Origin of the sequence: Corynebacterium sp., assembly GCF_052107835.1 — a bacterium.
Classification (GTDB): Bacteria; Actinomycetota; Actinomycetes; order Mycobacteriales; family Mycobacteriaceae; genus Corynebacterium.
Map to the genome: position 1 here is coordinate 1 of NZ_JBQEDF010000012.1, position 55,842 is coordinate 55,842.

Annotated in this window: 54 protein-coding genes (1 of these 54 only partly in view); 30 read left to right on the top strand and 24 right to left on the bottom strand. The window is 68.2% G+C overall.

Features of this window, described 5'->3' with window-relative positions; translation table 11 throughout:
• From rplC to rpsQ, 10 genes are all read left to right on the top strand, one after another.
• Positions 1 to 515: 50S ribosomal protein L3 (gene rplC, locus ACTIL2_RS04740; RefSeq protein WP_442336310.1), on the top strand; the 515-nt coding region annotated here is incomplete at its 5' end.
• Entirely contained in the window at positions 512 to 1,180 is a 669-nt protein-coding gene (gene rplD / locus ACTIL2_RS04745) for a 50S ribosomal protein L4 (protein WP_442336311.1), read from the top strand. The genes rplC and rplD, both read left to right, overlap by 4 nt.
• Entirely contained in the window at positions 1,177 to 1,482 is a 306-nt protein-coding gene (gene rplW, locus ACTIL2_RS04750; protein ID WP_442336312.1) for a 50S ribosomal protein L23, read from the top strand. The genes rplD and rplW overlap by 4 nt, the downstream gene beginning before the upstream one ends.
• A gap of 38 nt (positions 1,483 to 1,520) precedes the next feature.
• Positions 1,521 to 2,363, top strand: coding sequence for a 50S ribosomal protein L2 (gene rplB, locus ACTIL2_RS04755; protein WP_442336313.1), 843 nt, complete (start codon positions 1,521 to 1,523; stop codon positions 2,361 to 2,363).
• 15 nt (positions 2,364 to 2,378) lie between these two features.
• Positions 2,379 to 2,657, top strand: a complete 279-nt coding sequence (gene rpsS, locus ACTIL2_RS04760) for a 30S ribosomal protein S19 (protein WP_442336314.1) — start codon at positions 2,379 to 2,381, stop codon at positions 2,655 to 2,657.
• Positions 2,658 to 2,659: 2 nt separating this feature from the next.
• The gene (rplV, locus tag ACTIL2_RS04765) at positions 2,660 to 3,025 is read left to right on the top strand and encodes a 50S ribosomal protein L22 (protein WP_442336315.1); all 366 of its coding nucleotides are present in this window, start codon (positions 2,660 to 2,662) and stop codon (positions 3,023 to 3,025) included.
• The gene (gene rpsC / locus ACTIL2_RS04770) at positions 3,025 to 3,777 is read left to right on the top strand and encodes a 30S ribosomal protein S3 (protein ID WP_442336316.1); all 753 of its coding nucleotides are present in this window, start codon (positions 3,025 to 3,027) and stop codon (positions 3,775 to 3,777) included. Before rplV ends, rpsC begins: the two co-directional genes overlap by 1 nt.
• 3 nt (positions 3,778 to 3,780) lie before the next feature.
• Positions 3,781 to 4,197, top strand: a complete 417-nt coding sequence (gene rplP / locus ACTIL2_RS04775) for a 50S ribosomal protein L16 (RefSeq protein WP_442336317.1) — start codon at positions 3,781 to 3,783, stop codon at positions 4,195 to 4,197.
• Positions 4,197 to 4,430 carry a 50S ribosomal protein L29 gene (gene rpmC / locus ACTIL2_RS04780; RefSeq protein ID WP_442336318.1) on the top strand — a complete coding sequence of 78 codons (234 nt, stop codon included), beginning with the start codon at positions 4,197 to 4,199 and terminating at the stop codon, positions 4,428 to 4,430. Before rplP ends, rpmC begins: the two co-directional genes overlap by 1 nt.
• Positions 4,430 to 4,711 carry a 30S ribosomal protein S17 gene (gene rpsQ, locus ACTIL2_RS04785; protein WP_312977792.1) on the top strand — a complete coding sequence of 94 codons (282 nt, stop codon included), beginning with the start codon at positions 4,430 to 4,432 and terminating at the stop codon, positions 4,709 to 4,711. Before rpmC ends, rpsQ begins: the two co-directional genes overlap by 1 nt.
• A gap of 117 nt (positions 4,712 to 4,828) precedes the next feature.
• Here rpsQ and ACTIL2_RS04790 read toward each other — a convergent pair whose 3' ends face one another.
• Positions 4,829 to 6,478, bottom strand: coding sequence for a (2,3-dihydroxybenzoyl)adenylate synthase (locus ACTIL2_RS04790; RefSeq protein WP_442336319.1), 1,650 nt, complete (start codon positions 6,476 to 6,478; stop codon positions 4,829 to 4,831).
• Complete coding sequence (locus ACTIL2_RS04795; protein ID WP_442336320.1) at positions 6,475 to 12,999, bottom strand: condensation domain-containing protein; 6,525 nt, start codon at positions 12,997 to 12,999, stop codon at positions 6,475 to 6,477. Before ACTIL2_RS04795 ends, ACTIL2_RS04790 begins: the two co-directional genes overlap by 4 nt.
• A gap of 102 nt (positions 13,000 to 13,101) precedes the next feature.
• Here ACTIL2_RS04795 and ACTIL2_RS04800 point away from each other — a divergent pair, with 102 nt between their 5' ends.
• Positions 13,102 to 13,359 carry a phosphopantetheine-binding protein gene (locus ACTIL2_RS04800; protein ID WP_442336321.1) on the top strand — a complete coding sequence of 86 codons (258 nt, stop codon included), beginning with the start codon at positions 13,102 to 13,104 and terminating at the stop codon, positions 13,357 to 13,359.
• On the opposite strand, the gene ACTIL2_RS04805 is transcribed toward ACTIL2_RS04800, so the two are convergent.
• The gene (locus ACTIL2_RS04805) at positions 13,354 to 15,036 is read right to left on the bottom strand and encodes an amino acid adenylation domain-containing protein (RefSeq protein ID WP_442336322.1); all 1,683 of its coding nucleotides are present in this window, start codon (positions 15,034 to 15,036) and stop codon (positions 13,354 to 13,356) included. The genes ACTIL2_RS04800 and ACTIL2_RS04805 overlap by 6 nt on opposite strands.
• A complete protein-coding gene (locus ACTIL2_RS04810; RefSeq protein WP_442336323.1) occupies positions 15,033 to 16,382 on the bottom strand; it encodes a lysine 6-monooxygenase in 1,350 nt (449 codons plus the stop codon). Before ACTIL2_RS04810 ends, ACTIL2_RS04805 begins: the two co-directional genes overlap by 4 nt.
• A 132-nt stretch (positions 16,383 to 16,514) precedes the next feature.
• Between ACTIL2_RS04810 and ACTIL2_RS04815 the strand changes: the two genes are divergently transcribed.
• The 3 genes from ACTIL2_RS04815 to ACTIL2_RS04825 are packed head-to-tail and all read left to right on the top strand — an operon-like array spanning position 16,515 to position 17,796.
• Positions 16,515 to 17,201, top strand: coding sequence for a GNAT family N-acetyltransferase (locus tag ACTIL2_RS04815; protein WP_442336324.1), 687 nt, complete (start codon positions 16,515 to 16,517; stop codon positions 17,199 to 17,201).
• 38 nt (positions 17,202 to 17,239) lie between these two features.
• Complete coding sequence (locus tag ACTIL2_RS04820; protein WP_442336325.1) at positions 17,240 to 17,530, top strand: type II toxin-antitoxin system Phd/YefM family antitoxin; 291 nt, start codon at positions 17,240 to 17,242, stop codon at positions 17,528 to 17,530.
• Positions 17,527 to 17,796, top strand: coding sequence for a hypothetical protein (locus tag ACTIL2_RS04825; protein ID WP_442336326.1), 270 nt, complete (start codon positions 17,527 to 17,529; stop codon positions 17,794 to 17,796). Before ACTIL2_RS04820 ends, ACTIL2_RS04825 begins: the two co-directional genes overlap by 4 nt.
• 24 nt (positions 17,797 to 17,820) lie before the next feature.
• On the opposite strand, the gene ACTIL2_RS04830 is transcribed toward ACTIL2_RS04825, so the two are convergent.
• Complete coding sequence (locus ACTIL2_RS04830; RefSeq protein WP_442336327.1) at positions 17,821 to 19,125, bottom strand: hypothetical protein; 1,305 nt, start codon at positions 19,123 to 19,125, stop codon at positions 17,821 to 17,823.
• Positions 19,126 to 19,160: 35 nt separating this feature from the next.
• Between ACTIL2_RS04830 and ACTIL2_RS04835 the strand changes: the two genes are divergently transcribed.
• The gene (locus tag ACTIL2_RS04835; protein ID WP_442336328.1) at positions 19,161 to 20,081 is read left to right on the top strand and encodes an SDR family NAD(P)-dependent oxidoreductase; all 921 of its coding nucleotides are present in this window, start codon (positions 19,161 to 19,163) and stop codon (positions 20,079 to 20,081) included.
• A gap of 18 nt (positions 20,082 to 20,099) precedes the next feature.
• On the opposite strand, the gene ACTIL2_RS04840 is transcribed toward ACTIL2_RS04835, so the two are convergent.
• The 3 genes from ACTIL2_RS04840 to ACTIL2_RS04850 are packed head-to-tail and all read right to left on the bottom strand — an operon-like array spanning position 20,100 to position 22,784.
• Positions 20,100 to 21,119, bottom strand: coding sequence for an acyl-CoA dehydrogenase family protein (locus ACTIL2_RS04840; RefSeq protein WP_442336329.1), 1,020 nt, complete (start codon positions 21,117 to 21,119; stop codon positions 20,100 to 20,102).
• The gene (gene sfnG, locus ACTIL2_RS04845; RefSeq protein WP_442336330.1) at positions 21,116 to 22,210 is read right to left on the bottom strand and encodes a dimethylsulfone monooxygenase SfnG; all 1,095 of its coding nucleotides are present in this window, start codon (positions 22,208 to 22,210) and stop codon (positions 21,116 to 21,118) included. The genes ACTIL2_RS04840 and sfnG overlap by 4 nt, the downstream gene beginning before the upstream one ends.
• Positions 22,211 to 22,217: 7 nt before the next feature.
• Positions 22,218 to 22,784 (bottom strand): flavin reductase family protein, encoded by a 567-nt coding sequence (locus tag ACTIL2_RS04850; RefSeq protein ID WP_442336331.1) that lies wholly within the window; start codon positions 22,782 to 22,784, stop codon positions 22,218 to 22,220.
• 187 nt (positions 22,785 to 22,971) lie between these two features.
• On the opposite strand from ACTIL2_RS04850, the gene ACTIL2_RS04855 reads away from it, so the two are divergent.
• On the top strand, positions 22,972 to 23,106 hold the full coding sequence (locus tag ACTIL2_RS04855) for a hypothetical protein (RefSeq protein WP_442336332.1): 135 nt from the start codon (positions 22,972 to 22,974) through the stop codon (positions 23,104 to 23,106).
• Between the two features lie 193 nt (positions 23,107 to 23,299).
• Here ACTIL2_RS04855 and ACTIL2_RS04860 read toward each other — a convergent pair whose 3' ends face one another.
• From ACTIL2_RS04860 to ACTIL2_RS04870, 3 genes are read right to left on the bottom strand one after another with little or no spacing between them, the layout of a single operon-like run.
• The gene (locus tag ACTIL2_RS04860; protein ID WP_442336333.1) at positions 23,300 to 24,562 is read right to left on the bottom strand and encodes an acyl-CoA dehydrogenase; all 1,263 of its coding nucleotides are present in this window, start codon (positions 24,560 to 24,562) and stop codon (positions 23,300 to 23,302) included.
• The gene (locus tag ACTIL2_RS04865; protein ID WP_442336334.1) at positions 24,559 to 25,962 is read right to left on the bottom strand and encodes an LLM class flavin-dependent oxidoreductase; all 1,404 of its coding nucleotides are present in this window, start codon (positions 25,960 to 25,962) and stop codon (positions 24,559 to 24,561) included. The genes ACTIL2_RS04860 and ACTIL2_RS04865 overlap by 4 nt, the downstream gene beginning before the upstream one ends.
• A complete protein-coding gene (locus ACTIL2_RS04870) occupies positions 25,959 to 27,287 on the bottom strand; it encodes a styrene monooxygenase/indole monooxygenase family protein (RefSeq protein WP_442336335.1) in 1,329 nt (442 codons plus the stop codon). Before ACTIL2_RS04870 ends, ACTIL2_RS04865 begins: the two co-directional genes overlap by 4 nt.
• 204 nt (positions 27,288 to 27,491) lie before the next feature.
• Here ACTIL2_RS04870 and ACTIL2_RS04875 point away from each other — a divergent pair, with 204 nt between their 5' ends.
• The 5 genes from ACTIL2_RS04875 (at position 27,492) to ACTIL2_RS04895 (ending at position 32,961) form a co-directional block, all read left to right on the top strand.
• Positions 27,492 to 28,844 (top strand): MFS transporter, encoded by a 1,353-nt coding sequence (locus tag ACTIL2_RS04875; protein WP_442336336.1) that lies wholly within the window; start codon positions 27,492 to 27,494, stop codon positions 28,842 to 28,844.
• A 208-nt stretch (positions 28,845 to 29,052) separates the two neighbouring features.
• On the top strand, positions 29,053 to 30,258 hold the full coding sequence (locus tag ACTIL2_RS04880; RefSeq protein WP_442336337.1) for an LLM class flavin-dependent oxidoreductase: 1,206 nt from the start codon (positions 29,053 to 29,055) through the stop codon (positions 30,256 to 30,258).
• Positions 30,255 to 31,325, top strand: coding sequence for an ABC transporter substrate-binding protein (locus tag ACTIL2_RS04885; protein WP_442336338.1), 1,071 nt, complete (start codon positions 30,255 to 30,257; stop codon positions 31,323 to 31,325). The genes ACTIL2_RS04880 and ACTIL2_RS04885 overlap by 4 nt, the downstream gene beginning before the upstream one ends.
• Complete coding sequence (locus ACTIL2_RS04890) at positions 31,322 to 32,209, top strand: ABC transporter permease (protein WP_442336339.1); 888 nt, start codon at positions 31,322 to 31,324, stop codon at positions 32,207 to 32,209. The genes ACTIL2_RS04885 and ACTIL2_RS04890 overlap by 4 nt, the downstream gene beginning before the upstream one ends.
• The gene (locus tag ACTIL2_RS04895) at positions 32,188 to 32,961 is read left to right on the top strand and encodes an ABC transporter ATP-binding protein (RefSeq protein ID WP_442336340.1); all 774 of its coding nucleotides are present in this window, start codon (positions 32,188 to 32,190) and stop codon (positions 32,959 to 32,961) included. Before ACTIL2_RS04890 ends, ACTIL2_RS04895 begins: the two co-directional genes overlap by 22 nt.
• A 244-nt stretch (positions 32,962 to 33,205) precedes the next feature.
• Here ACTIL2_RS04895 and ACTIL2_RS04900 read toward each other — a convergent pair whose 3' ends face one another.
• Positions 33,206 to 33,586: a MerR family transcriptional regulator gene (locus tag ACTIL2_RS04900; RefSeq protein WP_442336341.1), complete on the bottom strand. Its 381-nt coding sequence runs from the start codon at positions 33,584 to 33,586 to the stop codon at positions 33,206 to 33,208.
• 97 nt (positions 33,587 to 33,683) lie between these two features.
• On the opposite strand from ACTIL2_RS04900, the gene ACTIL2_RS04905 reads away from it, so the two are divergent.
• Both ACTIL2_RS04905 and ACTIL2_RS04910 read left to right on the top strand, forming a co-directional pair.
• Positions 33,684 to 34,301 carry an NADPH-dependent FMN reductase gene (locus ACTIL2_RS04905; RefSeq protein WP_442336342.1) on the top strand — a complete coding sequence of 206 codons (618 nt, stop codon included), beginning with the start codon at positions 33,684 to 33,686 and terminating at the stop codon, positions 34,299 to 34,301.
• 11 nt (positions 34,302 to 34,312) lie between these two features.
• Positions 34,313 to 35,785: a DHA2 family efflux MFS transporter permease subunit gene (locus tag ACTIL2_RS04910; RefSeq protein WP_442336343.1), complete on the top strand. Its 1,473-nt coding sequence runs from the start codon at positions 34,313 to 34,315 to the stop codon at positions 35,783 to 35,785.
• Here ACTIL2_RS04910 and ACTIL2_RS04915 read toward each other — a convergent pair.
• Entirely contained in the window at positions 35,762 to 36,115 is a 354-nt protein-coding gene (locus ACTIL2_RS04915) for an AzlD domain-containing protein (RefSeq protein WP_442336344.1), read from the bottom strand. The two genes, ACTIL2_RS04910 and ACTIL2_RS04915, sit on opposite strands and share 24 nt — an antisense overlap.
• Entirely contained in the window at positions 36,112 to 36,780 is a 669-nt protein-coding gene (locus ACTIL2_RS04920; protein ID WP_442336345.1) for an AzlC family ABC transporter permease, read from the bottom strand. Before ACTIL2_RS04920 ends, ACTIL2_RS04915 begins: the two co-directional genes overlap by 4 nt.
• A 67-nt stretch (positions 36,781 to 36,847) precedes the next feature.
• Between ACTIL2_RS04920 and ACTIL2_RS04925 the strand changes: the two genes are divergently transcribed.
• From ACTIL2_RS04925 to ACTIL2_RS04935, 3 genes are all read left to right on the top strand, one after another.
• Positions 36,848 to 37,417 carry a helix-turn-helix domain-containing protein gene (locus ACTIL2_RS04925; RefSeq protein WP_442336346.1) on the top strand — a complete coding sequence of 190 codons (570 nt, stop codon included), beginning with the start codon at positions 36,848 to 36,850 and terminating at the stop codon, positions 37,415 to 37,417.
• Positions 37,418 to 37,493: 76 nt separating this feature from the next.
• Complete coding sequence (locus tag ACTIL2_RS04930; protein WP_442336347.1) at positions 37,494 to 40,121, top strand: YhgE/Pip family protein; 2,628 nt, start codon at positions 37,494 to 37,496, stop codon at positions 40,119 to 40,121.
• A complete protein-coding gene (locus ACTIL2_RS04935; protein WP_442336348.1) occupies positions 40,118 to 42,334 on the top strand; it encodes a YhgE/Pip family protein in 2,217 nt (738 codons plus the stop codon). Before ACTIL2_RS04930 ends, ACTIL2_RS04935 begins: the two co-directional genes overlap by 4 nt.
• Here ACTIL2_RS04935 and ACTIL2_RS04940 read toward each other — a convergent pair.
• The 8 genes from ACTIL2_RS04940 to ACTIL2_RS04975 all read right to left on the bottom strand — a co-directional run bounded on the left by ACTIL2_RS04940 (position 42,331) and on the right by ACTIL2_RS04975 (position 48,462).
• Positions 42,331 to 43,215, bottom strand: coding sequence for a siderophore-interacting protein (locus tag ACTIL2_RS04940; protein ID WP_442336349.1), 885 nt, complete (start codon positions 43,213 to 43,215; stop codon positions 42,331 to 42,333). The genes ACTIL2_RS04935 and ACTIL2_RS04940 overlap by 4 nt on opposite strands.
• Positions 43,212 to 44,060, bottom strand: a complete 849-nt coding sequence (locus ACTIL2_RS04945; RefSeq protein WP_442336350.1) for an ABC transporter ATP-binding protein — start codon at positions 44,058 to 44,060, stop codon at positions 43,212 to 43,214. Before ACTIL2_RS04945 ends, ACTIL2_RS04940 begins: the two co-directional genes overlap by 4 nt.
• Positions 44,057 to 45,175 (bottom strand): FecCD family ABC transporter permease, encoded by a 1,119-nt coding sequence (locus tag ACTIL2_RS04950; protein WP_442336351.1) that lies wholly within the window; start codon positions 45,173 to 45,175, stop codon positions 44,057 to 44,059. Before ACTIL2_RS04950 ends, ACTIL2_RS04945 begins: the two co-directional genes overlap by 4 nt.
• Entirely contained in the window at positions 45,172 to 46,266 is a 1,095-nt protein-coding gene (locus ACTIL2_RS04955) for a FecCD family ABC transporter permease (protein WP_442336352.1), read from the bottom strand. Before ACTIL2_RS04955 ends, ACTIL2_RS04950 begins: the two co-directional genes overlap by 4 nt.
• Positions 46,267 to 46,440: 174 nt before the next feature.
• Positions 46,441 to 46,701 (bottom strand): hypothetical protein, encoded by a 261-nt coding sequence (locus ACTIL2_RS04960; RefSeq protein ID WP_442336353.1) that lies wholly within the window; start codon positions 46,699 to 46,701, stop codon positions 46,441 to 46,443.
• A 389-nt stretch (positions 46,702 to 47,090) separates the two neighbouring features.
• The gene (locus ACTIL2_RS04965; RefSeq protein ID WP_442336354.1) at positions 47,091 to 47,348 is read right to left on the bottom strand and encodes a hypothetical protein; all 258 of its coding nucleotides are present in this window, start codon (positions 47,346 to 47,348) and stop codon (positions 47,091 to 47,093) included.
• 116 nt (positions 47,349 to 47,464) lie between these two features.
• Positions 47,465 to 47,827 carry a hypothetical protein gene (locus tag ACTIL2_RS04970; RefSeq protein ID WP_442336355.1) on the bottom strand — a complete coding sequence of 121 codons (363 nt, stop codon included), beginning with the start codon at positions 47,825 to 47,827 and terminating at the stop codon, positions 47,465 to 47,467.
• A gap of 278 nt (positions 47,828 to 48,105) precedes the next feature.
• Positions 48,106 to 48,462 carry a hypothetical protein gene (locus ACTIL2_RS04975; protein ID WP_442336356.1) on the bottom strand — a complete coding sequence of 119 codons (357 nt, stop codon included), beginning with the start codon at positions 48,460 to 48,462 and terminating at the stop codon, positions 48,106 to 48,108.
• A 672-nt stretch (positions 48,463 to 49,134) separates the two neighbouring features.
• Here ACTIL2_RS04975 and rplN point away from each other — a divergent pair.
• The 3 genes from rplN to rplE are packed head-to-tail and all read left to right on the top strand — an operon-like array spanning position 49,135 to position 50,396.
• Positions 49,135 to 49,509 carry a 50S ribosomal protein L14 gene (gene rplN / locus ACTIL2_RS04980; protein WP_442336357.1) on the top strand — a complete coding sequence of 125 codons (375 nt, stop codon included), beginning with the start codon at positions 49,135 to 49,137 and terminating at the stop codon, positions 49,507 to 49,509.
• Positions 49,510 to 49,512: 3 nt separating this feature from the next.
• Positions 49,513 to 49,827, top strand: a complete 315-nt coding sequence (gene rplX, locus ACTIL2_RS04985) for a 50S ribosomal protein L24 (protein WP_442336358.1) — start codon at positions 49,513 to 49,515, stop codon at positions 49,825 to 49,827.
• Entirely contained in the window at positions 49,827 to 50,396 is a 570-nt protein-coding gene (rplE, locus tag ACTIL2_RS04990; protein WP_442336359.1) for a 50S ribosomal protein L5, read from the top strand. Before rplX ends, rplE begins: the two co-directional genes overlap by 1 nt.
• A 90-nt stretch (positions 50,397 to 50,486) precedes the next feature.
• Here rplE and ACTIL2_RS04995 read toward each other — a convergent pair whose 3' ends face one another.
• Both ACTIL2_RS04995 and ACTIL2_RS05000 read right to left on the bottom strand, forming a co-directional pair.
• On the bottom strand, positions 50,487 to 50,771 hold the full coding sequence (locus tag ACTIL2_RS04995; RefSeq protein WP_442336360.1) for a hypothetical protein: 285 nt from the start codon (positions 50,769 to 50,771) through the stop codon (positions 50,487 to 50,489).
• A 44-nt stretch (positions 50,772 to 50,815) separates the two neighbouring features.
• Positions 50,816 to 54,577, bottom strand: a complete 3,762-nt coding sequence (locus ACTIL2_RS05000) for a molybdopterin-dependent oxidoreductase (protein ID WP_442336361.1) — start codon at positions 54,575 to 54,577, stop codon at positions 50,816 to 50,818.
• 277 nt (positions 54,578 to 54,854) lie between these two features.
• Here ACTIL2_RS05000 and ACTIL2_RS05005 point away from each other — a divergent pair, with 277 nt between their 5' ends.
• Positions 54,855 to 55,842, top strand: partial view of an MFS transporter gene (locus ACTIL2_RS05005; RefSeq protein ID WP_442336362.1) — the 5' portion only. It continues 404 nt past the right edge of the window; the window shows 988 of its 1,392 coding nt (coding positions 1–988); its start codon is at positions 54,855 to 54,857; its stop codon lies off the right edge, out of view.

Consider the following 55,842-nt stretch of genomic DNA (forward strand, 5'->3'; position numbering starts at 1 on the left):
ACGGCTACGACGCCGTCCAGATCGCCTACGGCGACATTGACCCGCGTAAGGTCAAGAAGCCGCAGGCCGGTCACTTCAAGAAGGCCGGGGTCACCCCTCGCCGCCACGTGGTGGAGCTTCGCGTCGATGACGCCTCCTCCTTCGAGGTCGGCCAGGACATCACGGCAGAACTGTTCAACGAGGTCATCTTCGTTGACGTCACCGGCACCTCCAAGGGCAAGGGCTACGCCGGCGCGATGAAGCGTCACGGCTTCGCCGGCCAGGGCGCCTCCCACGGTAACCAGGCCGCCCACCGCCGCGTCGGCGGCATCGGCGCCTGCGCCACCCCCGGCCGTGTCTTCAAGGGCACCCGGATGGCGGGCCGCATGGGCAACGAGCGCGTCACCCTGCAGAACCTGAAGATCGCCAAGGTGGACACCGAGTCCAACCTGCTCCTGATCAAGGGTGCCATCCCCGGAGTTAACGGCGGTATCGTCACCGTCAAGACCGCAGTGAAGGGCGGTGCACGAGCATGAGCAATCTGACCCTCAACGTCCAGACCGCCGACGGTGCCACCAACGGCTCGGTCGAGCTCCCCGCGTCCATCTTCGACGTGGAGCCCTCCGTTCCGCTGATGCACCAGGTCGTCGTAGCCCAGCTGGCCGCCAAGCGCCAGGGCACCCACGCCACCAAGACCCGTGGCGAGGTGTCCGGCGGTGGCCGCAAGCCGTTCCGCCAGAAGGGCACCGGCCGCGCCCGCCAGGGTTCGATCCGTGCGCCCCACTACACCGGTGGTGGCACCGTCCACGGCCCGCAGCCGCGTGACTACGACCAGCGGACCCCCAAGAAGATGAAGGTCGCCGCACTGCGTGGCGCCCTGACCGACCGCGTCCGCAACGAGCGTCTCCACGTCGTGGAGGAGCTCGTCGCCGGACAGACCCCGTCGACGAAGGCCGCACGGACGTTCCTCGAGCGTCTGACCGACCGCAAGTCGGTCCTGGTCGTCCTCGGTCGCGAGGACGTCGCCGCGTGGAAGTCGGTCAACAACCTGCCGAACATCCACACCCTGGCCTTCGACCAGCTCAACACCTACGACGTCCTGAACGCGGATGATCTCGTGTTCTCCGTCGAGGCGCTCAACGGCTTCATCGCCGCGGCTGACTCCAAGACCAGCGCAGCAGCGAAGGAGGAGGCCAAGTGAGCACCATCGCCGACCCCCGGGACATCATCGTCGCGCCCGTCGTCTCCGAGAAGTCCTACGGACTCATGGAGCAGAACGTGTACACGTTCCTGGTGAACCCGGACTCCAACAAGACCCAGATCAAGATTGCCGTCGAGCAGATCTTCGGTGTGAAGGTCGCCAGCGTCAACACCCTGAACCGTGAGGGCAAGCGCAAGCGCACCCGCACCGGGTACGGGCAGCGCAAGGCCACCAAGCGCGCCATGGTGACCCTGGTCGCCGGCAGCGATCCCATCGACATCTTCGGTGGTGCGACCGCGTAGCGGCCGTGCACACCGACAGGTAAAGAGAGAGCAGAAGTATGGCTATTCGCAAGTACAAGCCGACTACGCCGGGTCGCCGCCAGAGCTCCGTGTCCGAGTTCGACGAGATCACTCGTTCGACCCCGGAGAAGTCTCTGCTGCGCCCGCTGTCCAAGACCGGCGGCCGCAACGTCCACGGCCACATCACCACCCGTCACAAGGGTGGCGGCCACAAGCGGCGCTACCGTGTCATCGACTTCCGTCGCAATGACAAGGACGGCATCACCGCCAAGGTCGCGCACATCGAGTACGACCCCAACCGCACCGCGAACATCGCGCTGCTGAACTACGCCGACGGCGAGAAGCGGTACATCATCGCTCCCCGTGGTCTGACGCAGGGCACCGTGATCGAGTCCGGTTCGACGGCCGACATCAAGGCCGGCAACAACCTGCCCCTGCGCAACATCCCCACCGGTACGACCATCCACGCTGTGGAGCTCAAGCCCGGTGGCGGTGCCAAGATGGCCCGCTCCGCCGGTGCCTCGGTGCAGCTGCTGGGTAAGGAAGGCAAGTACGCCATCCTGCGTATGCCGTCCACCGAGATCCGTCGCGTCGACGTCCGTTGCCGCGCCACCATCGGCCAGGTCGGCAACGTCGACCAGATCAACATCCGGTGGGGCAAGGCCGGCCGCATGCGCTGGAAGGGCGTCCGCCCGACCGTCCGCGGTGTCGTCATGAACCCCGTCGACCACCCGCACGGTGGTGGCGAGGGCAAGACCTCCGGTGGTCGCCACCCGGTCTCCCCGTGGGGCCAGCCCGAGGGCCGTACCCGCAAGCCCAACCGTCCGAGCGACAAGCTGATCGTCCGCCGTCGCCGCAGCAACAAGAACAAGAAGCGCTAAAGGAGGTAGTTGAGAATGCCACGCAGCCTCAAGAAGGGCCCGTTCGTCGACGAACACCTCCTCGCGAAGGTGGACGTCCAGAACGACGCCGGTACCAAGAAGGTCATCAAGACCTGGTCACGTCGGTCGACCATCCTGCCCGACTTCATCGGCCACACTTTCGCCGTCCACGACGGCCGGAAGCACGTCCCGGTGTTCGTTGACGAGTCCATGGTCGGTCACAAGCTGGGCGAGTTCGCCCCGACGAAGACCTTCAAGGGACACGTCAAGAATGACCAGAAGGGTCGGCGATAGAGATGACTGACACCGCTGTCAACAACGCACGCGCAACCGCCAAGTTTGTCAGGGTCACCCCGATGAAGGCACGTCGCGTCATCGACACCATCCGCGGCAAGTCCGTGGACGATGCCCTGGCACTCCTGCGGTTCGCACCGCAGTCGGCTTCCGAGCCGATCGCCAAGGTCGTCGCCTCCGCAGCCGCGAATGCCGAGAACAACTTCGGCCTGGACCCCGCCACGCTCGTCGTCTCCGAGGCTTTCGCCGACGAGGGACCGACGCTCAAGCGGTTCCAGCCCCGCGCGCAGGGTCGGGCCTTCCAGATCCGCAAGCGCACCAGCCACATCACCGTGGTTGTCGAGAGCCAGAAGGGAAGTGCTCAGTAGTGGGCCAGAAGATTCATCCCCACGGCCTCCGGCTGGGTATCACTTCCGAGTGGCGCTCCCGCTGGTACGCCGACAAGCAGTACGCTGACTACCTCGCCGAGGACATCAAGATCCGCGAGTTCCTGTCGAAGGGCCTCGACCGCGCCGGCATCGCCGACGTCGTCATCGAGCGCACCCGCGACCGGGTCCGCGTGGACATCCACACCGCCCGCCCGGGCATCGTCATCGGCCGCCGTGGCTCCGAGGCCGACCGCATCCGCGGTCAGCTGGAGAAGCTCACCGGCAAGCAGGTCCAGCTGAACATCCTCGAAGTCAAGAACATCGACTCCAACGCGAAGCTGGTGGCACAGTCCATCGCCGAGCAGCTCAGCAACCGCGTGGCCTTCCGCCGCGCGATGCGCAAGGCGATCCAGTCCGCCATGCGTCAGCCTGAGGTCAAGGGCATCAAGGTCGTGTGCTCCGGTCGTCTCGGCGGTGCCGAGATGGGCCGCACCGAGCGCTACCACGAAGGTCGCGTCCCGCTGCACACGCTGCGTGCCGAGATCGACTACGGCACCTTCGAGGCCCACACCACCTTCGGCCGCATCGGCGTGAAGGTCTGGATCTACAAGGGCGACGTCGTCGGCGGTCGCCGCGAGTCCCTGCTGAACGCGCGCGAGGAGCGGCCGGGCCGCGGTGGCGGTAACCGCCGCGAGCGTCCGCGTCGCGGTGGCGCACGCCGTCAGCGCGCAGAGCAGAAGCAGGAGGGTTAACCCATGCTTATCCCCAAGCGCACGAAGTACCGCCGCCAGCACCGGCCGCACCGGTCCGGTGTGTCCAAGGGCGGTAACCGCGTGACGTTCGGCGACTACGGCCTTCAGGCCCTGGAGCCGACCTACATCACCAACCGTCAGATCGAGTCCGCCCGTATCGCCATCAACCGCCACGTCAAGCGTGGTGGCAAGGTGTGGATCAACATCTTCCCGGACCGCCCCCTGACCCAGAAGCCGCTCGGCGTGCGTATGGGTTCCGGTAAGGGCCCCGTGGAGAAGTGGGTGGCCAACGTCAAGCCCGGCCGCATCCTGTTCGAGATGAGCTACCCGAACGAGGAGACCGCCCTCGAGGCCCTCCGCCGTGCCGGCAACAAGCTGCCCTGCAAGGTGCGCATCGTGAAGAAGGAGGATCAGTTCTGATGGCTACCGGAACCCCGGCTCACGAATTCCGCGAGCTCAACAACGAAGAACTGACCACCCGTCTCACGGAGGCGAAGGAAGAGCTGTTCAACCTGCGCTTCCAGTCCGCCACCGGTCAGCTGTCCAACAACCGTCGACTGGGCACCGTCAAGCGCGACATCGCCCGGATCTACACCGTCCTGCGCGAGCGCGAGCTCGGGCTGTCGACCATCCCCGGTGGTGACGACGCATAATGAGCGAGGCAACTGTGAGCAACGAGAACACCAAGGGCGCCCGCAAGGTCCGTTCCGGATACGTGGTGTCCGACAAGATGAGCAAGACCATCGTGGTTGAGCTCGAGGACCGTAAGAAGCACGCCCTCTACGGCAAGATCATGCGCGCGAACTCCAAGGTGAAGGCGCACGACGAGGACGAGACCGCCGGCATCGGCGACCTGGTCCGTATCGAGGAGACCCGGCCGCTGTCCAAGGACAAGCACTTCCGGCTCGTCGAGATCATCGAGAAGGCCAAGTAGTTCCGCTTCCGGGTACTCTTCGTACCCCGGCGGACTCCCTGTCCCGCTTGACGCGGCAGACCCCCGTCCCGGCTTTTGCCGGGGGCGGGGGTTCCGTGCGTTCAGGGGCCGGTGCGCTCACCTGGCCGACTGCTGGTCCCTCTTGCTGATCTTGCCCACCCCGGTCAACGGGAACTCGTCGACGATGTCGATGGCATCCGGCACCGCGAAGCTCGCCAGGCCGTGGTCACGGGCGTACTTGCGCAGGGTGGTGTGGGTGAGACCGGCATCGGTGGATGACACGGAGCCCCGGGGGATGACGAACGCCCGGATCCTCTCGCCGAGCAGCTCGTCCTCCATCCCCACCACGGACACGTCGTGGACACCGGGGTGGGTCAGCAGGACATTCTCGACCGCCTCGGGGGCGATCTTCTCACCGCCGCGGTTGATCTGGTCCTTGGCCCGCCCCACCACGGTCAGCGTCCCGCCGGTGAACACCACGATGTCGCCGGTGCGGTAGAAACCGTCGGAGGTGAAGGAACGTTCGTTCACCTCCGGCGCGCGGTGGTACCGGCGGATCGTGTAGGGCCCGCGGGTCAGCAGGTGTCCCGGCTGCCCCTCCGGGACGTCACGGTCCGCGTCGTCGACGACGCGGATCTCGTCGTGGGGGCTCATCGGACGGCCCTGGGTGGAGACGATCTCCTCGATCGACGCGTCCAACGGCGTGTAGTTCACCAGCCCCTCGGCCATGCCGAAGACCTGCTGCAGGTTCCACCCCAGTTCGGGACGCACCCGTCTGGCCGCCGCCTCGGACAGTTTCGCCCCGCCCACCCACACGGTGCGCACTGCGGAGACGTCGTGGGCGTCGCGCTCCGGGGAGTTCAGCAGGCTGATCAGTGCCGGCGGTACCAGGGCGAGATGGGTCACCCGGTGACGTTCAATCAGGGGCAGGACCGTGGTGGGCATGGGGTCCGGGGCGAACACCATCGTGGCTCCGACCTGGACCGCGCCCAGTATCCCCGGCGAGCTCATCGTGAAGTTGTGGGACGCGGGCAGGGCGACGAGCAGGACGTCGCCGTGTCCCAGGTCGCAGACGTCGATGGAGGCACGGACGGAGTAGAGGTAGTCGTCGTGGGTCTTCGGGATCTGCTTCGGTACCCCTGTCGTCCCACCGGAGAGCTGGAGGAAGGCCAGTTCGTCCGCGCGAACCTCCGCGGGTTCGGGGGCGTCACCGGGCTCGGCGGAGCTCCAGGGATCAGCCGCCTGCTCGTCAACGAGGATCATCGAGACCGTCGGACCGTCCTCCAGCGGTGCGGTGAGATCCCTGTGGACCCGCTTCAGGTGCCGGTTCGGTCGTGCAGTGCTGAGGTAGAACGTGGCGGGGGCATGGGTCGCGAAGTGCCGGATCTCCTGGGAACCGTGCGCGGGCAGGGAGAACACCGGGATCGCACCCAGGCGCCAGACGGCGAAGACCGCCTCCAGGTAGGCCACGGCGTTGGGCATCTGGACGATCACGCCGTCCCCGCGTGAGATTCCCGCCCGCGACAGGACGGTGGATGCCCGGGTCACGCCCTCGTCCAGTTCCCCCCAGGTCACGGTCCGGGACGCGTCGGTGGCGGCGGTGTCGTCCGTCCACGTGTCCGCGGCCCGCCGGAACAGCTGCCAGTGGGTGTCGCCGTTCCATACACCGAGGTCGCGGTAGTGTTCCGCGGCCTCGGCGGGTACGCCGGTGGCGAGCACTCCGGTGCGGGGCTCCGGGCCGGTGGAGATGTCGGGGAGGGTGGTCATGTCAGTGGCTCCAGATCTGCGGTGAGGGCGTCGGAGATGAACGGTGTGATCCGGTCCCATCCGTCCGGGGTGACCAGGCCGGAGTGGGTCGTGTCGAGGGTGAGGTGGGCCGGGGTGCGGCCGAGGGCCCCCGTCCAAGCGGGAACGGGGTCCCAGACGGCGGGCGCGGCAGTGCCGGATGCGGCGCGGGAGGCGGTGACGACCTGGACGTCGCCGGTGAATCCGGTGAGGTCCACCGGGGACGCGGACTGCAGCAGGGAGTCGCAGAATTCCAGGTTGGCCCTGAGGGTCTCCGTCCCCCCGTCGCCGTCTGACGTGCCGGGCATCCCGGCGATGTCGGCGAGCTGCGCGGGGGTGGCTCCGTCCGTGGACGCGGGGCGCGCCGGACCCGTCCCCGCCGGGTAGGCGTCGATGATGCCGAGGTAGGCGACCTGCTCCCCGCGCCGGAGGAGCTCGGCGGTCATGGCCTGGGCGACCGTGCCACCGAAGGAGTACCCGAGGAGACGGTAAGGGCCGTGGCCACGCGCCTGCTGGATCACGTCGACGTAGGACGCCGCCAGCCCGGCCAGGGACGAGACGCCGGGGAGCGGGTCCGGCAGCTGGAGGCCGGTGACCGGGATGCCCGGACCGCCCTTCGCCGTGTCCAACCGGTCGGCGAGACCGCGGAAGGGCAGTGCCAGACCACCGCCGGGGTGGATGCAGAACAACGGTGCCCCGGCCCCCGGGGCCAGCGGCAGGACCTGCCGGGTGCCACCGCCGCCGAGCCGGCCGGCGAGGGCGGCCGGGGATCCGGTCTCGACGATGTCCTGGATGGTGACCTTCTCCAGCCCCGCCCGCCGCAGCCGGCCGAGCAGGCGCATGGCCAGCAGGGAGTGCCCGCCGATGTCGAAGAAGTTGTCGTGGGCACCGACCGTGTCGGTCCCCAGGAGGGTGGCCATGGCTTCGGCGATGGTGGCGGTGGCGTCCGCGTCACCGGCCGGTTCGGCACCGGGGACGGTGTCCCCGTCGGGCTCCGGGACAGCGTCCCCGCGGGTCGGCCCGTCGGTCGGCTCCCACGGTCCGGGCAGGCTGTTGAGCAGGGCGCCGGTGCTGATCCGCGTGTCGGCCACAACGGTCGACAGGACCTGCGCCAGGGTGCGGTGGGCGAGGTCCACGAACCGGGCGTCCACCAGGTCGGGGCGGTGGGCGAGGACGATCCGCAGCGTCGGACCCGGCGGAGCGACCACGGAGAGCGGGAAGTCGGTCATCCCGTCCGCGTGCACCCCGGCCACGGTGATGGTGTCAGGGCTGGTATCCGTCGCCGTCCCGTCCGGCTCCCCGGGGACACCCGGGAAGTTGTCGTGGACCACCAGGGAGTCGAAGAGCTGCCCGTGCCCGGCGAGCCGTTCGATGCGCACCAGCGGGGTGGACTCGTGGGCGGTCATCCCCGCCTGGGTCCGGCCCACGGTGCGCAGCAGTCCGGCGAGGGAGTCGGCGGGGTCGAGGGTCACCCGGGCAGGGAGGGTGTTGATGAACAGGCCCACGGTGTTGCTGATCCCCGGCAGTTCGGTGGGCCTGCCGGACACCGTGGTGCCGAACACCACGTCCCGCGAGCCGGTGAGGGATGCCAGGGTGAGCGCCCACGCCGCCTGGAGCAGAGTGTTCGGGGTGACACCGGCGGCGGACGCCCGGTCCAGCAGGGCGGCCGGGGTGAGTGTGCCCGAGGTGACCTCGTGGAGAGTCTCGCCGGTGACGGTGCCCGCGCGGTCCCGGTCCGCGTCGGTCGGTGGGGCGATCCCCCGGATGAGGGTGCCGCCGGTCAGACCGTTGAGCCGGGCGGACCAGGCGTCCTCGTCGGCGCGGGTGTCCCGGGACCCCAGCCAGTCGAGGTAGTCGGCGTAGGGTGCGGCCTCCGGAAGTGCCCGGCCGTGGTAGACGGCGAGCAGGTCGTGCACCATGACGGGGGTCGACCAGCCGTCCGTGACCAGGTGGTGGTTCCCCAGGGTCAGGCGTGCCGCCGACCCGGGCAGGAGGACGAGTTCCGCGGCGACGAGGGGCCCGTACCCCAGGTCGATGCGACGGCCGGCCATGGTGCGCAGCAGGTCGTCGGCGGCGGAGGTGGCCGCGTCGCCGGGGAGACCGCGCAGGTCCACGGTCCGCCACGGCAGGTCGACGTCCCGCGGGACGAGCTGGACGGGGGAGGGGAGTGTGGAGGTGTCGAAGCGGGCGCGCAGCAGGGGGTGGCGTTCGAGCACCTGCAGGAGGGCGGAGCGCAGGCGTCCGGGGTCGACGGTGCCGCGCAGGTCGATCCCGGCGGCCAGGACGTAGCCGTCGCCGCCACTCTCCGCGTGGAACAGCAGTCCCTCCTGCAGCGGCGACACCGGGAGGACGTCGGACAGGGGGCCGTGGACGCTCTCCCATGCGTTGATGGTTGCCTGGTCAACATCCGGGACGTGGGTGAGGTCGCTGGGGCTGGCGCCGCCGGGTGATGTCCGGGCCAGGACGGCCAGTGCGGTGAAGGCGGGGGTGAAGGACTCGGCCGGGAAGTCCGGGGAGGTGCTGTGGAACCCGCCCGCGTCGGCATCGACGAGCAGGAGCGGGGTCGGCAGCGTCCCACCCCGCAGCGTCATGGCCGTCCGCCCGGTGGCCACGGTCACCGCGGGTGGTGTGACGGTGTCTCCGGCCGGGGAGCGCAGGTGTTCCTTGGCGTGGAGCAGGGACTGACGCGCCCGCTGTGCCGGGGTTCCCTGGCCAGCCGGGAGGGCGGGGATGATCCGCGATCCACCGGGGGCGTCCGACAGTGCCACCGGGCCGTCGACGTTCAGCAGTGCCGCGGCAGCGGCGATCTCCTCCGGTGTCACGGTGAAGAGTGTGGGGAGGTCGCCGAAGATGGCGTCCGCGTCCGGGATTCCCGCAACGTCCGGGGGTGTGACGGGCTCCCCGTGGAGGGCACGGGCCAGCCCGTCCAGGATGTCCCCGGCGGCCACCGGGTCGAGGACCGCGGTGTCGACCGCCACCCGGACCCGGGTCGTCCCTTCGGCGGCGTTGTCCGGGATGTCATCCCGCACGATCCCCAGTGACCAGGGCACCCCGGCCGCCGGGTCGATCAGACTGAGGAGGTCGTCGTCGCCGGTGACCGTGCCGGCGGCCGCGCGCCCGGCGGGCACCGGGGGAACGCGCGGGACGATGAGCCGGGGGCCGTCCGGTGCGCCGGCGTCGAGCACGGCGCGCAGGACGCCGTGTGCCGCCATCATGGTCGCCGCCGCCTCCGCGAGAACATCACGCAGCTGGTCCGGTGCACCGTCCACGGAGATCTCGCCGACGAGGGCGGGGCGGGGTGCGTCACGGAAGGACGACGGCAGCGCAACCGTTCCGGAGTGGATGGTGTCAGTGGGTGTGCGGTCCTCCGCGGTTCCGTCGTCGCGGGTACCGCCCCCGTCCGGCGCCACTGCACCGGCGGAGGATGCGACATGGCGCAGCTCGGTCCCGGTGAGCAGGTCACCGGCCTGGACAGCCACCCCGTCGCGGCGCAGGCGTCCGGCGACGGTCAGGGCACCGATGCTGTCGCCGCCCAGGGCGATGAAGTCACGGTCCAGGGCCACGGCCTCCGGACCGGTGCCCAGCACCCCGGCCACGGCGTCCACCAGGGCCCGCTCGGTGTCGGTCAGGTCTGCTGCGGACGGGTCGTCGGCGCTGTCCCGCCCGTCCTGCTGCGGCCCGTCGTCCTCCGACGCCTGCAGGGCGCGCCGGTCTATCTTGCCGCCGATGGTTAAGGGGAGCCGGTCGTGCACCCGGACGCGTGTGGGGACCAGGTGGCCGGGAACCCGGTCGGCGAGCGCGGCGCGGACATCGAACGACGGTTCCGTGGCCGCAGCCTCCGGTGACAGGGTCACGTGGGCGATCAGCTTGAGTGCCCCCGGCGTCCCGAAGGTGCCCACCGCGGCACCGGTGACCTGCGGAAGTCCCTGCAGGGCGGCCTCGACTTCCCCGGGCTCCACGCGGTGGCCGCGGATCTCCAGCTGGTCGTCCGCACGCCCCAGGAAGTGGTGGGCGCCGCCGCGCGGCCCGGGAACCCAGCGCACCAGGTCCCCGGTCCGGTAGCGGCGGCTGCCCGCGGACGTGCTGAACACGTCCGCGGTCTGCTCCTCCAGCCCGCGGTAGCCGAGCGCGATCTGCGGCCCGGACAGGTGGAGCTCCCCGGTCTCGTTGTCCGGAGCGACCTCCCCGTCGACATCGAGGATCTCGGCGGTCATGCCGGGGACGGGGTGTCCGATGATGACCGGGCCGGGGACGACGGCCGCGGCCAGCGCATCCACCGTCGCCTCCGTCGGGCCGTAGACGTTCCATGCCGCCAGTCCGGGACTGGCGGCGAGCCGGTCCCACAATGACTGCGGAATCGCCTCACCACCGAGGATCACGGTGGACACGCCCGCCCCGTCCAGCACGCCGGACTCGATGAGCGCCCCGGCCAGCGAGGGGGTGGCGTCCAGCACGTCGATGCCGTCGGCGAGCAGTGCGGTGCGCATCAGCCCGGGATCACCGACCGTCCGCGCCGGGTAGAGGTGGACGGTGGCGCCGGTGAAGAGCCAGGACAGCTGGTCGAGCGCGGCGTCGAAGGAGAAGGACGCGGTGTGGGCCACGTGCAGCTCCCCCTCACACCGTGCTCTGGCCCAGGCGTCCGGGTACAGGGTGGTGCGGTGGCCGGCGAGCAGCGCCTCGACACTGGACCGGCTGATCTCCACCCCCTTCGGCTGCCCGGTCGTCCCGGAGGTGTACAGCAGGTAGGCCAGGTCGTCCTGAGCTCCGGTCACGTCGTCGGGGGATACACCGGTCGCGGTGATCCCGTCGGCGTCGAGGACCGCCGTGGCACCGGAGTCGGTGAGGATCCGGTCGCGCCGGGCCTTCGGGTGCCCGCGGTCGAGGATCACGAAGGCCCGGTGCGCACGCCACACCGCGAGGACGGCGACGGCAAGATCCGTGCCCTTCGGCAGGTCGAGGGCGATCACGTCGCCGTCCCCGGAGGACGCGGTGATCCGTCGGGCCGTCCGGGTGATCCGTTGCTGCAGGTCGGTGGCGGGGAGGAACCCGTCGTCGTCGACGAGCCCGCCGGCGGCGCCGTGGCCGCCGATACCGTCGATGAGCCCGTCGAGACCGGGGACGGTGTCCGGCAGCGGGGCGCCGGCGCGCTCGGCGGACGCGGCGGCGACGAATGCTGGATCGCGCAGCCGGATGTCCTTCAGCGGGCCGTCGGCGAAGAGCAGCGTCCGGATGTCCCGGAGCCGCTGGGTGGCGGTGTTGGTGTCCACGCTGTCCGGATCGGTCTCGAAGGCGAGGTCGATGCCTCCGTCCACCGTCGGGGTGACGACGAGGACCAGGTCCTCCGGCGGACCGCCGGCGATGTTGCGCAGTACCCCGGGTGTGCCGTGGAAGTCGAGGGAGAAGTCGAAGGTCTTCAGGTTCAGGCCGATGCCGTGCAGCACGGCCGGGCCGGCGAGTTCCCCCGCCAGGTCGCGGACCAGGTCACTGCCGGGGTAGCGCTGGTGGGTGCGGATGTCGTCCAGTGCAGCGTGGGCGGTCCGGGCGACGTCGGGGACCGAGGCGTCGGCCCGGACGTCGAAACGCAGGGGCTGCATGTTGACCAGCATGGCCGGGGTGCGGCGCAGCGGGCCGGACGTGCGGGCCATCATCGGCATGGCGATCAGGGCCTCGTCGACGGCGTGGCCCATCTTGCGCAGCCAGGCCCCGTAGGCGCCGAGGACCAGGTCCGACCAGACCAGGCCGTGGGCCTCGGCCCGGTCACGCAACCCCGACATCTCCACGGGGTCCATCCGCAGGGTGGTGGTGATGCTTGCGGTCCCCGCACCGTGGACCAGGTCCTCCCGGCCGGTGGTGTCCGGTGCGGGGGTCATCCGGTCCCTGAAGAACTCCCGGTCGGAGCGGTAGGCGTCGCCGGAGCGGTAGGTGAGGTCGGCGTCCACGATCTCGGCGACGGGGGCGAACCTCGGGGGACGCGCTGTCCGCCCTCCGGCGAGTTCCGTGAAGTGCGCGGCTGTACGGCGGGTCAGCAGGGCGGCGCTGTACCCGTCGACGATGAGGTGGTGGTACAGCTGTATGCACCACACGGCGCTGCCCAGGTCGAGGATCAGGAAGCGGTGCAGTGGCCCGCCGGTCATGGTGCGCCACCGTTCACCGCACTCCGCCTTCTCCGCGTCGATGATGGCGGACGCCAGGACGTACGGGTCCGGCACCGTCCCCGGGTCGGAGATGTCGCGGATCTCCGGTCGTGCGGCGGGGGAGGGGTCCACGTACTGGGCGGGTTCGCCGTCACCGGTGAAGCGCAGCCGCAGCGTCTCGGACTCGTCCACCGTGCGGCGTACCGCCTCCGCCAGCAGTGCCGTGTCCACCGGCGCGAGTTCGAGAACCTCCCCGACCACGTAGTACGGCGAGGTGGGGTCCAGTTTCTGCGCGTTCCAGATCCCCCGTTGGGCGGCGGTCAGCGGCAGACGCTGCGGTGGTACCTCGGAGGAGGGGGAGTCGGTCACGGGGGGAGTCCTTTCGGAAGGTGTGGAGAGGCTTACTTCATTCCCGGAGGATGGTAGAGTCCGCACGGTCAATCACGAACGAACACGGAGCAGGGAGTGGAGTTGTCGGGAACAGTGGACGGTGTGGATGTGGACGGCACGATGGGGAAACTGACCGCGCGGGTGGCGGATCTGCTGGGCTGCGGGGTAGGGGACCTCGATCCGGACGAGGAGCTCATGGACCAGGGACTGGACTCCGTCCGGCTCGTGGAGCTCGTGTCCCTCCTGCGTGCGGAGGGTTTCCACGCGGACTTCGCCGATCTGGCGGAGGAGAGTTCCCTCTCCGCGTGGCGTGAGCTGCTCACCGACCTGGCGTCATAGGCCCGCCACCAGGGCCTTGCGGTCGAGCTTTCCGTTCGGGCTGAACGGGAGGGCGTCGATGACGGTGAACCGGGACGGCACCATGTACTCCGGGACAGTCTCGGCGAGCCCCGCCGCCAGCTGCGTGGCGTCGGGGGCGGTCGTGTCCTCCGCGACGATGAAGGCCACCAGCTCCGCTGTCCCGTCCGGCCCGTCGACGGCGACCGTGGCCGCCTGGCGGACCCCGGGGAGTTCGCGCAGCCGGGCCTCGACCTCGCCGAGCTCCACCCGGTTGCCGCGGATCTTCACCTGGTCGCCGATGCGTCCCAGGAACCGCAGGAGGCGTTCGCCGTTGACCTCGGTCCAGGCGACGATGTCGCCGGTGCGGTACATGCGGCCGCCGTCTGTCCCGGGTTCCGGGGAGGGGACGAAGACCTCCGCGGTGAGGTCGGGGCGGGCGAAGTAGCCGGTGCCGACCTGTGGTCCGGAGATGCACAGCTCACCGGGGGTGTCCCAGGAGTCCCCGGCGGGGTCGACCTCGGTCCCGTCCTCCCGGAACACGTACACGCCGACATTGTCCTCCGGCAGCCCCAGGAGGCTGGCGTGGTCGTCGAAGTCGGGGGAGGTCACGAGGTCGTCGGTGTACTCGACCCAGGTGACGTCCATCGCGGTCTCGGTGGGGCCGTAGAGGCCGTGGACGCGGCAGCCGATCCCCTCACGTGCACGCTTCACCACGTCACCCGGCACGGCTTCCCCGCCGAGAATCAGGTGGCGGAGAGGCGACAGTGCGGTCAGTGGCGTCCCGAGGTCGTCCAGGACGTCGAACAGGACGCGGAGCAGGGACGGCACCATGGACAGGACGGTGACGTTGTGCCGGCCGACCATGTCGACCAGGGCATCGACGTCACCTGGCCACCAGTCCGGCGGAGGCACGACGACGGTGCCGCCGGTGGCGAGCGGGCCCAGCAGTTCGGCCACGCCGACATCGAAACTGACCGGCGCCTTCTGCAGCATGCGGATGCCCGCGGAACCGGTGGCCGGTGCATCCCCGGCGAGGACACGTCCCATCCACTGGAAGTGCGCGGTGACACCGATGTGCGTGTTCAACGCACCCTTGGGCGTCCCGGTCGTGCCGGAGGTGTAGATCAGGTAGCAGGGGTCGTCCGGTGTGACGGGACGGGACTGCTCGGCCGCGGTGAAGGGACGGTGCTCCGCGGCAAGGAACCCACGGCCCAGCGGGGAGTCGTCGGTGACGGTGCCGGTGGGAAGACCGCTCTCCGTGAATCCCCGTGGCAGCGACGCCCCGCCGAGTGCGAACGCGGCCGCCGGCGCGCAGTCGTCGAGGATGAAGGCGACCCGTTCGGCGGGGTAGGACGCGTCGACCGGGACGTACACCGCACCGGCCCGGATGATGCCGGACGCGACGACCGGCAGCCAGCCGCACCGGTTGGCCAGGACAACCACCCGGTCACCGGTGCCCACACCAATCGCCCGGAGGTGACGGGCCACCGCGGAGGAACGCCGGTCGAGGTCCGCGAAGGTCACGGGTCCGCCGTCGCCGGCCACGGCGGGACTGTCGGGGTGTTCCGCGGCGGACCGCAGGAGGAGTTCGTCGAGGGTTGCCGGCTCGACCGGGGTGGCGGGGCCGAAGCGCAGGTCACCGGCGCGTCCGGCGAACGCCGGGAGTGTGCTTGTCACTGGAGGATCCTTTCGTCGGTGGTGGACGGCTGGCGCAGCGATTCCGGGGCGGGGGCGCACCCGGCCCCGAGCCCGGCGAGGACGCGGTCGGAGAGTTCCCCGAGACAGCTGAGGTTCGCCAGGCCAGGTCCCTGGCGGAGGCCGGAGAGGGTGGGGAGGAACAACGTCGGGTCCATGCCCTCGAGGGCGAGGTCGGCGCCGATCCCGGCCTCCACGGCCTGGCTGGTCACCTGACCCGAACAGGCGCTGATCAGCCGGGCGACGGTGCGGTCGTCCATCATGCGGGTGAACCACAGTGGGGAGTTGCCGCGGGCGTCGACGACCATGTCGAAGACCTCGGTCCGTCCGTCGTCGGTGTGCACGGCGGCGAGGCCGTTGTGGTCGGTGACGCCGGTGACCCGGCCGCGCAGGTGGTTGACCCGGTCCTCGCCCTTCAGCCGTGCCTGCACCTGGGCGGAGAAGACACCGCGGTCGCAACAGGCGATGACCTCGCGGCGGTCGGCGTCGTCCAGCGTCGTCCACAGGGTGGGGTCGGTGTAGAGCCCGTTCTCGAAAGCGCCCTCGGCGCGGGTGAAGATGGTGGCCAGCGGGGAGATCACCGCCAGGTCGACGACGTCGTGGTTGACGACCTCCTCCACGATGCTCGCGGCCGTCTCGCCGCCGCCGATCACCGCGACGCGGGAGGCGGTCGGCAGACGTCCCGAGGAGACCGCCTGCCAGAACCCCGCCACCGAGAACACCGTGGGCAGCGGCGCGATCCGGCGGTCGGAGCGTCCCGGGCCGGTCAGCATCAGCGCGTCGGCCTCGATGCGGGTGGTCGAGCCGTCGAGACGGCCGACGGTCAGGGACCACCCGTCGGCACCGTCGTCTCCGGCCACCCGCGCGGCGCCCGGGTTGCGCAGACCGATGCGGTTGACCTGGCCGGGGACCAGATGCATCCCGGTACGGGCCGCGGCCCAACGCAGGTACTCGGCCCACAGGTAGTGGCGGGGACTGGGGTGGTCGTTGTCGACCCACCAGGCGTAGCGGCCGGTGTCGACCAGGAAGCCCGTCCACCCGGACGCGAGCAGTTCACGGTCGACCGCGCTGTTGGCGTCGGTGCCGGGCGGCCCGGCAATGCGGGTGCGGTAGGGGAAGCCGACGTCTTTGGTGGGGGACGTGCCGAGTCGGTGCCGGCCGTCGGTCCATCCGCCACCGGACCGCCAGTTCCCGCCGATGCCCTGGTAGTCGACGACGGTGATGCTGGGGGCGGGCAGGCCGAGGGAACGCAGGGCGGCCGCCTTGGCGTTCACGGCGACCGCCTTGGGCCCGGCGCCGAGGATGAGGAGAGAGGGGGGAATCTGCACGGTGAGGGGTGCTCCTGGTCAGTTGTCCTGTGGTCCACTGGGCAGGCTACCCTGATTCGTGACCCCTGATCAAAGGGTAGGGTGTCTTTAGAATCAAATGTGCAGTACGACCAGTGGGAGAGGACCAAGACTGTGACCGAGAACATTGCCGCCGCGCCGATCGACCTGAGCGTCCTGCACCGGCTGCGGACCGATGTGGGGCCGGACGGACGACTGCCGGATGCCCCGCCGGTTCCCGCGGTCTACCGGACCCCCGGTGAGGGCATCAGCCTCCGGGTCGCCGACCCGTCGGAGGACTCGCAGGACCCCGGGAAGGTCGCCGACTGGATGGGCCGTCCGCACCTGGTGGAGACCTGGGAGCAGGACTGGAGCGCGCAGACGTGGGCCGCCGACTGGCGGGCGAAACTGTCCACGACCTACTCCCTGCCACTGATCCTGGGCTACGGGGAGGACGAGGTCGGCTACATGGAGATCTACCGGCCGCACCGCGACGAGATCGGGCTGGTCTACGGCTCCGAGCCGCATGACCTGGGCTTCCATGTGGCGGTCGGGGAGGAGTCGTTGACCGGTCGGGGGATCTTCAGCCCATTCCTCGGTGACATGGCCCGGAACCTGCTGGAGGCAGACCCGGACTGCCATCTCGTGCTCGTGGAGCCGTCTTCGACGAACCACCGCGTGCACCGCGTCCTGCGCCGGGGTGGTGGCGTGGACGCCGGCGAGCGCCAGCAGAGGGCGGACCGGAGGGTCAGGCTGTTCTACTGGGCGGACGGGACGGTCGACCCGGCCGACCGCCTGCTCAGTGCTCCTGTTGACGACTGACCGCGACGAAGTGTAGCGCCCGTGCTACACCGTGCGTCATGAGCGCCCCCGATCCTCATGCCCCTGGCATTGAGTCCCTCTCGCAGCGTGAACTGCGCAATGATTCCGGGCGTGTCCTCCGCTCGGTGAATCAGGGGGAGTCCTTCGTCCTGACCAACAGTGGCGTGCCGGTCGGGAAGATCGTCCCGCTTGATACCCCTGTATCTGGGCTGCGGATCGCACGTCCGGCGAAGCGCCGCGGTGGATGGTCGGCACTGGGAATCCGCCGGAAGTCCGTCCCGGCGGGTCTGCCGGGTATCCTCGACGATCTCCGGGGCGACCGGCTGTGACAGTCGCGCAGACAGTCTACGTCGACACCTCCGCTGCCGGAGTGCTACTGATTGACCGGCCCGAGAGTGGAGCGCTGCTGGACTGGCTGGACCGTTCCGTGTTCCGGAGCGCGGGACTACTGCCGATGAGGTCTCTGCGCACCCTCGATGCCCTGCACCTTGAGGCCGCTCTACGCCTGGACGCCGCGGCCCTTCTCACCTACGACCACAGGCTGGGTGAGGCCGCCCGTGCCGTGGGGCTGGACGTGATCGCGCCGGGAACCTGAACCGGTGCCGGCGTGTGGGGGCGGTCAGTCGCGCACTGGGGTGATCAGTCGTGCGGTCACGCCGCTGCCGACCCGGCCGGATCGCCCTCCCGTGGCCTTCGGGTCGGTGACTCCGGGCAGGAGGACCAGCGTGGAGCCGCCGGGGTGCCCGTCCTGCAGCCGCTTCGCCACGGCGAAACCGTTGACCTCGGGAAGGTGGGTCAGGTCCACTGTGCGGTCCGCGATGATGTGGTCCACCGTCCCGAACAGGTTGCGTGCCTGTGCGGGGACGGGACGCTGCGGGGTCTGTGCGGTGCCGTCAACGATGCCGGCGTCGGTCAGCCGTGCCAGTGCAGCCAGGCTGATCAGTGCCTGCTCCAGCCAGCGCCACAGCAGCACCCCGTCCGCCCCGCCCCGCTCGTCGACGACCGACACCCGGGCGAGTGCCTGTGTCCCCAGGATCACGTGGGGCACCCCGTCCACCGGACGCACCGGGCCGGTCACCGAGATCTTCGCCTCACTGACCTCCACGGTGGCGTCCGGTTCGACCGTGTCCCGTTCGGCGTCCACGGAGGCGTCCAGGAGCGAGGCGGTGGCGTCCACGATGTCCCTGACCACCGGGGCACCGGTCAGGAGCTCGGATTCCGTGGCGCCGGTATGCGGCACGGAGGCGGAGAACTGCTGGTCGAGGCGTCCCACCGTCCGTCGTTCCGGGGCGGTGCGGGCACGCAGCGCCACCGTGTCAATGGGGTGTCCCGCCGCGGCGCGCGCGATGACCACCGCGGCGGCGAGGATCTCCTGGTGCCCGACACCGAGCTGTGGGGGGAGCACATCCAGCAGTGCCTCCGCGTCGCTGACATCGAAGGTCTTGTAGGTCGCCGGACCGCCACCGTCGATGGCGGCGGGCGGGACGTCGGCGGCGAGCCACGGCCAGGAACCGACGGGCCCCACGCTGCCTCCCGACAGCAGTGTCCTGACGTCCCCGATGACCGTGGCCCACGATGCCGCGTCCACCACGCCACGGTGCACACAGACCAGGATGCGGGTGGGTGAGAGGTAGCTGACGCGCCACACCAGGCCCGCCTCCGGATCCATCGAGGCCGCCAGGACGCCGGGACCGGACCTCTCTTCCGCGATCACGTCGTCCGCGGTGACCAACGGTTCCTCCGGGACGCGCACCGTGGTCCCGGCGACCACCGCCCGCAGAGCCCCGTGGGATGCCATCATCGCCGAGACCGTCCGCCGCAGCGTGGCGTCCGGCACCGGCTCGTCCGCGTCGATTGCCCCCCAAAGGGCGGCGGACGGCGGCACGGGGGACGCGGTGAACTCGGTGGCGGTGGAAGGGGACATGGCACCGAACGTTACATGGACATATCGTTGTAAGTATGGCTACGAACAGCTGGACCGACAAGGACATCCCCGACCAGTCCGGCAGGACCGCCGTCGTCACCGGGGCCAACAGCGGCCTCGGTTTCGAGACGTCCCGGGCACTGGCGTCCAGGGGTGCGCACGTTGTCCTGGCCGTGCGCTCCACCGACAACGGTGAGGACGCGGCCGACCGGATCAGGCATTCGGTGCCGGACGCCGAACTGACCGTCCAGCAGCTGGACCTGGCCTCGCTCGACTCGGTGCGCGAGGCGGCAGATGTGCTGAAGCAGACCTTTCCCGCGATTGACCTGCTGGTCAACAATGCCGGGGTGATGTACCCGCCGAAGCTGGAGACCGCCGAGGGGTTCGAGCTGCAGTTCGGTGTGAACCACCTCGGCACGTTCGCCTTCACCGGTCAACTGCTCGACAACGTGCTGACGGTCCCGGACTCGAGGATCGTCACCGTGTCCAGTGTGGCGCACCAGATGCGCGCCGAGATCCACTTTGATGACCTGCAGTGGGAGCGTTCCTTCGACACGGTGGCCGCCTACGGCCAGTCCAAGCTGTCGAACCTCCTGTTCGCCTACGAACTCCAGCACCGTCTGAAGGCCGCGGGCGCGGACGCCATCTCGGTGGCCGCGCACCCCGGGGTCTCCGACACGGCATTGTTCCGCTACCTTCCCGGACCGGTGCAGAAGGTGTGGCCGGCGGTGCGTCCAGTTGTCTCCCAGCCCGCGGCGAAGGGGGCGCTGCCGTCACTGCGTGCGGCCACCGACCCGGACGTCTTCGGCGGGCAGTACTTCGGTCCCCGGGGTCCCGGAGGCTTCCGGGGTGCCCCGGTGGTGGTGTCCTCCACCGAACAGACCCATGACCGGGACCTGCAGCGGCGCCTGTGGGACGTCTCCGGGGAACTGACCGGGGTAACCTTCCCGGTCTGAGCCGGCCGTCGCCGGGAACTACAGCTGCGGCCCGAGTTCCGGGTCCTGCCCGGTCAGCGCGGCGCGTCCGATGACGGCGAGCTTGTCACGGCGGCGTTCGTGCAGGGTGTGGGTGCGCAGGTCGCGCCAGTGACGGTCGAGGTCACTGTTCGCCGCGGTGCCGCGGGTTCCGGTGAGTTCGAAGATGCGGGATGCCAGGTCCACGGTGAGTCGACCGGTCGTCACTTTCGCCGCGGCGACCTGCAGGGAGACGGTGGCCGGATCCGCGTTCCCCTCCCACAGGTCATCCAGCGCCCGGCCCGCCTTCTCGACCACGGCCTCGGCGGCGAAGCGTTGGGCGACAAGTTCCCCGGCGAGATGGGCGGTCAGGGGATCGGGGTCGGCGGAGGCCGTCAGTTCCAGCGTCGCGTCCAACGCCGCCCCGGCGATGCCGACGTCGATCGCTGCATGCAGGAGCTGAGCGAAGACACCGTAGCCGGGGAGGGTCAGCGCATCGTCGAAGGCACGGACGTCCTGCTCGTCGACGGCGACGTTGTCGAACTCCACCGTGCCGGAACCGGTGAACTCCTGGCCGAGTGCGGACCAGTCGTCCACCACCCTCAGGCCGGGAGTGTCAACCGGGAGGAACACGCCGAGGCTCTGGGTGTCCTCGCCGGGACGCCGGGCGGTGACCACGACGACATCGGCGTAGATCGAGCCGGTGCAGAAGATCTTCCGGCCGTTGAGCACGCCGTCGTCGAGGATGACGGGCTCACGTTCGGCCTGGGCGTTGGCGATGAGGGTGCCGCCGAGCAGCCGGTCCGCCCAGTGTTGCTCGGTGCCGGGATGGGATCCGTCGAAGAGCCAGCGGCTGAAGGTCATGTGGCTCTGCGGGATCTGTCCCAGGGAGCCGTCCCCGCCGGCGAGGATGCGGAACGCCTCCGCGATGGCGGAGGCGGGGTACTCCGGGCCGCCCAGCCGGGCGGGCACCGTGGCGGCGAGCAGGCCGGAGTGTTTGAGCCGGATGACAGCGTCGGCGACCTGTGCGGCGCGGTTCACGCGTTGACGTCGGCCGTGGTGCGGGCGCGCAGCGGCTGGATGATCTCCTCGCCGAAGCGACGGACTTCCTCGTCGAAGTGCAGGTATCCGGTGAGGATCAGATCCGCGCCCACGTTGCGCAGCTCGTCGATACGCTCCTCGACCTGTTCGCGGGTGCCGATCAGGCCGGTGCGGAAACCGTCGTTGTACTGCACCAGGTCCTCCAGCGTGGAGTCCGACCACATGCCCTTGCCGTCCGAGGTGGACTGCCCGGCCTGCTTCACGGACTGGCGGAATCCCTCGACCGCGCCGTGGCTGGCGTTGTCGACGATGTGGCGCAGCTTGTCGTGCGCCTCCTTCTCGGTATCCTCGAGGATGACGAAGCCGTTGACGCCGATCTTCGTCTCGCGTCCCGCCTCGTCGGCGAAGCGTTTGACGTCCTCGATCTGGGCCTTGACCTCGTCGACAGGCTTGCCGTTGATGAAGTACCAGTCGGAGTAGTTGCCGCCGTTGAACTGGGCGGCGGTGGAGTTCCCGCCCTGGAACAGCTCCGGGGCGATCTGCGGGTGGGGGCTGATGGAGTAGTCGTGCAACCGGTAGAAGTCACCCTGGAAGTCGGCGTGGTCGCCCTCGAAGATGGCGCGCAGGACCTGCAGGAATTCACCGGTGCGCCGGTAGCGTTCATCATGCTCCAGCCACGGCTCACCGAACTTGGTGAACTCGTCCTTCAGCCAGCCGGACACGACGTTCAGTGCGATGCGCCCGTTGTAGAGCTCGGACGCGGTGGTGGCGAGGTTCGCCAGCACGGCCGGCTGCCAGAGTCCGGGGTGGACGGCGGCGATGACCTTCAGGCGCTCGGTCGCCTCCAGCAGGGAGAGCGAGAAGCTCACGGACTCGTGCTGTGACTCGGCGCCGTAGGATCCCAGGTAGCGGACCTGGGACAGGGCGTAGTCGAAGCCGACGTCCTCGGCGTTCTTCGCCAGTTTCCGGTTGTAGTCGATGCCCCAGTCGGTGCGCTGCTCGACCTCGGAGACCACCAGGCCCCCGGAGACGTTGGGCACCCAGTAGGCGAACTGGAGATCCTGCGGCTGTGTGATGGATGAGGTGGACATACGGTGATCAGAGCTCCCCGACGGTTGAGACCTGGGACCCGTGGAACACCAGCGGGGTCTCAGACGGTGCCTGCTCGCGGACGCGGTCGACCTGGAGGATCGCGGTGACGTGGTCGCCGGTGTCCAGCTCGTTGATGATGTGGCCGGTCAGGTGCACGGCGGAGTCGCCGACCAGCACGGCCCCGCGGTCGTTCTCCCAGTCGATGTCGTCGAAACGGTTCTCGATGGGGCCGGCGAGCTGCCGGACGAGGTGCTGGTGGTTGCGGGTCAGGACGGAGATGCCGAGGTGCTCCGCGTCCTTGAGCAGCGGCCATGAGCGGGAGGACTTCTGGATGCTCACGGCAACCAGTGCGGGTTCCAGCGAGAGGCCGACGTAGGAGCCGACGATCAGTCCAATGGGCTGACCGTCGATGACGGCGGCGACGGTGGTGATCGGGGTGGGGATGGACGCCCAGGCGCTGCGCAGTTCGGTGGGCGAGAGCTGTGCGTCGGGACCATGGGCGGCGATGGCTGTGGGGTCGGCGACGGAGGCTGCCGCTGCGGCAGCGGTCTGTGAGTCAAGCGAAGAAGTCACGATCGGTCTCCTGGTGGGGTGCGGGTGCGGTGGGCTACGTCTTCAGTGTCAACAAGTAGACCATACGGTCTGTTCCATGGGCCAGGATTCCCCAAAGGGGTGAATGGAAGGTGTTCCGGGGTCAGTCGGGGTCAGTCGGCGGGCTTTAACCGGACGGAGGACCACTCGTCCGGCTGGGAGATAGTGGATGTGTGCCGGACGCGACAAGGGCCCCGGCTGGATCGAGGTCGGCGCATCAACCGTCGGCAGGGAAGAGTTCCCCGGAGAATGGGTAGCGGTCGCGCTGGACGTCAACCATGCCGTCACCCGGGGCTCGTCATAGGGAGGGTGCCCGTCGGTAGATTCTCGGCTATCCGACGAGGTTCACGTCGACTATTCGTCGTGGTTGTGCCCCCGGCACGTGACTGTCGAAGGGACATGACACAGGTGAGGCGCTCCAGGTTGGTTTTGGACCATCGGACCAACATGGAGCGCCACATCCTTGACAGTCGATCATGGCGGCGCTGGGGGTGGTTCTAGCCGTCCTCGCCGCGCACGCCGGCGCTCCAGGCGTAGGGCAGGGCGGTGCCGTCACCGTCCAGGGCGAACCGGCCGATGGCCTGCTGCTTGTAGACCGCCGGGTTGTGGACCGCCAGCGTCCGCGCATTGCGCCAGTGCCGGTCCAGGTTCAGCTTGTCCGAGGAAATGGAGGCGCCACCGGTCTCGAAGATCTCGTTCACCGCGTCCAGCACCAGCGGAATCAGGGAGACCTGCGCCTCGGAGGACGCCAGCTCCGCGGCATCGATCTGCTCGTCCGTCCCACCGAAGGCCACAGCTACCGCATCCGCCACAGCCAGTGCCGTGGCCCGTGCGGTGAACGCCGCGGAGTGGACCCGGCCCAGTACGGCCTGGACCAGCGGGTCCTCCCGGGGCAGGTCAGCGGGCGCGTGGGTGTACGTGCGGTCACGACCCTGCACCCGGTCGCGGGCGTCGTCGGCGGCGCGCCGGGCGATGCCGGCGAGCGCGACCAGGTGGAAGAGCTGCCGGAACGAGGTGTCGGGGGTGCGTCCGGGCGTCCCGTAGCCGCCGGGGGCGATCTGCTCCGGCGCAACCTTCACCTCGTGGAAGATCGTCGTGCCGGATCCGGTGAGGCGCTGGCCGAAGCCGTCCCAGTCGTCGATCTGCTGCACGCCCTCGCCGTCGGCGGGGACATTGACCGCCACACGCTCGCCGTCGAGGTCGGCGGACACGCTGATGATGTCGGAGAACAGGCTGCCGGTGCTGTAGTACTTGGTGCCGTTGAGCAGGTACGCGCCCTCATTCTGCGGGTCCGGGGTCAGGCGGGTCTGGTAGCGGTCCACCGCGCCGTGCCCGCGCTCGGAGATCGCGTTGCCGAACAGGACGCCGGACGCGACCTTGTCGAGGTTCTGCTGTGCCGCCGCGGCGGCGTCCGGATCCTCCGACTGGGCACCGAGCAGGAAGCTCTCCACGCTGTAGAAGTGCACGCGCAGGGCCTGGGTGATGTTGGAGTCGGCGACGGCGAGGTCGGTGAGCAGGGAGAACGTCTGGCGCACGCTGGCGCCGAAGCCGCCCTGGTCCACCGGGAGGCGCAGGCGTCCGAAGCCGGAATCGCGCAGCAGACGGACCGCCTCGGTCGGCAGTTCACGGTTGGCGTCGCGGTCGGCGGCGCCCTGGGCGATGCGGTCGAACAGGGGCTGGAAGACCTCGGAGAGGGAGGCGTCCGTGGGTTCCTCGGGTGCCTCGGTGGCGGAGAGGGTTTCGGGGGCGGTGGTCGTCATGATGGGGCTCCTGTGGTTGAGATGGTTCGGGCGTTGGCGGCCGGGTGGGTGTCAGAGACGTGGGGCCCGCGTCCGAAGAGTTTGTGGCGCAGCGTCCCGTCCCCGTAGGACGTCGGGTACTCGCCGCGCTCCTGCAGGACGGGCACGACATGGTCGATGACATCGCGGAAGGTCCCGGGGGTCACCGCGTAGGCCAGGTTGAATCCGTCGATGCCGGTGGCGTCGACCCAGTCCTCGAGCTGGTCGGCGACCGATACCCCGGAGCCGACAACGACCGGTCCGAGTCCACCGATACCACCGAACTCGGCGAGTTCGCGGACGGTCCACTGACGGCCGTCCTCACCGGCGGACTGCTGGAACGCCGCCACCGCCGACTGGATCGCGTTCGACTCGATCCCGGCGACGGGGTCATCGAGGTCGAACCGGGAGAAGTCCACGCCCATCCACCCGGACATCAGGGTCAGTGACCCCTCATGGTCGATGTAGTTGCGGTACTCGGTGGCCTTGGCCTGCGCCTTCTCCTCGGTCTCGTCGGTGATGACGGTGAACAACGCGTAGATCACCACGTCCTGCCGCGAGCGTCCCGCGGCCTCCAGCTTCTCTGTCAGCGTCGCGACAACGCCGGCGAGCTTCTCCTTCGTGGGTGCGGCGACGAACACGGATTCGGCGTGGTCGGCGGCGAAGGTGCTGCCGCGGTCGGACGCCCCGGCCTGGAAAATGACGGGGGTGCGCTGCGGCGACGGCTCGGAGACGTGGATCCCCGGCACGGTGTAGTTCACCCCCTCGTGGTTGATCGGGTGCACCTTCGACGGGTCGGTGTACACGCCGGTCAGCGGGTCGGCGAGGACCGCATCGTCCTCCCAGGACCCCTCCCACAACTTGTAGAGCACCTCCAGGTACTCGTCGGCGTGGTCGTAGCGGGCGTCGTGGTCGAAGGTGTCGAGCTGACCGTGGGACTGGGTGTTCTCCGCCGCCGAGGGGAGGTACCCGGTCACCACGTTCCAGCCGAGCCGACCGTTCGTGAGGTGGTCGAGGGTCGTGATGCGGCGGGCGAACGGGAAGGGGTGCTCGAAAGCTGTGCCGGTGGTCAGGCCGAATCCGAGGTGCTCGGTCACCGCGGCCATCGCCGATACCAGCGGCAGCGGATCATTGACCGGGACCTGGGTGCCGGCCTTCAGGGCGGCGTCCGGTGACGCACCGTAGAGGTCGTACAGTCCGAGGACGTCGGCGATGAAGACGCCGTCGAAGTAGCCGGTCTCCAGCAGCTGAGCCAGTTCGGTCCAGTAGGACAGGTCGTTGTACCGGTGAGCCTGGTCATCCGGGTGGCGCCACAATCCGGGGGACTGGTGGACCACGCAGGTCATGTCGAAGGCGTTGAAGCGGATACGGCGCTGGCTCATGCAGTCACCCTCGCGCGACGGGACGCCACGAGGCTGCGGACGTCCTCTGCGGTGCGCAGTGTCAGTGCCGGGGTGGGCTCGGAGAACAGGCTGAACAGGGTCGTGGCAACCGCCGGGTCGGTGGCGGCGGTGCCGAAGAACTCATTGGCGACATCGGCGAACAGTGGATCCGCGAGGAACAGGGAGGTGACTTCCACGCCAGCCTCCCCGTGCTCGGCCCAGTGCTTCTCGAAGAGTTCGGTGAGCAGGGCATCGTCCCACTCCCGTCCCTCGTCCTCGGCGTCCTTCAGGCCCTCGGCGAGGGCGGCGACCTGGAACGTGCCGAGCTGCGCGCCCTGCCCGGCGATCGGGTCGACGGCGATGGAGGTGTCACCTAGCGCGGCGACGAGGTTTCCGCCGGGGGTGATTGCCGTGGGCCCGGTCACGCGGGGTGTCACCGCGCCCTTGAGCCAGGAGAACCGGTCCGTGTCGATGACCTGCAGCTTGCCGATGTCCTCAGCGACATCGGGGAAGACATCGCGGTGGAGGTCCTTCAGGACGTCCAGGGCACTCTGTGCGTCGGTCGCCGAGCGGAACGCCTCCTCGGTCTTTGTTCCGGGACGTGCCCAGGCGAGTAGTACCCAGGAGTCGCCGTTGTTGTTGTCGAGGTCCTTGTGCAGGTAGCGGCCGACGAAGACCTCGCCCTCCCCGTGGATCGACAGCAGGCCGCCCGGATTCGGGTTGCGTCCGGTGAAGGCGTGGTCGACGGGGAGGCCGTGGGTCGTGACGGTCAGCAGGTAGCGCTGGGCCTCGGTGTAGGGCGTGCGGTCGGTGTCGGTCTCGAAGATGTTGGCGAGGTTTCCGTCACCCGCCTTCCCGGTCGCGACGAAGGTCAGGTCATGCTCGGCGGCGACGGTGTCGAGGTCCCCGGGCGTGATGCCCTGGACGATGAACCGGCTGCCGGTGGACCCGGCCTCGTCGAGGAACTCGCCGAGGCGGTCGTCGGCGCGCAGCCGGACGTCCACCGACTGTGCCTCGTAGTCGAAGTCGGCGGGGAAGCTGGTGACGCCTGCGACGGCGGCACCGCTGGAGGTGAAGTTGGCGGTCTCGGTGTCGGCGTACCTGTCGGCGGTGATTGCCGCGTCCGGCGTGCGGGACGCCCCGAAGAGGATGGCGGTGCCGGTGGCGGGAACGTTGTTGAGCAGGTCGTTCCTGTCCTTGTCGCTGTAGAGGTCGACGCGCCAGCCCTGGCGGCTGAAGGCGAGGGCGGCATTGACGCCGGCGATCCCGGCTCCGATCACTGCGATGGATTTCTGGTTCTGGGGTGCGGGGTGTGGTGAGGTCATGGTTCGGGATCGTAGGAAGCCGGACGGGGACAATGACACCGTTTGCCGCGGTGCGCAGCGAACCCTTGACCTCAGCGCCGGACTTCGCTATAGACCGCTCGGTCGGGGTCGGCGGACGGGGACGGGGAGGGGTAGGTTTACAGGGGTTCACGCACGGTCCGACCGTGCACATCTGAGGAGGACAATGCTGACGGAAGAGCGACAATGACCGACAAACAAGCGCAACGGACCCGGGGCAGGCTCGTGATTCCGGTCGCGCTGGGATTCATCGCCGTCATCGTCGCCGCGGTCAACCTCCGCGCAGGGATCGCCTCCCTGGGGCCCGTGCTGTCCGACGTCCTCGACGCATTCGGGACGTCCAGTTCCCTGGCTGGTCTGATCACGGCACTCCCCGGAATCCTGTTCGGCATCATGGGGCTGTGCGCGGTGCCGCTGGCCCGTCGGCTGGGCCTGAGCAGGACCATCGTCATCGGCATGGTCCTCACGCTGGTCGGTCTCGCCGTACGGCCCTGGGTCGGCGGGGTTGCCGTGTTCATGGTCATGACCGGCCTGGTCGTGGCGGGTATCGCCCTGGGCAACGTGCTGATCCCGGCGTGGGTCAAGAACTACGGCGGACGCCACACCGTGGCGATGATGACCGCCTACGGATCACTGCTCGGCCTGTCCGGTGCCATCGGTCCACTGTCCGCGCTGTGGTTCAGCGGTTCGGACGCCTGGCGCTGGGCGCTGTTCGTCTGGGCGTTCCTGGGTGCCGCGCAGGTGGTCGTGTGGCTGGTTGTCGCGGTTCGCACCGGATCGGACTTCCCCGGTGGACCGCAGAAGAAGCCGGAGAAGCTGGACTTGTCGGACTCCCCGGACTCCCCGGACTCCCCGGAACCGGAGGAGGAGCCGCTGGTCCCGGCTCGTCTGCACGACCCCGTGGTGGACTCCCATGCCCACGCGAAGGTGTCGCTGTGGCGCGCTCCGACGGCGGTCTACCTCACGCTGTTCTTCGGCCTGCAGGCCATGAACGCCTACCTGCAGATGGGCTGGTTGCCTCAGATCTACGTGGACGCCGGGGTGTCCCGGGAGGTCGGCAGCGTGGCGCTGGCGTTGATCGGTGGACTGAACATCCTGGGTGGACTGGTGATGCCCACGGTCATCGACCGGGCGCGCAGTCTCGCCCCGTTCCCCCTGGTGTTCGCCCTGTTCACCGCGATCGGCTACCTGGGAATCCTGCTGTCGCCGACATCGGTGCCGCTGGTGTGGGCGTTCCTGCTGGGCGTCGGTGGGTTCTGTTTCCCCACCGCCATCGCCCTGATTCCGGCCCGGAGCCGTTCGCCGCTGGTGACCGCCCGGCTGTCCGGCTTCGTCCAGCCGATGGGTTACTTCATCGCCGGTATCGGCCCGTTCCTGATCGGCCTGGTGCATGAGTCGACCGGCGAGTGGGAGTCCATCCTGATCGCCCTGGTTGTGCTGTCCGTGGTGATGGGTCTGCTGGGGGTGCGTGCAGGGAAGAGGACGGTCATCGACGACGAACTCGCTGCCCCGCACTGGCGGGAGCTCACCGGGCACTGAGTTGGTGTCGGCAGGGGAGAGGTGAGAAGTTCTACCACTGTGAGGTGATAGGACTTCTTGTGACCTGGGGTTATTCGAGTTCAATTGGTCGAACACCGGTAGAACTTCTCGCTGTAGTTGCCACTGGACGGGTCCGCGGGGTCCCGCCCTCCATTCAGCGCGATCGGAAGTCTGGCCCGCAAAGTAGACAGAGTGGTTCACTCGGGCCATGACAGAACAGACAGCCGAGCACACGCCGCCCGAACTGACCTTCCACTGGTTCCTGCCGCCCTTCGTCGACTCGAGGTACGTCGTCGGTGGGGGGCCCGGTGGTCAGGTTGCCGCCGACGGGAGCATCGGAAGCGACGAGTCGTACACCCCCGACCGTCCGGTCGACCCGCGCTACCTCAAGCAGCTTGCCCTCGCCGCCGAGCAGAACGGCTTCGAGAGCGTCCTGATCCCCGTGGGCCTGTGGTGCGAGGACCCCTGGTTGATCGCCACGAGCCTGCTGGACGTCACCGACCGGCTGAAGTTCCTCGTCGCGGTGCGTCCCGGCCTGGCCACCGCCCTGAAGGAGGCGCAGTCCACCTCCACCTTCCAGCGCATCTCAGGCAACCGGCTGAACCTCAACGTCGTCACCGGAGGCGAGCCGACCCAGCAGAAGGCGTCCGGCGACGACCTACCCAAGGCCCAGCGCTACGAGCGCACCGGCGAGTTCCTGGACCTGTGGAAGCAGCTCTGGACCAGTGAGGACCCGGTCGACTTCGACGGACGCCACGTCCACGTCGAGGGGGCACGTCTGCCGGCGCGGCCGGACGTGATCCCGCCGGTGTACTTCTCCGGGTCCTCCCCGGAGGCGCTCGAGGTCGCGCAGGACCACGCCGACATCTACCTGACATGGGGGGAGAAGCCGGACGACGTGGGACAAAAGCTCGCCGCGGTTCCGGCCTCCCGTGGTGGACTGCGCGTCCACGTCATCGCCCGCGAAACGTCGGGGGAGGCATGGGCAGCCGCCGAGCGGCTGCTCAGCCACGTCTCCGAGGAAGACGTCCGCGACGCCCAGCAGGCCATCGCGTCCTCCGAGTCCGAAAGCCAGCGCCGCATCGCCGAACTGCACGGTCGCGGCAGCGACTTCCAGCAGGGCAGCGACGTGCGCTCCCTGGAGATCCACCCCGGACTGTGGACCGGTGTGGGCCTCGTCCGCGGTGGTGCCGGCACAGCTCTGGTGGGCTCCTACGAGGAGGTCGCCGACCTCATCGTCGAGTACCAGGCCAACGGGGTCGAGGAATTCGTCCTGTCCGGCTACCCGCACCTGGAGGAGACCTACCACGTGGGTGAGGGTGTGATCCCCGCCGTGCGTCGCCGCGGGTTCGGCGTGACCAACCACGGTGGCCCGCTGGGCGGGGACGTCCGGGCACAGGAGCGAAGCGCATGAGTCCGCGAGCGAGCATCCGCCGCACGGGGATCGCCAGCATCGGCGTCCTCACCATCACAGCCATCGCCCTGACCGGCTGCAACGCGGTGAGTGACGACGGGGACGTGGACACCGAGGCGGAGATCTCCGACGAGGTAGACCCGGAGACCGTCCTGCGCATCGGCGACCCCCGCACCCAGGTCATCCTGGAGGAGGCGGGTCTGCTGGACGAACTGGATTTCACCCCGGAGTGGGCGAACATGGACGGCGGGCCGAAGACCCTCGAGGCCTTCCGCGCCGAGGCACTGGACGTGGGCGCGGTCGCGGACATCCCGCCGCTGTTCGCCACCTGGACGGATGAGCCGGTGCGCGTGGTGTCCGCGCGGCAGACCGAGGACCCGCTGGAGCACCCGACCTACGAACTGGGTGTCGCACCGAACGCGGACATCGAGTCACCCGAGGACCTGAAGGGCAAACGCATCGCCTACAGTCCCGGCCAGGCGCAGGGCGCGCTGGTGCTCCGCGTCCTGGAGGAAGCGGGGCTCAGCCAGGACGACGTGGAACTCGTCGAACTGCAGTCCACCGACGACACCTTCGTCAACGTCATCGCCAAGGACGAGGTGGACGTCGCCCCGCTCGGGGTCGAGCAGGCCCGTTCCTACCTGGCGAAGTACGAGCGCGACGGTGGTTCGACCATCGCCCCCGGCGTGCCCGATGACCCCTGGCACCTGTACGTTCCCACCGCCACACTCGACGACCCGGACAAGGCCGCCGCACTGAAGCAGTACGTGAAGGTGTGGAACAAGGCCAATGTGTGGATCAACGAGAACAAGGACACCTACGCCGAGAAGTACCTGGTCGAGGACCAGGGCCTCGCGCCGGAGGACGCCGACTACGTCGTCGACCGGCAGGGGGAGTTCGTCATCCCCGACACGTGGGACGACCTGATCTCCCAGCACCAGGAGACCGCCGACCTGCTGTCGGAGGAACAGGACCACCCGGAGATCGACGTCGAGAAGGACATCTACGACCGACGGTTCGAGCCGTCCGAACTCAACGCGGACACGGAAGAAGGAGAGGAGTCATGACCACCATCCTGAACAGGCCGGCGCGTCCGACGCAGACGCGGGGTCCCGCCGCGGACGGGGCGTCCGACACCACCGCACCGCGGGACGTCCGTCCCGTCCGGCGCACCTACGGGCCGGGACGCAAACTCAAGCTCGGCAGTGCGCTGGGCATCATCGTCCTGCTGGTGCTGTGGACCGTGGGCAGTGCAATCGGGTTCATCGACGAACGGATCCTCGCTGCACCCTGGCAGGTGATCACCGCCGCCGGTGAACTGGTCGAGAACGGACGGCTGCAGGACTCCCTGATCGCCTCGCTGACCAGGGCGGGCATCGGCATCGTCATCGGCATCGTCATCGGCATCGCCGTCGGTATGGTGCTGGCCACGCTGGCCGGACTGTCCCGGATCGGAGAATCCATGGTCGACGGGCCGGTGCAGATCTGGCGCGCCGTGCCGACCCTGGCCGTGATGCCCCTGTTCATCCTGTGGTTCGGCATCGGCGAGGAGATGAAGGTCACCACCATCGCCCTGGCGACGCTGATCCCGGTGTACATGAACACCTTCGACGGGCTGCGGTCCATCGACAGCCGCTTCGTGGAACTCGCCAGCACACTGGAGGTCAGCCGCCGCGAATTCATCCGCCGGGTCGTGCTGCCGGGGTCCCTGCCGAACACGATTCTGGGCCTGCGCCTGGGCGTGACCGCCGGACTGCTGGCACTGGTGGTGGTCGAGCAGGTCAACACGACCTCCGGCATCGGCTACATGATCACCCTCGCATCGAACTACGGGCAGACCGAGATCATCATCGTGGGCCTCGTGGTCTACGCCATCCTGGGTGTCGCGGCGGACGCGATCATCCGCACCATCGGAGGGAGAGCGCTGTCATGGCGACGGACAATCAGCTGACGGAAACGCCGGACGTGCGGGTCCAGGAGGTCCACCGTTCCTTCGACGGGGTCACGGACACGCTGGACGGGGTGGACCTGACGATCCGTCCGGGCGAGTTCGTGGCCCTGCTGGGACGCAGCGGTTCGGGCAAGTCCACCCTGCTGCGGGCCCTGGCTGGTCTGGACCGGGAGGTCAGTGGCTCGGGAGTGATCGACATCCCCGACCGGGTGTCCGTGGTGTTCCAGGACTCGCGCCTGGTGCCGTGGCTGCGCATCGCCGACAACGTGGCCTTCGGTCTTCCGTCGGGACGCGCCACCGACGAGAAGGTCAGGGCCGCCCTGGACGAGGTCGGTCTGGACGGGCGCGAGCGAGCGTGGCCGGTGGAGTTGTCCGGCGGGGAGCAGCAGCGTGCCGCCCTGGCACGGGCGCTGGTCCGGGAGCCGCAGCTGCTGTTGGCCGATGAGCCGTTCGGTGCGTTGGACGCGCTGACGAAGATCCGGATGCACGGTCTGCTGAAGGACCTGGTCGCCCGGCACCGTCCGTCAGTGCTGATGATCACCCATGACGTGGACGAGGCCATTGCCCTGGCGGACCGCGTCGCGGTGCTTAAGGACGGCCGGCTGAGCCTGGAGGTGTCCACAGGGAACGGTGGTGGGGATGGTGGTGCTGGCGTTGACCGCGCTGAGCATGCTGACCACGCTGAGTATGCTGACCATGCTGACCTGCGTGCACGTCTGCTGGGTGAGCTCGGCGTGGAGCCGGTGGCCTGACCCCACCTTATTCTGGGAATCAACGCTTGCCCGGGCACGCTCTGCGCCCGATCGTGTGCCCCGGCGAGCGCTTATCTGCAGAGTGACAGTCCGGCCGTTCCCGCGGAGGAGATCCCGCCCCCTGAATTGTTCTACGCCCGTGCACACTTCGGAACACTTTGGGGCCCTGAGCGTGCACGGGCGTAGAACAATCCCCTGGGTTCTGTGACGGTGGCCGGGCACACTCGAAGGCGGACACTCCCGCTCAGGTGTCGAGGTTCGAGCCGATGTCGCAGAGCTTCCCGTCGGACCCCAGTGCATCGAGCTGGGTTTTCAGGTCCTCGACCCGTTGTTCAGCTTCGCGGACGAGTCGCTCGGCGACCGGACCCCAATCAGCGGGTCCGGGATCTCCGGGGAGTGAGGCGAAGAGGTCGGAGATCTCCGCGACAGTCAGTCCCACTCGTTTGGCGACTTTGGCGACCTGGATGCGGCACGCCGCGGAGTCATCGAAACGCCGCTGGTTTCCCGAGTTCCGCACCGCGTTGACCACGCCATGCTTCTCGTAGAACCGCACCGCGGAAGGGGCCACGCCGCTTTCGGCGGCCACCTCGCCGACGGTGAGTCCGTCATTCGTGTTGGTGGTCAAGATTTCGGCGGGTACCGCTGTGGTGTGTGTCACCATTTCGAAGTTACGCCCGGCAGCTCTTGACTTCAACATATGTTTAACCATCAGCGTGGTGGTCATGACTACATCGACTGCGAAATCCATCTCACCGGCACCACCCGCGACGCGTGTGGCGGTGATCTCCTCCAGTGTGCGGGACGGGCGGGTATGCCCGAGCGTCGCGGCCTGGGTCGTCAAGATTCTGGCGGATACCGAGGACGCCCACATTGACCTGATCGACCTTGCTGAGATCACCCTGCCCGACGATTCCCAGCTCTACCCCGGTGGAGGGCCGGGGACCGAGGTTGCGGACCGCATCGAGGGCGCGGATGCCTTCGTGTTCGTCACCCCGGAGTACAACCATTCCTTCCCCGCTTCCCTGAAACGACTGATCGACTGGCACTACAGCGAGTGGATGCTCAAGCCCGCGAGCATCGTCGGCTATGGCGTCCAGGGCGGCTATGCTGCGATGGAGCAGCTACGAGGGGTGCTGGCTGAGCTGAATATGGTCACCACCCGGCGGTGCCTGGGGCTCGCCGCACCGTGGATGAGCATCGACGGCGAAGACGGCGACGGCGATGGCAGCTACATGCCGGGGGACTCCGTGGACACGGCCCTGTCCGCTGTATTGGCGGAACTGAACTGGTGGTCCGGGGTGCTCAAGGATGCCCGTGCCAACCGCCCCTTCCCTGGCTGAGGGCATGTCACATGGATTCCCGAACACGCACCGTCGGCCTGGTACTGGCTCTCGCCGGGTTACTCATTGTCGTCGACACCACCGTGACCGTTGCGGCCCTTCCGGCCATCGTCGCTGACCTGGACACCACACTGCCCCGCGGGTCGTGGATGACGACCGGGTACATTCTCGGACTCATCGCGGTGATTCCACTGAGTGGCTGGCTCGCTGGACGGTACGGCGACAGGAATGTCTATCTTGCGGGTCTCGGCGTATTCGTCGTGGCCTCCGTCGCCGCCGGATTCTCCCCGGATGTCGGATGGCTCATCGCTTTCCGCGTACTCCAGGGGCTGGGCGGCGGCGTCCTGAATCCACTGGGCCAGGCCATTGCCCTGCGCAGTGCCCCCAGGAAACACCGGGGAAAGGTGATGAGCCTGGTCGGGTTGCCCGTACTGATAGGTCCCGTGCTGGGTACGCCGCTGTCGGCACTGCTCGTTGACACCGCCTCGTGGCGGTGGCTGTTCTGGATCAATCTTCCCTTCGGTGCTGTCGCCCTTGTGCTCTGCCTGAGGTATCTCCCGGACGCTCAGCGCAGCGACGATGAGGGGAGAGTGGACGTGATCGGTTTGCTGCTCGTGGTTACCGGCTGTGTCAGCCTGGTCCTGGCGGGTACCTCCATCGGGGATTCCGGACGTCTCACCGTTGGTACCGCTGCCACGGCCGTGGCTGGGCTCGTGATGTTGGGCGGATTCGCACGCCGTAGCCTGGGCCGCCGCAATCCGCTCGTTCACGTGGGACTGCTCGCACGACGCGAGGTTGTGTCCGGGGCCGTGATCTCGTTGTGCTTCGCCGGCGGCTACTTCGGGTCCATGGCCATCGTCCCCGCCTTCGTTCAGGGCGTACGCGGGGATCCTGTGTCCGTCGCCGGTGTCCTGGCGATCCCCACTGGACTGGCCGTGGGAATCACACTGCAGGTGGCGACCAGACTGGTTGACCGCATCGACCCGCGCCGCGTGATCATGACCGGGACCGCAACGGCGCTGTGCGGGGCCCTGGGCCTCGGACTCGCGTTGAGTCTCAATGCGCCCTACCCGTTCATCGGGGTGGTGAGCATGCTGGTCGGCATCGGATCGGGTGCCACGCTCATGCCCACCACCGTAGCGGCGACACGCACGTTGGACGGTGGGGAGCTTCCCCGGGCCACCACGCTTCTCAACCTGTTCAGCCAACTCGGCAACGCGCTGGGGACGGCGCTCGTCGCTTCGACCATCACCGTGCTGGTTGGGCGTCGGGCCGATGACATCGGTGCCGGCGACCGGGGAGGACTGGCCGCGATGGTCGCGCTCGACCCCGGCGAGCGGGCGCAGCTGGCGGGGGAGCTCTCCGCGGGAGTCGGTCTGAGCTACATCACCCCGGCCATCCTCATCATGGCGGCGCTGGCGACCGCGGTACTGGGCATGCGGGCCAGGTTGTCCGCACCCTCACCCCAGTCCGGCAGCACGTAGCAGTGCGGCGCACCCCATGGCGAGCAGGACGGCAATGATCATCGGGACGCGGAGGAACAGGGCGGCGACACCGACGCCGACACCGATCATGCGGGCGGAGGTGGAGAGATCCTGCCCGTCGAACACGGTCTGGGTGGCGGCGACGGCGAGGATGATGACCACTGTCGCCCGGTCCATCCACGTCCGGATGTCCGCGCCGGGGCCACCATCGACCTGCTGCTCCGGGGTGCCGGCCAGACGTGCACCCCACCACACGCCGGCGAGTCGGATCAGGTAGGTGACGACGACGAGGGTTCCTGCCGCGGCGAGGAAGGCCATTGTGTCCATCATCGCCTCCCTGTACGGGTGGCAATGAACCACGGGACCAGGGCCACCAGTGCGCAGATCGCGGCCAGGCCTGGCGGCACCACCGGAGTCAGCAGCAGTGCCAGTGCCACTGCCATCGACGCGGTCACCACCATCGGCCGCCCCCGCAGGTCGCCGAGCACCATCGCAACGAGGATCACGGGGAAGGCGGCGTCGAACCCGAACATGTCGGTGTCGATGACCCCGGCGATGAGTTGTCCGCCGGCAGCGCCGCAGACCCAGCAGAGCCCCATGATCACGCCGAGGCCGGTGAACCTGACCCATTTCTCGCGCCTGGTGCGTCCGACCCGTCCGAAGGCGACCGTTTCGTCGTTGACCAGGTGTGCGCCGAGCACGCTGCGCCAGCCACCGGGCACGAAGGTGCCGACGTTCATCCCGTAGGCGAGATTGCGTGTGTTGACCATCGCACCGCCGAGAACCGCGGCCACGGGGGAGCCTCCGGCGCCGAGGGTCCCGACGAAGAGGATCTCCGCGGCACCGCCGTAGGCCAGGGCGGCGAGGAACACGGTCTGCCAGAGGTGCAGGCCGGCATCGTGTGAGAGTGATCCGTAGGAGATCGCCACGGCGACGAGGGTGAGGCAGATGACGGCGCCACTGCGCCATGCAGCCGTTCCGTGTGATGGGTTCATGTTCGCCATACTGAACCCTACCGCCGGTGTTCGTCAAATGAGTCGTTCGTCCCGTATGATGAACGCCATGGCCAGGGACACAGACAGGGACACCCGCTACGACCACGGGCGCATGGGCGCCGCCCTGCGCACCGAACGCGAGAACGCGGGCCTCAGCCTCACCGAAGCGTCCCATAGGGCCGGGATCGGCAAATCCACCCTGTCCGTCCTGGAGTCCGGCTCCGGCAACCCCAGCGTGGAAACCCTGTGGGCACTGGCCTCCGTCTACGACATCCCCCTGTCGCGCATCATCGACCCGCCCGCGCCGGACATCGCCGTGACCAGGGTCGGCGACCTGTCCTTCCTGGAATCCGAGGAGAGCACCTACCGGGTTGCGCTGGTGACCCCGGGGGCGCCGTCGACCCGCCGTGACATCTACTACATCGCGGCGGGGCCGGACGCGGTGAAGGCGTCGCGCCCCCACCCGCGGGGAACCGTCGAGTACGTGCTCATCACGTCGGGCAGCGCTCTCATCGGGGTGGATGGCAGGGAAACCACCCTCGGTGTCGGCGACACCATCCGCTACCGGGGCGACGTCCCACACACCTTCGAGGCAATGGAGGACGGCACCACCGCCGTCACCATCGTCGAGGGCTGAGCGGGGCCCGCAGGTTATTCCCCCGGGGAACCCTTTTCCTTACCGTGTGCCCTGTACCGGGTGCTACGGTTTCCACGTGCCAGCAAGTTGGAAAGTGTTCACCAGGGACCTCTCCCGGATACTACGCAAGCCCAAAGTATGGCTGATCGTGGTCGGGGTCATGATCATCCCGGCCCTGTACACCTGGTTCAACGTGGCTGCGCTCTGGGACCCGTACGACAACACCGGCGATATCGACGTCGCCGTGGTGAACGAGGACGAGGGCGGGGAATCGGACATCACCGGTCCACTCGACGTCGGCAGTCAGCTTGTCGACCAGCTGAAGGAGAATGACCAGCTGGGATGGACGTTCATGGACTCCGATGAGGCCGATGACGCCCTCAAGGGCGGTGACATCTACGCCACCATCGAGGTCCCCCCGACTTTCACGGGGGACCTACTCAGCATGGTCGAGGGAACCTACTCCCAACCCACGCTGACCTACCGGGTCAACGAGAAGCAGAACGCCATCTCCCCGCAGATCACGGACCAGGGTGCCACCACCCTCGATTCCACGATCAATTCGGTGGCCAAGGAGCAGATCACGGAAGCGGTCACGACCGAGATCCGGAATGCCAGCGGCGATCTCACCGATAATCTGGATGGGGCGCAGGACGACACCGCCGACGCATTCGACGGTCTCGCAGAGACCATGTCCGACGCACGGGGTTCTGTCACGCGGATCCAGGGCGGTATCGAACGGGCAGGTCCGACCATCACGGCGACGCAGGACACACTGAGATCCGTCGACACGACCCTGGGCACCGCCCAGACGGCGCTCGGCGAAGTGCAGTCGATCATGACCGAGGTCCAGGAACAGATCGCCGGCTTCTCCGACGCCGCGACCACCGCCTACCTGGAGGGAACGTCGGCGCTGGCGGATGCAACCTCGTCGGCGAACTCCGCGATCTCATCGGCCACCGGTGAGCTCGAACGGGCCGGGGCCAGTATCGACACCGCGACCAGGGACGCGTCGGGCGCCCTCCGGCAGGGTGAACGGGCCATCGGACAGTTGCAGGATCTCCTCGACGGGGCCGCGGTGACACCGGCAGTGGCGCAGCCGCTGCAGGACGCGCTCGACGACCTCGAGGAGCGCAACTCCACGAACCGCCAACTCCTCGACAACCTCGAGACGCTGCAGGGCGATGCGTCCGGCGCGGTCGGTGTCGTGGAGGAGGCGGCGGACGCGCTGGAACGGGCCACCAGCAACTCCCGTGAAGAAGCCCAGGGAATGCAGTCGTCCGCCAGTGATTCGCTGCCTGATCTCAACGGGGCCATTTCCCGGGTCTCCGCGACCGCAGGCAACTTCTCCGGCGCCCTGGGATCCACCCAGACCCTGCTGCAGGAGTCCGTCGGGCTCCTGGACGGAGTCGGCGGCACACTGGAGGAGTCCGACGGGGTCCTGGAGAATTTCAAGGGTGAGTTGACGGGAATCGAGGATGGCCTGGAGACCGCCCGGGCGGATGTCCTCGCACTCAACGCGACGTCGGAGGGAGGCCTCCTGGACACCGTGAACAACCTGGATTCCGTGGGAATCTCCCAGTTCATGGCCACGCCCGCGGAGGTGGACAGCCATTCGGTGTACCCGGTCGGGAACTACGGTTCGGGGATGTCGGCCCTGTTCACCAACCTGACACTGTGGATCGGCGCCTTCATGCTGATGCTGATCTTCCGGACGGAGGTGGACACCGAGGGCTTCAAGAAGCTGACTGTCGGCCAGGCCTACCGTGGCCGTCTTCTGCTGCTCGCCACCCTGGGTGTGTGCCAGGCGCTGGTTGTCTCGGTGGGAAACCTGGTCATCGGGGTGCAGACGGTCAATCCGTTCATCTTCGTCGGCACCAGCGTGCTCATCGGCCTGAGTTACCTGACGATCGTCTACGGGCTGATCTCCACCCTGGGCCACGTCGGTCGTGTGATTGCGGTGGTGCTGGTCTTCCTGCAGATCCCCGGGGCCTCCGGAATGTATCCGATCGAGATGACGCCCGGGTTCTTCCAGGCAATATCCCCGTTCCTGCCGTTCACCTACGGCATAGACGCGCTCCGGGAGACCGTCGGCGGCTTCTACGGCAACCACTACTGGAAGGCAATGGGCGTCCTTGCCGGGATGGCCCTGGTGGCCCTCGTGGCCGGGACGCTGCTGCGGCGCTGGATGTCCAACGTGAACCTGCTGGTGAACCGCCAGCTCGATTCCGGCGGACTGGTGGTCAGTGAGGACGTGCAGGTCGTGGGCAGCAGTTACCGGCTGACGGATATGATCCACGCGCTGCGTGACCGGGACGCCTACCGGGAGGAGATCGATCAGCGGTGGAAACCGCTCAGGGACAACTACCCGAGGCTGTTGAAACTGGCCGTGATCGTCGGCGTTGCCGGGGTGCTCATCCTGGGCGTGATCGCCCGCCTGTTCACGGAGAACAAACCCCTCATCTTCGGGCTCTTCTGCCTGTGGTGCCTGTTGGTCGTCGGCTTCATCGCCGGCCTCGAGTACATCAAGCAGAGCTTCGCCCACGCGCAGGAACTGTCGGATCTTCCCGATGACGAGCTGCAGGCGGCCATGGCAACGCAGGGTTCCCGGTCACTGGAGGACCCCGAGGTGTCCGACGGGCCCGACGAACCCGGTGAGCCAGGTGAGTCCGTTGAGCCCGACGGGAAAGGCGGGGAGTCATGAAGAACATCCTGACGATCCTGCGCAATGACCTCCGCGGGGTTCGCAACAACGTGATGACCGCCATCGTGTTGTTTGGTCTGGTCATCATCCCGCTGGTGTTCTCCGTCTTCAATGTGCTCGCCAGCTGGGACCCCTTCGAGAACACCGACGAGCTCGAGATCGCCGTCGCCAGCGCGGATGAGGGACATGTCAGTGACCTGGCACCGATGGACCTCAATCTCGGCGACCAGGTCCTGTCCCAACTGAGCCGCAACGACCAGATCGACTGGGTCATCACCAACGAGGACGACGCCATCGAGGGGACGAAGTCGGGGGACTACTATGCGTCGATCGTCCTGCCCCCGGATTTCAGTACCTCGATGCTCACGTTCTACGTGACGGGCACCGAACCGTCGACGCTCGACATGTACACCAACGAGAAGAAGAACGCCCTGTCGGAGCAGATCACCATGCAGGGTGCCGACGGCATGATCGAGCAGATCAACGACAACTTCACCCGGGTCGTCAGCAATGTGGGGCTGGGGGTGGTGTCGTCCCTGTCGGACTACATGGAGCAGGACGACACGAAGGCGGCCATCGACCGCATCGAGGCGCGCGTGGAGAACGTCGGGGCACGCCTGGAGTCCGGCGCGGAGACGGTGCGTTCCCTGACCGGTCTCCTGGATTCCACGGTGACGATGGTGGATGGTGCGAGCAACATCGTCGGCGCTGCGGGCGCGCAGTTCGACGACAGCGGTGACGGCGACGGTGACGACTCCGGTATCGGTGACGGAACCGGCGCGATCACGGGCCTCGACTCCACGCTCCAGAGCGCGACGGACTCCCTGGAGACGGCCCTGAACGCCACCGGCGACAGTTACGGTGCGGTGAGCCAGCGGCTCGACTCACTCTTCGACAGTGCCGGTTCCGCGAGCAGCACCACCGCGTCGACGTTCACCACACTGTCCCAGGAGGTCGGCCGGCAGGTCACCAACTTCGAGTCCCTGCGCGACACCCTGGAGAGCAATGTGTCCGGTGTCCTCCCGGACGTGGCCGAGCCCGGTTTCGACAGGATGATGGCGCAGCTGGACGCCGCCATCGACCGTAGCTCCGACCTGCAGGAGAACCTGGCGCAGACCGGGCAGGACATCGAGCAGGGGAACCAGTCGGCGCAGGAGACCCGTCAGAGCACCGAGGAGGCGATCGGCCGGGCCCAGGACGCCGCCAGCGGCGCGGTGACGTCCTACCAGGAAGACCTGAAGCCCCAACTGTCGCAGCTCGGTGAGACGTTGGGGACCATCGGCGACAACGTGGACAGTGTCAAGGAGGACATCGACGGAATCACGGCAACCATGTCGGGTTCCGACGGCTCGCTGGGCAACACGCTTGAACGGCTGCGGAACGGCACCACCGAACTCGCCGATTCCCTCGACGGCCATGCCGGACGGTTCAACGAACTGACGGACGCCCTGTCGACCGCCGGCGAGTCGGGGGACTTCTCCAGGTTGGCCGGCGTCGTGGGAGATGATCCGGAAGCGCTGGCGTCGCAGCTGTCCTCGCCGATCGACATTGAGCGTGATCCGGTGTTCCCGGTCGCCAGCTTCGGTGCTGGTATGGCACCGATGTACATCGTGCTGTCCCTGTGGGTCGGGGCGGTGCTCGCGACCGTGCTCGTGCGCACCAATGTCCCCGGTAGTGCGCCGCTGGCGGACAAGGAGGACCAGACGTACACGCGGACGCAGGCATTCTTCGGGCGCTTCGGCATCTTCGCCCTCATCGGACTGGCGCAGAGCACCCTGGTGGCCCTCGGCCAGATCATCTTCGTGCAGGTTGAGGCAGAGCATCCGTTCCTGCTGCTGGTGAGTGCATGGGTGACGTCACTGGTCTTCATGTTGATCGTCTACACACTGGTGCTGTCGTTCGGCAGTGTGGGTAAGGCCATTTCTGTCTTCCTGCTGGTCATACAGATCTCGGGCGCCGGAGGGGCGTACCCGTTGACGCTGTTGCCGGGGTGGGTCCAGGCCGTCAGTCCGTGGCTCCCGGCGACGTACGCAATGGACGCGGTGCGCTCCGCCATCGCCGGGATCTACCGGAATGACCTGTGGATCAACCTGGGTATGCTGCTGTTGTTCGTGGTCCCGGCGCTGATCCTGGGGCTGCTGCTGCGCCGCGCTCTGGACGGCTACAACCGCAAGACCACCGAGGCCCTGGAGGCGACGAAGATCATGAACTAGGGCCGCGGCCTGCCCTCGATCCAGTAGGCGACCCAGTCCACGAACGCGGTGTCCACGTCCCATTCGTCCACCGCGATGCCGCGCACCGTCTTGGTCATGCCGACCTCCCCGCTGGCCCACACGTACTCCGGTGAGGCGGACGGGTGCCCCTCGTCCGCACGGGCGCGCAGGTGCACCTCCACGCCCTCGGCCTCCATGCCGGGGGCGGCGTAGAGGATCGCCAGGGACGCCAGTTTCTCCTGCCACTGCTCCGCCAGGCCCGGCTCCAGGTCGTCGGGGGAGTGGGCGATGACGACCACGTGGTAGCGGGTCAGGTCGTCCGGGTGGTGGTCCTCGGTGAACTCGAGGACGGCGCGCAGGGCCGGTACCGCGGACGGGTCGGCGACGAACAGGGGGCGCTCCGCGTGGCGGATCCAGATCGCGTTGGCGAGCCAGATCCCGGCGGTCGTGCCGGGCTCCACCTGTGACACCCACAGAGCACCGGGCCCGGGATGGTCGTCGTGCATCACCACGTCCACGTCGATCTCCCCGGTCTCCTGCCGGAAGTGCCGGACGGTGTACCAGCGCAGGCCGGGGCGCTCGTCCTCGTCGATGTCGGCGACGGCGGCGCGGATGTTGCGTCCCCCGGTGTCGAGCAGCTCGAACCTGCGTCCCGGCTGCGGCATGATGAGTCCGAAGAACTCGTCCGGGCCGGTGAGTTCCAGGGCGCGGAGGTCCGGGGAGGCGAGGGTCAGGCGCCGCAGGTTCGGGGCGATCAGTTCGTTCGCGGTGACGGTGACGGCGACCTGGCGTCCGGCGTTCTCGTCACCGTCGGGGTCCACGCGCCGCGGGTGCTCCTTCAGTTCGGTGTCGCGGACGGCGGAGGCGGGGAGGGTGGTCAAGAGTTCTCCTTTTCTATGTGGTCGCCGGCTTCCGGCGGGGCGGACGGGACGATCAGGGGACCGCCGACCACCGGGTCGTCGATGACGGTGGCGTCGAGGTTGAAGACGTCCTTCAGAAGTGCCGGGGTGATGATCTCGGTCGGGGTGCCGGACGCGACGACATCGCCGGAGTGCATCACCACCAGGTGGTCGGAGTAGCGGATCGCCAGGTTCAGGTCGTGCAGTACCATTACCACGGTACGGTCCAACCGTCGCTTGAGGTGGCGGACCAGGTCAAGGACCTCGATGGAGTGGGACAGATCCAGGTAGGTCGTCGGTTCATCGAGGAAGAGGACCTCGGTGTGCTGGGCGAGCACCATGGAGATCCACACCCGCTGGCGCTGTCCGCCGGACAGGGAGTCCACGGGACGGTCGGCGAGGTTCGCCACGGAGGTCATCTCCAGGGCGGCCATGACCTCCTCCTCGTCGGTGGAGGACCACTGCCGGATCCAGGACTGGTGGGGGTGGCGTCCACGTGCGACCAGGTCGGAGACGATCAGCCCCGGCGGGGAGATCGGGGACTGCGGCAGGACGCCGATGATCTTCGCCAGGTCCTTGCGCCGCATGGTTCCCACGTCGGTGTCACCCAGGTGGATGTCGCCGGACCGGGACGGCAGGAGGCGGGACACCGCGCGCAGCAGGGTGGACTTGCCGCAGCCGTTCGGCCCGATGATCGTGGTGACCTTGCCACCGGGCACGTCCAGGGTGAGGTCCTCGATGATGGGCCTGTCGGACCCGTAGCCGACAGTCAGGCCGGACGCGCTGATCGTGTGCGCATGTGGGGTGTGGGACGTTGAGGTACTCATTCGGTGGAGGTCCTCCGGTTGTTCTGGACGAGCAGGTAGATCAGGAACAGTCCGCCGACCGCGGAGGTCAGCAGTCCGACGGGCAGCTCCACGGGCATGATTGTCTGGGTGGCGATGTCGGCGAGCACCAGCAGGGAGGCACCGAACAGGGCGGACGCCAGCAACGGCGGGGTGGAGCGTCCGCAGAGGCGTTGGGCGATCTGCGGGGAGACGAAGGCGACGAAGCCGATCGGGCCCGCCGCCGACACGGCCACCGCCGCCAGTGCCACGGAGAACAGCAGCAGGGCGACCTGCACGCCGGTCACGTTCTGGCCCAGGGACCTGGCGATGTCCGGGCCGAGGATGCTGGCCAGCAGCTGGAAGGCGATCCAGGCGAACAGTGGGACACCGATGAGGATGCCGACCATCACCGGCAGGCCCTTCGTCCAGTCCGAGGCGTTCAATGAACCGGACAGCCACAGTTGGGCGGAGGCCGCGTCCCGCAGGTCCGCGCGGGTCATCAGGAAGGAGATGTACGCCGACAGCAGGGCGGAGATGATGATGCCCGAGAGCACGAGCCGGAACGGGTCCATGCCGCGCCGGTAGGCCAGCACCCAGATCACCAGGCCGGTGAGCAGTCCACCGAGCAGGGCGGCCACCGGGATGCCGACGCCGGCGAGCCAGCCGACGAATCCGCCGGACGCCCCGCCGCCGAGCACGATGATGGTCACCGCCATGGCGGAGGCACCGGTGGTGATGCCCAGGATGTCGGGGCTGGCCAGGGCATTGCGGGTCACGGACTGGGTCAGCGCGCCGGACAGTCCCAGGGCCGCCCCCACCGCGAGTCCCGTGAGCGCCCGGGGCATCCGCCAGTCGAAGACCACCAGGTTCTCGATGCGGGTCCCGTCGCCGGTGAGGACGATCTCGATGACGCGCCACGGGGTGATGGGGTAGTCGCCGAGTCCGATGCACACCGCCAGGAGCAGGGCGGTGGCCACCGCGAGCAGCACGGTGGTGAAGAACTGCCGGGGGCGCCACACCGTGGAGTAGGCGCCGATGCGGAAAGCGGGGCGTCCGGGGACCCGGACGTCGGAGACGTAGCGCCGTCTGCGGCGCGTGTTCCCGGGGGCGCTCACAGCTGAACCACCTTCCTGCGGACCAGCATGTAGATGAACATCGGGGCGCCGACGAAGGCGAGCACGATACCGACCTGGAGTTCCCCGGGCCGGGTGATCAGCCGTCCGAGGACGTCGGCGTAGAGCAGAAGGCACGCCCCGCCGAGTGCGGAGTACGGCAGTATCCACCGGTAGTCCGGTCCGGTGACCGACCGCACGAGGTGCGGCACCACCAGTCCGAGGAAGGCGATCGGCCCGGCGGCCGCGGTGGCTGCGGCGGCCAGCAGGGCGATGACGACCATCCCGACGAGTCTGGCGATCCTGGTGTTCACCCCGAGGGAGGACGCGACGTCGTCGCCGAGGTTGAGCAGGTTGAGCTGCGGGCCGGTGGCGAAGGCCAGGATGAGGCCGATGAGGATGACCGGCAGGACTCCCCAGAACACGCCCATGTCGCGTCCGGAGACGGAGCCGACGGTCCAGAAGCGCATGCGGTCGAGGTTGCTGTCGTCGGTGAGGACCATCGCACTGATGATGGCCTGCAGTACGGCGTTCATCGCGGCGCCGCCGAGGATGAGGGTGAGGGGGTGGACGTTGCCGCCGCCGACGGAGGCGAGTCCGAAGACGGCGGCGGTGGCGAGGATCGCGCCGAAGAACGCCCAGACGGCGGTCATCCCGGTGCTGGTCACGTTGAAGACGGCGAAGCTGATGACCACGGCCAGGGCGGCTCCCGAGGAGATGCCGAGGATGCCGGGGTCGGCGAGCGGGTTGCGGGTGTGGCCCTGGATGAGGGCGCCTGCGACGCCGAGGGCGGCGCCGACGATGATGCCGATCAACGTCCGGGGGAACCTGAGTTCCACGATGACCTGCAGGTCGGGGTCGGTGATGTCGTCCGAGCCGATGGCCCCCGGCACATCGCGGAGGCGGTCGAGGAGCACGTCGGTGGGGATGATGCGTGACCCGAAGGCGAGGCTGAGTCCCATGCCGATGACGAGCAGCACCAGCAGGACGACCAGCCCGAGCAGACGTCGGCGTCTCAGCTGGGAGGCCGCGGACGGGGCTGCGGTGTCCGCGTGTGGTCCGCCCGGGGCGGTGGCGGTTGTGCCCGTCGTCATTGGACCCCTTCCGGTCGTCAGAAAACGGGCGGGGACACAGGCCCCTCGCCCGAGGATAGGTTCACCTTACGGTGTGCCTGACGACCGTGCAATACGACGGCCCAGCCTGAATCCCCGTGAATGAGGAACGGTCACGGAGTCACCTGGGCGTGCGTACTGTGTCCGGGAAATGGATCAGAAAGGGAGCTTCGGGAGCGGCGGCAGCTTGATGTCCAGGGCGTTCATGAGGCTGATGATCGACGCCACGGCACCGGCCACGGTGCCGACGCTGCCGATGACGCCCAGGGGGTTGTCGGGGAGCTCGATGGAGCTGCCGCCTTCGCCGTTCTCGCTGGAGCCGGGGAGTCCGGTGTCCTCGGCGGTGGCGACGCCGGCTCCGGCGAAGGCGACGGTGGTGGCGGTGGCGATGGCAAGGAACGACTTCTTGAGCTTCATGTGGCTTCTCTCTCCTGGAAACGTGATGCGCGGGGTGCGCAGCGCTGGACACATCGTGGTTGTTTCGGGAGGGAACGTCCACTGACGCGGGAGGTGGTTGTGACGGCAGAAGGGTATTCCACGGGGCCTGGGAGGGCGTCGGTGCGGTGGGCGCGCCGGGTGCCCGGCGGGAAGCCGGTGGTCGGACGTACCGGGGTGGAGGCCGCACATTTTCAGCCCGAACATGCGGTCGCAGAAGGTGGTTGCCGGGGAGGGGGTGCGGGACCAGGGGGCTTCCCGGATGCTGTCATGCTGCAGGTCACAGCGGTTAAACATCTGTGGACACAACAAAACCCCCGGCCTCTCGGGCGGGGGTTGTGCGTACCGTGATGACGGTTCGGAGACGGGAATCAGCCCTGTGCGCCGAGGAACGCGAGGGTGTCCTCGATGACGCCCTGGAAGCTGTCGGAGGCGTCGACGACCGCTCCGAAGGCTCCCGTGATATCGCTGATGTTGTCGGCGGCATCGCCGAGATCACCCAGAGAGCCGATCGGGGCCGGGTCCTCCGGCTCTTCCGGCTCATCCTCCTGGGCGGCAGCCATGCCGGTGCCGGCGAGGGCGAGGGTCGACACGGTGGCGGCGGTGAACAGGGTTCTGCGGATCTTCATGTGTGGAGCTCCTTGCGAGCGGATCGGTGGTGAGGGGTACGCGCTGGAAATTCAACAACCCCCGGCATCCGGAAACCGGGGACGGGGGTTGTTGGGGTGTCCGTGTGGACAGCGGCTTACAGGAAGCCGTTGGCTTCGAGCCACCCGGTCGTGTTGGACACGACCTCCTGCCAGGTGTCGGACGCGCCGACGACGGCGTCGTAGGCCTCGGCGACCGCACCGATGGAGGCGGCGCCACCGGCAACGGATGCCAGGGCGATCAGGACCTTGCTGTAGTCGATCTGGCCGTCGGTGTAGGAACCGAGGTCGTCGGCACCGGTGATGGAGCCGAAGACGTCGCGGTTCTGGGACAGCTCGGCGGAGCCGGCGGTGGGCGTGCTGCCCTCGGGCAGGTCATCCTGTGCAGAGGCGACGCCGGTACCGGCGATGGCGATGGCGGAAACCGATGCGAGGGTGACGAAAGTCTTGCGAACCTTCATATTGGTGTCTCTCCTTCTTGAGGATCGTCGTTGGAGGGGTGGGACGAATCCGAAACTAACACGGGGGAGAGGGGTGCGAAACAGATAGGATCAGGACGAATTGCAGGGCAGGTACACGCCGGGGTATGCGATCCTTAATTTGCCTGAGAACCTATTGGGACCTGCGAAAATGGCCCCTGGGGTATGCCATGAATGGACCCCGGGGTATGAAGAAACCCCGGTCCAGGAGACCGGGGTTTCAGCTGATTCTGTCGCCTGTTGGCGGAGGGGGAGCGTCCCTAGAGAACGCCCTGGCTCTCGAGGAAGCCGATGGTGTCGGAGACCACGCCCTGCCACGTGTCGGACGCGCCCACGACGGCGTCGTACGCGCCAGCGATGGCGGCCACGGAGGCGGCGCCACCAGCGATGGAGGCAAGGGCGATGAGGGTCTTGCCGTAGTCGATCTGGCCGTCGGTCCAGGAACCGAGGGCGTCAGCGCCGGTGATGGAGCCGAAGACGTCGCGCTCGGCGGAGGCGTCGGCGGATCCCTGGGTGGGAGGGGTGTCCGGAGTGTCCTGTGCTGAGGCAACGCCGGTGCCAGCGATGGCGAGGGTGGTGGCGGCGCCAGCGGCCGCCAGGCTCTTCTTGACAGACATAATGTTCCTCTGAGTATGTGAGGGTTCAGGGTCGGTCATTAACTTAGTGCACGCTGAGTCTCCCGAATACAGGAAATTTCCAGCTTGCCCACATGTGGGGGTAGGTATATTTGCACATGTACCCACCGGGGTATTCAGAACCTGTCGCCCGGGTCCGACGGTTGAGGCACTTTCCGTCGCGGTTGTTTCGTTCCGGCTCCGCGGTCCTTCGGAAGTGCATCACCGATGTGGTCCGTGAAAACCCCTGGGGAAGGGTGTGATCTCTGGTGTTTCTGTGTCCTGGCAGGGGCCGCGGATCCTTTCCGTGGCCGTCGCAGTGCGCGGTGGTGCCCGGGGGATTGCGGTCGCAGGGGCAGTCCATTGAAAGGTGAGCCTCACCTGCAATAACAGAGATTCCGGAAGGTGAACAACAGATGTCGGGAATGTTAAGGTTCCGGGGTGAGGGGGTGGAGTTTCCTGATGTCCCGCCCCTGATGCTTACGTCCTGCGTCCCGGGTCTGTCCTGCCACGGTTTTTGTTCCCCGTCACCGGAGGTGGCATACTTGGGCGGTTGCCTGTGGTCCGCGGGGAGACGTACGTCCCCCGCACGACCGCGTGAAGGCACGGACCGCGTGCGTGAGGGTCGGTAATCCCACGTACACAGAACTACTAGGTCTACAAGGAGACTCCGAAGTGATTCAGCAGGAATCGCGTCTGAAGGTCGCCGACAACACCGGAGCCCGGGAAATCCTGGTCATCCGCGTGCTCGGCGGCTCCACCCGACGCTCCGGCGGTATCGGTGACGTCGTCGTCGCCACCGTCAAGGAAGCAGCCCCCGGTGGGAACGTCAAGGCCGGCGACATCGTCAAGGCCGTCATCGTCCGCACCAAGAAGGAGACCCGTCGTCCCGACGGCTCCTACATCGCATTCGACGAGAATGCCGCCGTCCTGATCAAGGGCGCCGACAACACCGACCCGCGCGGAACGCGCATCTTCGGGCCGGTCGCCCGCGAACTGCGCGACAAGCGCTTCATGCGCATCGTTTCTCTCGCCCCGGAGGTGCTCTAACCCATGAAGATTCGTAAGGGAGACACCGTCCTGGTGATCTCGGGACCGGACAAGGGCGCCAAGGGCCGGGTCATCGAGGCCTACCCGCAGCGCGACAAGGTCCTGGTCGAGGGCATCAACCGCATCAAGAAGCACGTCGTGAACTCCGCGCCCGAGCGCGGTGCGGAGTCCGAGGGCATCGTCACCCAGGAAGCACCCGTCCACGTGTCCAACGTGATGGTCCTGGACGCTGAGGGTGAGCCCACCCGCGTCGGCTACCGCTTCGACGAGGACGGCAAGAAGATCCGCATCTCTCGCCGCACCGGGAAGGACATCTAATGAGCGAGAACTACACTCCCCGGCTCAAGACCCGCTACCGCGGTGAGATCCGTGAGACCCTGAACAACGAGTTCAACTACGACAACGTCATGCAGATCCCCGGCGTGACCAAGGTCGTCGTGAACATGGGCGTCGGCGAGGCTGCCCGTGACTCGAAGCTGATCAACGGCGCCATCAAGGACCTCACCCTGATCACCGGCCAGAAGCCGCAGATCCGTGAGGCCAAGAAGGCCATCTCGAACTTCAAGCTGCGCGAGGGTATGCCCATCGGCGCCCGCGTCACCCTTCGTGGCGACCGCATGTGGGAGTTCCTGGACCGTCTGCTGACCGTCGCCCTGCCCCGGATCCGCGACTTCCGCGGCCTCTCGGACCAGCAGTTCGACGGCAACGGCAACTACACCTTCGGTCTCAACGAGCAGTCCATGTTCTACGAGATCGACGTCGACTCCATCGACCGTCCCCGCGGCATGAACATCACCGTGGTGACCACCGCCACCAACAACGACGAAGGCCGCTCGCTGCTCCGCGAGCTGGGCTTCCCGTTCGAGGCCGGCCAGAACGCCAAGTAGGCCACTGGGCTTACCGGTGTAACAGCGCCGCCCCTTCCCGGATTCGTCCGGGGTGGGGCGGCGCTTTTCCGCTGTCGTGTCAGGGGGACGTCACGGATGGGCCAGCAGATGCTCCGCCGCGGCAGACAGTTCGTCCCGCACTGCCCCGAGGTCCTCCGGCGTGGCGGTGTCCAGCAGGGTCTTGATCGTCTGGTTCGCCTTGTCCCCGTGCTCCCGGTCGTCATCGTCCCACTCCCCGGAGAGGTGTGCCGTGATCAGGTGCGCATCATCGTCCAGGACCAGGGCGGCGTCCTGCGTGGTGGTGGCCGACGTCGTTGTCGCATCGATGTAGTCGGTGACGATACCGCGCAGGTTCGGGGGCAGGGGAGAAGTCATGCAGACCAGTGTTGTCACCAACCGCAGACCGTGCAACCTGGAACTCAGTACACGTCGCGGACGTAGCGGCGCTCGGCGGCGAGGGCGGAGATGAAGGACGACGCGGCGTCCGGCGCCATACGCCCCTGCTCCTCGACGATCTGCCGCAGTGCCTGATCCACATCCGTCGCCATCCGTTTCGCGTCGCCGCACACGTAGAGGTGAGCGCCGCGGTCGAGCCAGGACCACAACTCCCCGGCATGGTGTCGCATCAGGTCCTGGACGTAGACCTTCTCCGCCTGGTCCCGGGAGAATGCGAGGTCAAGCCTGGTAAGCACGCCACTGTTGTGCATGCCGGTCAGCTCATCGCGGTACAGGAAGTCGGTGGCCTCGTGCCGGTCACCGAAGAAGAGCCAGTTCTCGCCGGTCGACCCGGTCCGCACCCGGTCGTGCAGGAACCCGCGGAACGGGGCAACGCCCGTGCCGGGCCCGATCATGATCATCGGCGCCTCCGGTTCGACAGGTGGGCCGAAGCTCTTGTTGGGTTTGATGAAGATCCGCATCGCGTCGCCGGGTTCCGAATCCGCCAGGAACGTCGAGCACACCCCATGGCGTTCGCGTCCCTCCCGGGAGCTGTACCGCACCGCGGACACGGTGACCTCCACCCGGTTCGGGTCGGTCCGTGGGGACGATGAGATCGAGTACATCCGCGGTTTCATCGCCGGCAGCACCTCGAGCCACTGCTCCATCGGAGCCTCGACGGGGTGGGACGCGAGGACGTCCAGTGCCTGCCGCCCCCAGGAGAAGTCCTGCAGGCGGGCGGGATCGGCGGCGATCTCCTCCAGCCCGGCCTCCGGGTGGTGCCCGTGTACCAGGCGCAGCAGGTCGGGAGTGATGCCGGTGAGGTCATAGTCAGTGGTGAGGGACTCCACGAGCTCGTCATCGGCAGTGACGCCGGTGTGCGCGAGCCATTCCCCGACCACCTCCGGGCGGTTGCGTGGCCACACCCCGAGCGCGTCGCCGGTGCTGTAGGTCAGCGTGCCGTCCGGGACCGCGAACCCGAACCGGCGGACGTCCTTGCCCGAGCCAGTCGCCGTCAACCGTGTGTTCTCCACCAACGCGGTGGGCAGGGGGTTCCTCCGGGAGTAGGACGCATCACCGGACGTGTCGCGCGTGATCAGGCCCGGGTCCCCACCCAGGGCAGTGACCACCGCGTCCTGCCACGAGGCGGCTTCCTCCTCGAAGTCCGGTTCGCAGCACACCAGGTCCGCGACCCGTGTCGCGCCGAGGTCGGTGAGGCGGTCGTCCAACTTCCGGGCGAAGCCGCAGAAGTCCGCGTAGGACGAATCGCCGAAGCCCAGCACCGCAGTGTGCAGGCCGTCGAGGTTGGCCGGGGTGTCGGAGAGTTCGTCCCACAGGGCAACGGCGTTGTCCGGGGCGTCCCCGTCGCCGGTGGAGGAGACGACGAACAGCACAGTGCCCGTGTAACCGACGAGGTCGGCGACCCGGACACGGTCGGCGCACACGGCGCCGGTGTTCACCCCCGCCGCGTCAAGACCACTGACCAGGGACGGGATGACGTCCTCCACCGTGCCGGTCTGCGAGGCCCACACAATGGTGGCTGCGGTGCCCGCGGTGAACCCGGTACCGGAGGAATCGGCGGGATCAACCGGAGCGGCCTTCTCGATGAGCTGCAGCGCCACCGCGCAGGCCTTGAACTCCGGCTGCAGGGACTCCGCATCGACCGCGTCATTGGTCACGGCATTGACCGGTGTGTCCGCGTAGTGCATCGGGATGAAGCAGGTGCCCGGCACAATGTCCGGCGACAGGACGGCCGGTGCACGTGCCGTCCCGCGGCGTGAGGACACCTCCACCACATCGCCCTCGCCGATGCCCAGGTCCTCCGCGTCGGACGGATGGATCTGCAGGAAGGAGTGCGGGTTGAGCTTCATCAGCGCCGCCACCCGCTTCGTCTTCGTCATGGTGTGCCACTGGTGCGGCAGGCGCCCGGTGGTCAGCACCAGGGGGAACGTGGCATCGGGACGCTCGGCGGCCGGCAGGTAGGGCCGGGCGACGAACTGGGCACGGCGCGTGGGTGTGGGGAATGCGAGCCGTGGGGTATGGCCGGTCCCGTCGGTGAACAGATCCTGGCTGATCCCGTCGTTGACGTAGCGCACCGGATTGCGGCTCCCCGCCTGCGGCGCGGCCGGCCACTGCACCGGGCCACGCCGGAGACGCCCGTAGTCCACCCCGCGGATGTCCCATCCGGTCAGCGGATTATGGAAGCGCCGGATCTCATCGAAGACCTCGGCGGCGCTGGAGAAGTCGAAGCCGTCGCAACCCATGGCCCGGGCCACGCGGCAGATCAGCATCCAGTCCGGTTCGGCATCCCCCGGTGCGCTGAGCAGGGGAGAGGTGAGCGTGAGGTTGCGCTCGGAATTGACCATCACCCCCTCCGACTCGGTCCACAGGGCCGCGGGCAGGACCACGTCGGCGTAGGCGGAGGTCTCCGAACCGGCGTAGGCATCCTGCACCACCACGAACTCGGCGGCCTCGAGGCCCTCGATGACCTTGCCGCGGTTCGGCACGGAGCCGACGGGGTTGGTGCAGATCACCCACACGGCCTTGAGTGTTCCCTCGTCCTCGCTGGCCAATGATTCGAACATGTCGACCGTGCCGCCGCCCAGCCTGGTGTGCAGCGTCCCGTCGGGAATCCCCCAGATCTCCTCGACGTCCTTACGGTGCCCCTCGTTGAGTACGGTGCGCTGACCCGGCAGTCCCGGGCCCATGTAGCCCATCTCGCGTCCGCCCATCGCATTCGGCTGCCCGGTCAGGGAGAACGGTCCCGCCCCTGTCCGGCAGATTGATCCGGTGGCCAGGTGCAGGTTGCACAGGGCGTTGGTGTGCCAGGTTCCGTGGACGGACTGGTTCAGACCCATCGTCCACAGGCTCATGAACTTGTCGGTGGATCCGATCCACGCAGCTGCCTGCCGCAGATCGTCCCCGTCGAGTCCGGTGATCTCCGCGACAGTGTCCACCGGGTAGTCCGCGAGGTGCTCGTCCATCGCGTCCCACCCGTCGGTGAACTCGGCGATGAACTCCCCGTCAACGTCGCCGTTGTCCAGGACCAGCCGGAGCAGCCCGTTGAGCAGCGCCATGTCCGTGCCGGGGCGCACCGGCAGGTGCAGGTCCGCCTTCTTCGCCGTCGCCGTGCGGCGCGGGTCGACGACGATGAGCTTCGCCCCCTGCTTTACCCGGTCCATCATCCGCAGGAACAGGATCGGGTGGCAGTCAGCCATGTTCGCGCCGATGACCAGGAACACATCGGCGTGGTCCAGGTCGTCGTAGCTGCCGGGAGGACCGTCCGCACCCAGGGACTGCTTGTAGCCGGTCGCCGCGCTGGCCATGCACAGCCGCGAGTTCGACTCGATCATGTTCGTCCCGAAGTAGCCTTTGGCCAGCTTGTTCGCCAGGTACTGCGCCTCCATGGACATCTGCCCGGAGACGTAGAAGGCCACGGCGTCGTCCCCGTGCTCCTCACGGATCTCGGCGAACCGGCGTGCCGTGTGGCCGAGGGCGGTGTCCAGGTCGACCGGGTCACCGTTGACCAGCGCCGTCTGTTGCCGCCCACCCGCGTTGAGCAGGTCGGCGGTGGTGCTTCCCTTGGTGCACAGCCGCCCACGGTTCGCCGGATGGTCCGGGGTCCCCGTCGAGGACAGGACGTCGCGTCCTGCGCTGTCCGCGGTGAGGGTGAGGCCGCAGCCCACGCCGCAGTAGCCGCAGACGGTGTCCACTGAGGTCGCGGTAGTCACGGTCGAAGCAGTCATGGTCCATCACGCTAGGTACGCGGTGTTACGTTCCGGTCTGTGCGCGGTTACGCCGACGACAACAAGATCTCACGGTGGTGGGGGAGCCCCGGTGAGCCGTCCTCACGACGGGACCGTGGGGGATGAGAGCAGACCGACACCTGCGACACACGTCCGGGACAACTCCGAGAAATAGCATCCCACCAGCAGTTAAGTGTTTGTTTCCCGGGTTCACCCTGGGCGGTCGGTGCGGTTATAGGTAGAAGGAACACCGTAGAGACCTGGAAGAGAGATAGCCGTGAGCAACACCGAGACCATTGCCCCGCCGGTCCAGCAAGCCGACCAACCCACCCTCGAGGTGACCGGGGGGCGCTGGATCACCAACTGGCAACCCGAGGACCCCGCCTTCTGGAACGGCCCCGGACGCGCCACCGCCCGCCAGAACCTGATCTGGTCGGTCTTCTGCGAGTTCCTCGGCTTCGCTGTCTGGCAGATGTGGTCCGTGACCGTCATCTTCCTGCCGCAGGCCGGCATCGACCTGACGTCCTCCCAGCAGTTCTGGCTCGTCTCCCTGCCGCCGCTGGTCGGCGCGACGGCACGCATCCCCTACAGCTTCACCGTCCCCATCTTCGGGGGGCGCAACTGGACGGTGATCTCGGCGCTGCTCCTGCTGATCCCCACCGTGGCCACGGGCCTGATCCTGATGGCGGACAACCCGCCGGTCTGGGTGCTGTTCATCATCGCCGCGACCGCGGGCCTCGGAGGCGGGAACTTCGCCAGCTCCATGTCCAACATCACCTTCTTCTACCCCAAGGCGGAGAAGGGTGCGGCACTGGGCATCAACGCCGCTGGCGGGAACCTGGGCGTGGCCGTGGCACAGCTGGTCATCCCCATCGCCGTGACCCTGTTCGCCTTCGGGGCCTTCGACCCGAACCTGCCGATGGCCGGTCTGATCTGGATCCCGTTCATCCTGGTCGCCGCATGGGGTGCGCGGCGCTACATGCACAACCTCTCCACTGCGACGAACGACATCAAGGGGTCACTGTCCGCGCTGAAGGAGAAGCACCTGTGGATCATCTCGTTCCTGTACGTCGGGGCCTTCGGCTCCTTCATGGGCTTCGGCTCGGTGTTCCCCACACTGATCAACGCCCAGTTCCCCGACTTCTCGTCCTTCACCGTGCTGGGGGCGTCGCTGGGGCTGGCGTTCCTCGGACCACTGGTCGGCTCCCTGGCACGTCCCTACGGGGGACGCCTCGCCGACCGGATCGGCGGGGCGCGGGTCAGCA

Excerpts from the sequence above, each read along its gene's own strand:
- sfnG (WP_442336330.1), bottom strand. The coding sequence starts at position 22,210 with ATGTCCACCTCATCCATCACACAGCCGCAGGATCTCCAGTTCGCCTAC.
- ACTIL2_RS04830 (WP_442336327.1), bottom strand. The coding sequence starts at position 19,125 with ATGTCCCCTTCCACCGCCACCGAGTTCACCGCGTCCCCCGTGCCGCCG.
- rplP (WP_442336317.1), top strand. The coding sequence starts at position 3,781 with ATGCTTATCCCCAAGCGCACGAAGTACCGCCGCCAGCACCGGCCGCAC.
- rpsQ (WP_312977792.1), top strand. The coding sequence starts at position 4,430 with ATGAGCGAGGCAACTGTGAGCAACGAGAACACCAAGGGCGCCCGCAAG.
- ACTIL2_RS04885 (WP_442336338.1), top strand. The coding sequence starts at position 30,255 with ATGAGTCCGCGAGCGAGCATCCGCCGCACGGGGATCGCCAGCATCGGC.
- ACTIL2_RS04835 (WP_442336328.1), top strand. The coding sequence starts at position 19,161 with ATGGCTACGAACAGCTGGACCGACAAGGACATCCCCGACCAGTCCGGC.
- rplE (WP_442336359.1), top strand. The coding sequence starts at position 49,827 with ATGAGCGAGAACTACACTCCCCGGCTCAAGACCCGCTACCGCGGTGAG.
- rplV (WP_442336315.1), top strand. The coding sequence starts at position 2,660 with ATGACTGACACCGCTGTCAACAACGCACGCGCAACCGCCAAGTTTGTC.
- rplD (WP_442336311.1), top strand. The coding sequence starts at position 512 with ATGAGCAATCTGACCCTCAACGTCCAGACCGCCGACGGTGCCACCAAC.
- ACTIL2_RS04855 (WP_442336332.1), top strand. The coding sequence starts at position 22,972 with ATGTGTGCCGGACGCGACAAGGGCCCCGGCTGGATCGAGGTCGGCGCA.
- rpmC (WP_442336318.1), top strand. The coding sequence starts at position 4,197 with ATGGCTACCGGAACCCCGGCTCACGAATTCCGCGAGCTCAACAACGAA.
- ACTIL2_RS04955 (WP_442336352.1), bottom strand. The coding sequence starts at position 46,266 with ATGACGACGGGCACAACCGCCACCGCCCCGGGCGGACCACACGCGGAC.
- ACTIL2_RS04935 (WP_442336348.1), top strand. The coding sequence starts at position 40,118 with ATGAAGAACATCCTGACGATCCTGCGCAATGACCTCCGCGGGGTTCGC.
- ACTIL2_RS05000 (WP_442336361.1), bottom strand. The coding sequence starts at position 54,577 with ATGACTGCTTCGACCGTGACTACCGCGACCTCAGTGGACACCGTCTGC.
- ACTIL2_RS04920 (WP_442336345.1), bottom strand. The coding sequence starts at position 36,780 with ATGAACCCATCACACGGAACGGCTGCATGGCGCAGTGGCGCCGTCATC.
- ACTIL2_RS04820 (WP_442336325.1), top strand. The coding sequence starts at position 17,240 with ATGAGCGCCCCCGATCCTCATGCCCCTGGCATTGAGTCCCTCTCGCAG.
- ACTIL2_RS04925 (WP_442336346.1), top strand. The coding sequence starts at position 36,848 with ATGGCCAGGGACACAGACAGGGACACCCGCTACGACCACGGGCGCATG.
- ACTIL2_RS04905 (WP_442336342.1), top strand. The coding sequence starts at position 33,684 with ATGACTACATCGACTGCGAAATCCATCTCACCGGCACCACCCGCGACG.
- ACTIL2_RS04875 (WP_442336336.1), top strand. The coding sequence starts at position 27,492 with ATGACCGACAAACAAGCGCAACGGACCCGGGGCAGGCTCGTGATTCCG.
- ACTIL2_RS04860 (WP_442336333.1), bottom strand. The coding sequence starts at position 24,562 with ATGACGACCACCGCCCCCGAAACCCTCTCCGCCACCGAGGCACCCGAG.
- ACTIL2_RS04895 (WP_442336340.1), top strand. The coding sequence starts at position 32,188 with ATGGCGACGGACAATCAGCTGACGGAAACGCCGGACGTGCGGGTCCAG.
- rpsS (WP_442336314.1), top strand. The coding sequence starts at position 2,379 with ATGCCACGCAGCCTCAAGAAGGGCCCGTTCGTCGACGAACACCTCCTC.
- ACTIL2_RS04870 (WP_442336335.1), bottom strand. The coding sequence starts at position 27,287 with ATGACCTCACCACACCCCGCACCCCAGAACCAGAAATCCATCGCAGTG.
- ACTIL2_RS04880 (WP_442336337.1), top strand. The coding sequence starts at position 29,053 with ATGACAGAACAGACAGCCGAGCACACGCCGCCCGAACTGACCTTCCAC.
- ACTIL2_RS04910 (WP_442336343.1), top strand. The coding sequence starts at position 34,313 with ATGGATTCCCGAACACGCACCGTCGGCCTGGTACTGGCTCTCGCCGGG.
- rplX (WP_442336358.1), top strand. The coding sequence starts at position 49,513 with ATGAAGATTCGTAAGGGAGACACCGTCCTGGTGATCTCGGGACCGGAC.
- ACTIL2_RS04965 (WP_442336354.1), bottom strand. The coding sequence starts at position 47,348 with ATGAAGATCCGCAGAACCCTGTTCACCGCCGCCACCGTGTCGACCCTC.
- ACTIL2_RS04915 (WP_442336344.1), bottom strand. The coding sequence starts at position 36,115 with ATGATGGACACAATGGCCTTCCTCGCCGCGGCAGGAACCCTCGTCGTC.
- rplB (WP_442336313.1), top strand. The coding sequence starts at position 1,521 with ATGGCTATTCGCAAGTACAAGCCGACTACGCCGGGTCGCCGCCAGAGC.
- ACTIL2_RS04890 (WP_442336339.1), top strand. The coding sequence starts at position 31,322 with ATGACCACCATCCTGAACAGGCCGGCGCGTCCGACGCAGACGCGGGGT.
- ACTIL2_RS04945 (WP_442336350.1), bottom strand. The coding sequence starts at position 44,060 with ATGAGTACCTCAACGTCCCACACCCCACATGCGCACACGATCAGCGCG.
- ACTIL2_RS04970 (WP_442336355.1), bottom strand. The coding sequence starts at position 47,827 with ATGAAGGTTCGCAAGACTTTCGTCACCCTCGCATCGGTTTCCGCCATC.
- ACTIL2_RS04960 (WP_442336353.1), bottom strand. The coding sequence starts at position 46,701 with ATGAAGCTCAAGAAGTCGTTCCTTGCCATCGCCACCGCCACCACCGTC.
- ACTIL2_RS04790 (WP_442336319.1), bottom strand. The coding sequence starts at position 6,478 with ATGACCACCCTCCCCGACATCTCCACCGGCCCGGAGCCCCGCACCGGA.
- ACTIL2_RS04995 (WP_442336360.1), bottom strand. The coding sequence starts at position 50,771 with ATGACTTCTCCCCTGCCCCCGAACCTGCGCGGTATCGTCACCGACTAC.
- ACTIL2_RS04865 (WP_442336334.1), bottom strand. The coding sequence starts at position 25,962 with ATGAGCCAGCGCCGTATCCGCTTCAACGCCTTCGACATGACCTGCGTG.
- ACTIL2_RS04975 (WP_442336356.1), bottom strand. The coding sequence starts at position 48,462 with ATGTCTGTCAAGAAGAGCCTGGCGGCCGCTGGCGCCGCCACCACCCTC.